Raw genomic sequence first — 57,671 nt, 5'->3', positions numbered from 1 at the left:
GGTCGAACTGGAACGAGTCGATCGTGGTGCGCGAGGCCGGCGAGCAGTCGCCGATGCTCGGCGTCGCCGCGCAGCCGCCGCTGAACGGGTTGTAGGCCTCGGGCGTGGAGAGCGCGAGGTTGCGCTGGAGCGCGGTCATGTTGATCGCGTTGGAGACGTCGGTCGCCTCGGCCTCGGAATAGAGGATCGCGCTGTCGAAATCGAAGCTGCCGATCCGGCCCTTCACGCCGCCGAGGAAGCGCGACTGCCAGTTGGTGACGTCGACTTCCTGCTGGCCGGCATCGACGAAGCGATAGGTGGACAGGCGGACCGCCAGGCCGGCGGCGGGCACGTTGGTCAGGCCGGCGATACGGTTCGGGTTGGCGACACCGTTGAAGGTGGTCGGGCCGAACGGGTTCCAATAGTTGGAAGCCGGGATCACGATCGCGTTGAGGTTGATCGTCGGCGGCTGGATGCGGTGCGTCTCCGCGTAATAGAAACCCGCCTCGCCATAGACGGTGACGCTGTCCGAGATGTCGTAATGCGCGCTGGCGAAGCTGTTATAGCGCTCGATCGTCGGCGAAACCGTGGTTCCCGGCCGCGTATCGAATCGCTCGCTGCGCAACGTGGTCGCGGTCGCGCGGGTGCCGGTGCCGAAGCAGGTGTCGGCGCTGATCGTCACCAGGCAGCCGGGGTTGGCGGTCGACTGGGTGTGGAAGGCGCCGGCCGACGACGTCAGCGCCTGGTTGCCGGGGTTGCGGCGGATCGTGCCGGGGCCGTTGACGACCGCGAGATTGGCCCAGGGCGACTGGGTAGCGCGGCCGTCGGCGGTAAGGTTGCCGGCATAGGCGGGATCATTGGCGAAATAGGACATGAGGTTGTCCGTCGCCGTATAGGGCTGGTCCTCGGCCAGCTGCGCCGTGCGGTGGGTATAGTCGACATAGAGCGAGATGTTGCCCCGGCCTTCGGCGAAGTTGCTGCCGACGGTGCCGGTTACCTGGAATTCGCGGCGATGCGTGCCCTCGGCCCCGCCATAGCGGATGTCGAGCGAGCCGCCGTCGATGTTGTTCTTGGTGACCGTGTTGACCACGCCCGCCACCGCGTCCGAGCCATAGATGGCTGCGGCGCCGTCGCGCAGGATCTCGAGCCGCTGGATGCCGGCGACCGGCAGCGAATTGGCGTTGTAGCCGAGCACCGGCACATTGCCGTCGCCGGCTTGGCTGGTCGGGTGGCTCACCAGACGGCGGCCGTTGAGCAGCACCAGCGTGTTGCCCACGCCCAGGTTGCGCAGGTTGATCGAGTTGACGTCGCCGCGCGCCGCGTTGCTGGTCTGCGGATTATTCGATTCGTTGAAGCTCACATCGCCGGCCTGCGGGATCGAGCGGAACAGCTCGTCCCCCGAAAGCGCGCCGGTAGCGTCGATCTGGTTGGCGTCGAGCACCGAGACGGGCAGCGCCGCAGTGGTGCTGGCGCCCCGGATCTGGGTGCCGACCACAACGATCTCGTCGGTCTTCTCATTGCCTTCCTGCGCGGCCGGCGTCTCCTGGCTGGCCGGTGCCGCCGCGTCCTGCGCGTGCGCCGCCTGCGCGAGCATAAGCACGCCCAGCGCGCTGCCCGCGGTCAAGGCGATGCGCCCATATCCCTTCTTCATGCCCTCTCTCCCTGTTCCATTTGTTCTAGGTCTTCTGATTTTGAAATGCTGCGACCCGAGAGGGCGGCGTCGAGCGCCTCCCGATCGAGCTTGTTTTCCCAGCGCGCGACTACGATCGCCGCCACCGCGTTGCCGACGAAATTGGTGAGGCTGCGGCACTCGCTCATGAAGCGGTCCACGCCCAGGATCAGCGTCATGCCCGCCACCGGCACGCTCGGCACGATCGACAGCGTCGCCGCCAGCGTGATGAAGCCGGCGCCGGTCACGCCCGCCGCGCCCTTCGAGCTGAGCATCGAGACGAGGACGAGCAGGATCTGCTCGCCCCAGCTCAGGTGCACCCCGCAGGCCTGCGCGATGAACAGCGCGGCGAGCGTCATGTAGATGTTGGTGCCGTCCAGGTTGAACGAATAGCCGGTCGGCACGACCAGCCCGACCACGCCCTTCTCGCAGCCCGCGCCTTCCAGCTTGGCGATCAGGCTGGGCAGGGCGGCTTCCGACGAGGAGGTGCCGAGCACCAGCAGCAGCTCGGCCTTGAGGTAGCGCAGCAGCTTGAAGATCGAGAAGCCGTTCAGCCGGGCGACCACGCCCAGTACGCCCAGCACGAAGAACAGCGAGGTCGCGTAGAAAGTGCCGACCAGCCAGGCAAGGTTGCCCAGCGACTCCACCCCGTACTTGCCGATGGTGAAGGCCATCGCGCCGAACGCACCGAACGGGGCCAGGCGCATCAGCATACCGACGATGCGGAAGACGATGAGCGCGATCCGCTCGACCAGGTCGAGCACCGGCTCGGCGGGCTTGCCGACCAGCACCATGGCGATGCCGAACAGCACCGCGACGAACAGGGTCTGCAGGATCGAGCCCTCGGTCAGCGCCGAGGGGATGGTGGTCGGGATGACCGACATCAGGAAGCCGACCACCGTCGTCTCGTGCGCCTGGTGCGCATAGCCCGCGACCGCGCTGCCATCGAGCGTGCGCGGATCGATGTTCATCCCCGCGCCGGGCTGGACGACATTGGCGACAACCAGGCCGATGATCAGCGCCAGCGTCGAGAAGAACAGGAAATAGCCGAAGGCCTTGGCCGCGACCCGACCGACCGAGCCGAGCTCGCGCATGCCGGCGATGCCGCTCACCACGGTGAGGAAGATCACCGGCGCGATCACCATCTTCACCAGCTTGATGAAGCCGTCGCCGAGCGGCTTGAACGATTCGCCCACCGAGGGCCAGAAATGGCCGAGCGTCACGCCCAGCGCGATCGCCACCAGCACCTGGAAATAGAGGTGGTGATAGAATGGCTTGCGAGCAGCCACAGGCTGCCCGTCGGGGATCGACTGGATGATCATACTCTCCTCTGTCCGCGCCCGGATGGCGCGCAGCCTCTTGTGTCGGGGCCTTGGTCGTGCACCTTATCCTTCCCGTTGTGGCCCTCCAGCACTTCGGAATTTGCGGGATAAGTATTTGGTTTATCTGGATTCAGCTGGCTGGCGGCACTGTCGCTCCGCACGAAATCGTGCGGAATTCCGCGCGGAGTTCCGCTGAAATGTGCGATAATCCGCACAAATGAGTCCCGCAGCCCTTCTTCGCCGCCGCAACCTGGTGCTTGCCGGCATCGCGCTCACGGCGATCCTGCTGCTCGCCTGGGCGGGCAGCCGCTGGGCGAACGGGCAGGCGCGCGGCTCGGCCGACGCAGTCGCGCAGCAGACGGCGCGCGCGCATGTGGGGCTGCTCAATTCGGAGCTGCAGAAGTTCCGCCTGCTGCCGCTGGTGCTCAGCGAGAATCCCGAGATCGCCCCGGCGCTGCGCGGCGGCGATCCCGATGCCGAGCGCAGGCTGAACGAGACGCTCGAGCTGCTTGCCGCGCGCACCGATGCCGCCGCGATCTACGCGATCGATCGCAAGGGGCGCACGGTCGCGGCGAGCAACTGGCGGCTGCCCACCAGCTTTGTCGGCCAGCAATATGGCTTCCGACCCTATTTCCGGGACGCGATGGAGCGCGGCGCCTCGGAGCTGTTCGCACTCGGCACGATCAGCGGCCGCCCGGGCCTCTATCTCGCCCGCCGGGTGGACCGGAACGGACAGGCGCTCGGCGTGGTGGTGGTCAAGGTCGAGTTCGACGATGTCGAGGCGGCCTGGGCGCGCGCGCCCGGTATCACCGTCGTCACCGACGCACATGGCGTGATCTTGGTCACCTCGATCCGCGACTGGCGCTTCAAGGCGACCCAGGCGCTCGATGCCGCGACCTTGGCGGATGCGCGCCGCACGCTCCAGTTCGGTGCCGGACCACCCAGGCGCGCCCCGCTGACGATCGACGGTGCCAATGCGCGCGTCGAGGCCAGCGGCAAGGCACAACGCTACCGCGCCGCCGCCGAGCCCGCCCAGCTCGCCGGCGCACATCTCGTTCATCTTGCACCGCTGGAGCCGCCGCTCGCCGCCGCGCGCACCCAGGCGTTGCTGATCGCGCTGGCGATCCTGTTTGCCGCCGGCATGCTCGCCGGCTTCGCATTGCGCTCGGCCGAGAAGCGCCGCCTCCAGCGCCACCACCAGGCCCGGCTCGAAGCCGAGGTCGAGCGCCGTACCGTCGAACTACGGGAGGCCAATGCGCAGCTGATCGTCGAGTCCGAGGAGCGCGTCGAGGCCGATCGCCGCTATCGCGCCGCGCGGGAGGAGCTCGCCCAGGCCAGCCGGCTCGGCTCGCTCGGCCAGATCACCGCCGGCGTCGCGCATGAGATCAACCAGCCGGTGGCCGCGATCCGCAGCTTCGCCGAGAATGCCGAGACCTTCCTCGACCGTTCGGCCGCGGACAAGGCCCGCGCCAATCTCAAGCAGATCGTCTCGCTCACCGAGCGGATCGGCACGATCACCTCGGAACTGCGCGCCTTTGCCCGCCGCAAGACCCCGGTCGAGGGCAGCGCCGAGCTGGGCTCGGTGCTCGACGGTACGCTGCTGCTGCTTGGAGAGCGCGCCCGCGGCGTGGTTTCGGTCAAGGTCTCCAAGGCCCAGCGCCATCTCGCCGTACGCGGCGACCGCATCCGGCTCGAGCAGATCCTGATCAACCTGCTCCAGAACGCGCTTGATGCCGTGCAGGGGAGCCGGGAAGCCAGGATTCTGGTCGAGGGCTCGCGTGACGGTGAGGTCGCGCGGCTTTCGGTGATCGACAACGGCCCCGGGGTCGCGCCGGAAATCGCCGAAACCCTGTTCTCGCCCTTCACTTCGGCGAAGGAGGGCGGGCTTGGGCTCGGCCTCGCAATTGCCCGCGACATCGCTCGCGAGTTCGGTGGCGATATCGCCTATGCGCCCGGCCCGGATGGCGGCGCGATCTTCCATCTCCTGCTCAAGGTCCTCTGATGCTCGCGCCCGACAATGCCATGGTGATGTTCGTCGAGGATGACGAGCCGCTGCGCCTTGCCACGGTGCAGACGCTGGAACTGGCCGGCCTCGAGGTGCTGCCCTTCGATCGTGCCGCGTCTGCGCTCGCCCAGCTGACGCCGGACTTTCCCGGCGTGGTCGTCTCCGACATCCGCATGCCGGGGATGGACGGGCTGGAACTGCTCGCCAGGGTGCGGGCGATCGACAGCGATATTCCGGTGGTGCTGGTCACCGGGCATGGCGACGTGCCGATGGCGGTGTCGGCGCTGCAGGACGGCGCGTTCGATTTCATCCCCAAGCCCTTCGCCAAGGAAAGGCTGCTCGCGGCGGTGCGCCGTGCGCTCGATCGGCGGGCGCTGGTGATGGACAATCGCCGCCTGCGCGCTGCGGCCAGCGCTGCGGCGCAGGAAGAGAGCCCGCTGATCGGGGACAGCCCGGCCATGGCCCGGCTGCGCGCGATGATCGGCCAGCTCGGCGAGACCGATGTCGATATCCTGATCGAAGGCGAGACCGGCACCGGCAAGGAACTGGTCGCGCGCATGCTGCATCGAAGCGGGCGGCGGCGCGGCAAGCCTTTCATCGCCGTCAACTGTGCCGCCCTGCCCGAGGGGATCGCGGAGATCGAGCTGTTCGGCCATGCGGCGGACAGCGTCTCCCACACGCGGCTCTCGCGGGTCGGCCGCATTGCGTCGTCGAGCGGCGGCACGCTGTTGCTCGACGAGATCGATTCGATGCCGCTCCAGATGCAGGCCCGGCTGCTGCGCGTGCTCGAGGAGCGCGAGGTCCAGCCGATCGGTGCCGAGCGGCCCGAGCCGGTTGATCTGCGGGTGATCGCCACTGCCAAGGAGGACGTTGCCGCCGCGGTCGCCGAGGGTCGTTTCCGGGCGGATCTCTATTACCGGCTGGCGGCGATGCGCATCCGCGTGCCGGCGCTGCGCGAGCGGGGCGGGGACGTGTTCCTGCTGTTCGCGGCCTTCTTCGAGGAAGCCAAGCAGCAGCTTGGCGCGAGCGACGCGGTGCTGGGCCCGGCGGTGCACGCCCAGCTCGCCCGCCATCAATGGCCGGGCAATGTCCGCGAGCTGCGCAACTTCGCCTTCGAAGTCGCGGCGGGGCGGAGCTTCACCGCTGCGGAGCAGGGGGATCGCGCCGATCTGCCCACCCGCCTGGCAAAGTTCGAGGAAAGCCTGATCCGTGACGCGCTGGTCCGCAATGGTGGCCGCGTTTCGCAGGCGCTGATCGAGCTCGGGGTGCCGCGCAAGACGCTTTACGACAAGATCGCCCGGCTCGGCATCGACCTGGCCGAGATCAAGCGGGTCCGGTGAGAAAGACCGGCCGGCGCCGGGAGCGCCGGCCGGCAGGTTGTGGATACTCCGTCGGGTCGCAGAAACGGAGTTCCGGTAAGCCGGGGATGCGGGTCAGCGCATCGGATAGTCGTTCGAGACCTGGTCGGCGCCGCTGTTGCGGATGCGCAGCGTCACCGGGTTAAGGTCCTTCGAGTCCGGGAAGAGCAGGCGGAAGCGGGCGGTGTCGCGGCGCTGCATGCCGTTGGTACCCGGATCGCGCTCCAGGCCGGCGGCGGTGCCGGTGACCTTGTCATCGTAGAGATTGCCGTCGTCGCGGATCGACTGGCCGTCGGCGTCGATCAGGAACGCGTCGATTTCCGAGGCGCGCATGCCGATATGGTCCGTCTCGGCGCGGACGGAGACGATCGCCTGCCAATGGCCGTCCGGCCCCTGGGCAAGCTCGTCCACCTTGAACGACCAGATGCCGTAGCGCTGCCAGCTGCCGGCACCGGCGGGCACGCCCGGTCCGGCGGGGCCGGAACTGTCCGGGCCCTTGGCGCTGGAGGCGAGGTCGATCAGCGTTTCGGCAACGCGCTCTACAGTGCCGTCGCGGCTGTCGCCGCCCACCATCGTGGCAGCGGTGCTCTTCACCAGCTTCTTGAGGAAGGACTGGGCGTGCGCGGGCTCGGCTGCGGTCAGCAGCAGGACCGCGGCGATCACATATTTCATCGAATGACCTTTCGTCTGCGGGCTCAGCGCATCGCGAAGTCGCGCGAGACCGGGCGATAGCCGGTGTCGGCGATGCGCAGCCTGGTGGGGTGGAGATCCTTTGATTCTTCGAAGAGCAGGCGGACGCGGATCGTGTCGCCCTTCTGCATCCATTGCGTCCCGATGATCGGCTCGAGCGACTTGGCGGGGCCAGTCACCGAGGGGCGATAGAGGCGGCCTGCCTGGCGGATCACTTCGCCGTCATTGTTGATCAGCGACATCTCGATCTGGGCGGAGGCCATGCCGATGCGATTGGCTTCGGCGCGGACAGAGATGATCGCCTGCCAGCTGCCGTCCGGTCCCTGCCGGACCTCGTCGACCTTAAAGGACCAGAGGCTGCCATAGAGCTGCCAGTTGCCGGCACCTGCGGGAACGCTCGCGCCACCCGGGCCCGGAGCGGGAACCGGGGTGGGGACGGGCGATGGCGCGGGTGCCGGCGGTGGCGCCGGAGCTGGTGTCGGGGGGGATGGCTCCGGCGTTGGCTGTGGCGTGGGTTGGGGCTTGGGTTCGGGGGCGGAAAGCGGCGACATCCAGGACGCGATCACGCTGTCGCCGGTAGCGAGCTCGAGCACGCTGGCCGCGAACGGCACCGATCCGAACGGAATGGAATAGGTCTGGGTCTCGCAGACATTGATCGCGCGGCGGCCGAGCATGGTCTCGCCGCCGGTGCTGCGCGCTCGGGATGCCATCGCCTTCTGGCCGTTGGCGCCGCGCAGCGTGCCGGTCATCGCCGAGAAGTCGAGCAATTGCGCCTGGTCGGAGACGTTCTGGAACTCGATCACCGCCACGGCGCCTTCGCCGTCACGGGCCAGCGACACGCGGCTGCTCCACAGCCAGCCGCCCGAATGGCGCGACATCGACGTCTTGCCGGTGACGCGGCAGGCGGAATAGGGCGCCGGGGCCATGCCGGGGCGCGTGATCGTCCCGCTGATCCGGCTGTCGTCGAAGCTGAACTCGGCCGCGCCATTTTCCATCAGGCTGGAGCCCGCATAGGCCTGGAAGCTGCCGGCCACGTGCCCGGCGCGGTCGAGCGGGCCGCCAATATCCTGGGTGATCGCGCTGCCATCGGGCGCAAAGGTCTGGAGCGACAGCGTGTTGCCCGCGGAGCGGTGCGCCTGGCCCTGGAAGCCCTGGTTGGAGCGCCAGATGGTGTTGTCGATCAGGCGCATCGTGTTCAGGTCGGTCGCGCTCGGCGCATAGTCCTGGGCGGCGGCAGGCGCGGCGAGGGCGATGCCGGCAAGGGCAATGCCGGCGGAGAACAGGGGCTTGGACATGGCGGGTCTCTCGGAAATCAGGCGGCGAGATGCGCCATGCGGGCGGCGGCGAGCATCGAGGCCCAGCCCTTCACCGTCATCGAGGCGCGATAGGCGTCCTGCATCTCGGCGGTGAGGATCTCGAGCATCAGCGCGTTGTCGACCCAGACCTCGATCACGTCGAACACGCCGCCGCGGCTGACCGTCTCGACATGCCAGGATTCGCGCCGGGCGACCGCGTGCACCGCCGCTTCGTCGAGCGGGGTGGCGACCGCGGCATGGAACGGGCTGAACCGGTTGGAGTGGATCGCGAAGCGCTCGCGCACGCCGTTGCCGCTGAAGCTCGGCTCGAGCTGCCAGCCCCGGGCATAGACTTCGATCGCGGTGCCGTTCTCGTCGCCGGCAAAGGCGATCCAGCTATCGTTGCCGATCGGCGGGAAGGGCATGGCAACGCCGCCCATGATTTCTGCGAGCGCAAAGGCGGTGGCCGCCGGCGCGTCTGAGGAGATCGAAATGTGGAACAGCATGGTCTTCACTCATCTGCTTGGGATGAGCATGGACTAGGAGACCGCTGTTTCGCCCTGACCTCGCTTCCGGCCCTATCGGGTTTCAATTGTTTCGCTGGCGGATGCTTCGGCGAGCACCGCCTCGACCGCGGCGCGGATCTCGGCCGGGTCGAAGGGCTTCTCGATCACCGGCCGGCCGATCTCGGCGGCGCGGCGGCTGGTGTCGCCGGCGAGGATGTCGCCGGTTAGGAACAGGAAGCGTTCCCCCTGGCCGGCGCGTGCCGCCGTGGCGCGGCGCCAGGTCTCGAACCCGTCCATCCCCGCCATCCGGACGTCGCAGACCACCACATCGAACCAGCCGGCGGCGATCTCGGCCAGCGCCGCCTCGCCGCCGTGCACCACGCGGATCGCGGCGCCAAGCGGGCGCAGGCATTCCTCGATCAGTTCGGCGACATCGGCCTCGTCGTCGACGATCAGGATGCGGCCCCGGCTGCCGCCCGTCGCCGGACGCGGCGCCTGGCGGGTACGCACCGGCGCCACCGGCTCGACCGGCAGGGTTATGCGGAACGCCGCGCCGCCGCCTGCCCCGGATACCAGCTCGAGCGCGCCCTCATGCGCCTCGACGATCCCGCGCGACACCGACAGGCCCATGCCCGTGCCTTCGCCAACCGGCTTGGTGGTGAAGAAGGGCTCGAAGATCCGGCGGCGGACGGCATCGGGCACGCCGGGGCCGGTGTCGCGCACCGTCAGCAGGATGCGGCCGGCGGCGTCTCGCGCCGTCTCGATCCGTACCTCGCGCGGGGCGCAGTCCGGCAGCGCCGCCAGCGCATGCTGGGCATTGATCAGCAGGTTGATCACCACCTGGACGAGCTGGTCGCCATCGGCGCTGGTGCCCGGCAGGCCGGTATCCAGGTCGAGCACCAGCTCGATGCCGGCGGTGCGCAGGCCATAGCCGGTGATCTCCAGCGCGTCGTTGACCAGCGCGTTGATGTCGACCGCGCTGCGCTCGGGCGCGCTGCGCCGGGCCATGGCGAGGAAGGTCCGCACGATCCGCCCGCACCGGTCCGCCGCCGAGCGCAGCTTCTGCAGCGCGCTTTCATGCGGCGTGCCGGCGAGCTGCTCGGCCAGCACCGTCGAGCGGCCGAGCACCACCGCCAGCGGATTGTTGAGTTCGTGGCTCACCCCCGCAAGCAGCGAACCCAGCGCGGTCATCTTCTCGCTCTGATGCAGCGCCTCGCGCTGGCTGGCGACTTCCGCCTCGATCCGCCGACGCTCGGTGATGTCGCGGATGAACACCACGATCAGCGCGCGACCGCCCTGCTGCAGCCGGCGGGCCTGGAGCTCGGCGGGGAAGCGCCGGCCGCGCACGCCGCGCGCCTCGAAGGGCCACGCATCTGCCATGCTCTCGCCGTCGAAGCGCAGCGCGTCGCCGATCGGCTCGGCTTCCTTGGCCGGGGCGATCAGATCGGGCAGGGGGCGGCCTATGCTGGCGACGCCCGTGGGCGCGAACATCCGGGTAAAGGCCATGTTTGCGCTGACCACCCGCAGATCGGCGTCCGCGAGCACAACCGCGTCGAACGCCGCGTCGAGCACCGCCGAGGTGGTGGCGTGCGCCTCCTCCAGCCGGGCCACCGCGCCGCGCTGGGCGGCGAAGGCGGCGTCGATCGCCGCAAGGGTAGGGCGCCACAGCCGCGAGACTTCGGGCGGAGTGCCGGTGCCCGAGCGCTCGATATGCCCGGCCAGGCGGAAGGCGGGGGCGAGCACCCGGCGCAGCACATACCAGGCGACGAGGCAGAGCAGCGCGTACAGCCCCAGCATCACCGCGAGCAGCGCGCCGAGCCGGAAGAGCACCTGGCGGGTGACATTGCCCATGTCGGCGATGGCGATCACCCGCAACGGCGTATCGCCGATCGCCTGGGCACGTACCACGCGCTTGCCGGTGAGCACCCCGCGCGGCGGCTCGCCATCCGGATCGAAACCCAGGAAATCGCGGACCTCGGTCCCGGCGGTCTTCGCCTTGCTGAACGGTCCGGCCGCGAGCGGAATGTCCGCCGCGCGCGACGTGGCGATCACATGCTCGTTGCCGTCGACCAGGGTCAGCTCGACACCCGGCACCGGCTGGTTGCGCAGGATCTCGCGCAGGTCATTGGCCCATACGTCGATCCCCACCATCATCCGGTACTGGCCATCGACCCAGACCGGGGCGAGCAGCGATACCAGGCGTCCGTCGCCCCGGATCACCCGGCCGGCGCGGGTGCGGCCGGTGTAATTGTCGCGGTAGACGGCGGTCCATAGCGGCGGGGCCGTTTCCGGCCGGTGCGCGACCGACTGGATGAACTGGTGGGTCGCGGGATCGAAGACCTTCCGTGCCATCGCCCGGGCCATGGCGAGATGCTCGGCATCGGGCAGCCTGGGATAGTTGGCGGCGAAGCCGGTCCGCGCCGACATCACGTAGCTGAGCGCGATGTCGGGCGCGGCGGCATGGACGCCGGCCAGGGTGAGCCACAATTCCTCCACCACCGCGCGATCGGTGACGATATCGGCCGGCGTGCCGCTGACCGAGCCGCGATAGCCTAGCGTGTTGCCGCGCACGCCCTGTGTCGGCACCGCGCCGCCGCGCTCGATCGCCTGATAGGCATATTGGGCGCTGGAGCGCAGCGTCAGCACGCGCTGGTTGGCGGCGGTGACCAGTGCGGCGATCTGGTTCTCGGTCGCCCGCGCGCCGGTGGCGGCGACGCGCAGCTGGCGGTCATATTCGGATTTAACCACCCAGGTCGCCACCGCGACGAGCAGCAGCCCGATCGACACCACCGCGGCGACCAGCGCCTGGGTGGTGCGCCTGCCGCGAGGGGCAGCTTCGCTCATTCGCCTTCGGGCACCAGCATATAGCCTTCGCCGCGCACGGTGCGCAGGATGCGGGGGAAGGCGGGGTCGACTTCGATCTTCTTGCGCAGCCGGGCAACGCGGATGTCGATCGACCGGTCGAACGGGTCCCAGCGGCGGTGATGCGCCAGTTCGAGCAGCTGGTCGCGGTTCAGCGCACGGCGGGCATGGGTGATGAACACATAGAGCAGGTCGAACTCCATGGCGGTGAGCGGCACCTGCTCGCCGGCATCGTCGAACATCTGCCGCGTTTCGACATCGAGCACGCATTTGCCGATCCGCATCCGCGCCGGCGGCCGGCCGTGGCGGTTGACCGGCGCCATCGTCCGCCGCAGCACCGCCTTCACCCGCGAGCGCAGCTCGGCGGGATCGAACGGCTTGGCGAGATAATCGTCGGCGCCCATCTCCAGCCCGACGATCCGGTCGGTGGTCGATCCCATCGCGGTGAGCATCAGCACCGCGGCGCTGCTCTCGGCGCGCAGCCAGCGCGTGAGCGACAGCCCGTCCTCGCCGGGCATGGTGATGTCGCAGACGACCAGGTCGGGGCGGAAGCTCGGCACCAGCTTGCGCAGCGCGGCGCCGTTCGCGGCGGATTCCACCTGGTATCCGCAGCCGGCCAGGAACTCGCTTACCATGTCGAGCACGTCGGGATCGTCATCGCAAACGATGATCCGCGCCGCCACGCCCGCCTGAGGTTCGCCGTCCTTCACATGGCCACGATACCCAATTCCGGCGGGAGCCGCACCGGGCAGTTTTGTTTCAATTGTACCGGGTGCGGGCGACCGGTTCCCGGTCGCCCGCTGGGTACTTAGTCTATCAAGTTCCCCGGCGAAGGCCGGGGCCCAGGTTCGGCCAACTATCGATGGCGCGGGAGCCTCACGAACGACATTGCAACTGGGCCCCGGCCTTCGCCGGGGAACAGCTATGCGCAAGGGCTCCCGCGTTCAGTCGCTCAGACGAGCTCGCCCAATGCCGAGCGATCGAAACCCTTCAGGCTGCCGGTATCGCCGGTGCGGATCTTCTCGGCCCAGTGCGGGTCGCTGATCAACGCGCGGCCAACCGCGATCAGGTCGAACTCGTCACGCTCCATCCGCTTGACCAGCTTCTCGATGCCCGTGCTGGTCGAAGCCTCGCCGCCGAACGCCGCGATGAACTCGCCCGACAGGCCGACCGAGCCGACGCTGATCGTGGTGGCGCCGGTGAGCTTCTTGGCCCAGCCCGCGAAGTTCAGCCCTTCCTCGCCGTCGATCTCGGGGAATTCGGGCTCCCAGAAGCGGCGCTGCGAGCAGTGGAGGATGTCCACGCCGGCATCGACCAGCGGCTGCAGCCAGTCTTCCATCAGCTGCGGCGTCTCGGCCAGCCGGGCGGCGAAGTCCTGCTGCTTCCACTGGCTGACGCGCAGCGCGAGCGGATAGTCGGGGCCCACTGCGGCGCGGACGGCTGCGATCACTTCGCCGGCGAAGCGGGCGCGCTCCCTGATCGAGGCGCCGCCATAGCGGTCCTCGCGCTCATTGGTGCCGCCCCAGAAGAACTGGTCGATCAGATAGCCATGCGCGCCGTGCAGTTCGACCAGGTCGAAGCCCAGCCGCTTGGCATCGGCCGATGCGCTGGCAAAGGCAGCGACGGTGTCGGCGATCGCTTCTTCGGTCATCACCTCGCCGCGCGGGGTGCCGGGCCCGAGCAGGCCCGACGGACTCTCGACCGGGCTCTCCGGCTCCCAGCCGCCCTGGCTCTTGGTCGATCCGGTGTGCCAGATCTGCGGGCCCATCTTGCCGCCGGCGCCGTGCACCGCGTCGATCACGCTCTTCCAGCCGGCCAGCGCCTGCTCGCCATGGAAGAAGGGGATGCCGCCTTCGTTGCGCGATGCCGGGCGGTTGATCACCGTGCCTTCCGACAGGATCAGGCCGACGCCGCCTTCGGCCCGGCGGCGATAATAGGCCGCGTTCGGCTCGCCCGGAATGCCCTCGGGCGCGAAGCTGCGGGTCATGGGAGCCATGACCATGCGGTTCTTGAGGCTCAGGTTGCCGCGCTCGAAGGGTCGGAAGAGGATATCGCTGTCGGGCATAGGAAATGAAATCCGTGTTGGTTGGACGCGACTAGGTATATCATGTAAACTTGGGTGCAAGAACGCACCTGCTGTCGACCAGGTATATCGGAGGAAACCTTGGACCATTGCGACCCCCGGCATTTCTCGGCCGGCTGCCCCAGCCGCGAGCTGATCGACCAGATCGCCGACAAATGGTCGATGATGGTATTGGCCGTTCTCGATGGCGGGCCGCTGCGGTTCAACGCGATCAAGCGGCATTTGGAGGGGGTGACCCAGAAGGCGCTTACCCAGTGCCTGCGCCGGCTCGAGCGCAACGGCATCGTCGTGCGCCGCGTGCTGCCGCTGTCGCCGGTGGCGGTGGAATATGAGATCACTCCGCTCGGCCGTTCGCTCCAGCCGCCGTTCAAGGCGCTGTACCGCTGGACCTTCGAGAATCTCGGGATGGTCGAGGAAGCCCGCCAGGCCTTTGACGCTCGGGCGGTGGCTTAGGGTATTCAAGATTCCCCTCCCTGCAAGGGAGGGGTTAGGGGTGGGTTAGAAAAGGTCGGGCTCGATGCCCGGCCTTTTCTTTTTCGGGTGCCGTCTCGCTGGGCGCGCCCGGAAGACCGGGCCCGCAACCCACCCCCGACCCCTCCCTTGCAGGGAGGGAAGAAGGGCACGCTACCCCAGCTTCGGCCGCCGGCAGAACGGCACCAGCACCAGCGCCGCCAGGAACAGATACGCCATCAACCGGAACACATCGTTGAACGCCAGCGTCATCGCCTGGCGCTGCACGATATGCCCGGCGACGCCCTGCGCCATCAGCAGCGCTTCGGCGCGGTCGGGCGTGTAGCTGCTGGCATAGGCGGCGAGATTCTCGATCAGCTCGCTGCCGGTGCGTCCGGCCACGCCCAGCGCCTCGCCCAGCCGCAGCATGTGGATACGGGCATTGTCCTGCAGCCAGGTGTTGACCAGCGCGATGCCAATCGCTCCGCCCAGGTTGCGCATCAGGTTGAACAGGCCGGAGGCATAGCGCAGCTCGGGTCCTTCGAACCCGGCCAGCGCCAGGTTCACGCTCGGCACGATGCACAGCATGATCGCGAAGCTGCGCACCGCCTGCGGCCAGAGCAGGGCGTGGAAGCCCCATTCGGGCGTCATGAAGCTGAACAGCCATAGTCCGGCGGCGAACAGGCTCAGGCCAAAGGTTATCATGATCCGCGGATCAAGGCGTTGGGAGAGGCCGGCCGCGATCGGCACGCCGAGCATCTGGACGATGCCGGCGATGAACACGGTCGTGCCGATCTCCGACGCGTTGTAGCCGCGCACCGTGCCGAGGAAGACCGGGACCAGATAGGTCGCCGAATAGATGCCGAAGCCGATCACCAGGTTGAACACGCAGGCGAAGACGAAGGTCGGCTTGCGGAAGGGGGAGAGGTTCACGATCGGATTCTCGGAGCGGAAGGAGCGCTCGAGGAACAGCAGCAGCGCGACGAAGCTCAGCCATGCGCCGGTGGCGATTTCATGGTCCTGGAACCAGTCGTTCCGCGGGCCTTCCTCGAGCACATATTCCAGCCCGCCGAGGAAGATCGCCATCGCGATCAAGTGTACCCAATCAATCCGTTTGAGCATCGAAAGCTTGGACTGGTCGACCCGGATGAACAGCAGCGAGAGCGTCGCCACAACCGCGCCGGGGAGTATGTTGACGTAGAAGATCCAGCGCCAGCCCATGGCGTCTGTTATCCATCCACCCAGAGTAGGCCCCAAAGTTGGCGCCAGCACGGAAACCATGCCGAGGATCGCCGGGATCATCGCGCGCTGCTTGCCGGTGAACATCGCGAAACCGGTCGCGAACACCGTGGGGACCATCGCGCCACCCACGAAACCCTGGAGCGCGCGGAAGGCGATCATCGATTCGATGCTCCAGGCGAGGCCGCACAGCGCGCTCGCCAGGGTGAACAGTCCGGCCGAGAGTGCAAACAACCAGCGCGTGGAGACTGCTTGTGCAAGGAACGCGGCGAAGGGGATCATCACCAGCTCGGCCATCAGATAGGCGGTCTGCACCCAGCTGATCTCGTCCGAGCTGGCCGAGAGCCCGGCCCGCACTTCGTTGAGTGAGGCGGCGACGATCTGGATGTCGATCAGCGCCATGAACTGGCCGAACGCCATCACCCCGAAGATCAGGAACTTGCGGCTGTCGGGCAGCGCCTGCGGGTCGATCGTCTGCGCCATCCGGGGCCTCTTGAACGGGTGCGAGGATGATTATATGATGTGCGTCATATAAAGCAAGGACGGCCCGGGAAATGCGCTATGCGCCTCAACATCGCCAACTTACGCGTCTGAAGATTCTGAAGGAGGCCGCCGCTGCGATCCGGGCCAAGGGGCCGGAGGGCGTCGGGGTGTCCGCGCTGATGAAGCAGGCCGGCCTCACCCATGGCGGCTTCTATGCCCATTTCCCCTCCAAGGACGCGCTGGTCGCCGAGGCGATCGGGGTGATGTTCGAGGAGGCGCGCAATCGCTTCGACTGGGCGTTGGCCGAGGCCGATCCGCGCGCGGCGCTCGACAAATATGTCGGCTTCTATCTCTCGCCGCTCCACCGCGATGCGCGCGGCCGGGGCTGCCCGGTAGCTGCGCTGTCGGGCGACATGGCACGGCTCGAACCCGCAGCCCGCGAGCGTTTCGGCCAGGGCAGCACCGCCCTCGCGCAGCGGCTGGGCGAGGTGCTGGCGAGGCACGGCATCGCCAATGCCCCGGCGGCGGGCCGTTCGATGCTGGCCGAACTGGTCGGCGCCCTGCTGCTCTCGCGCACCGCCACCGATCCGGCGGAATCCGACGCGATCCTCGCCGATTCCGCCGCGGCGATCCGGGCGCGCTATCAACTGGAGGCAAAGGCATGAACGGGCTCGAACAGGTGCAGGCGCTGCTGGCCGCCGGCAAGCAGCCGCCGATCGGCGAGACGCTGGCCTTCTCGCTGGTGGAGGTGGCCAAGGGCCATGCGGTGTTCGAGGGCGTGCCCGACAGGCGAGCTTATAATCCGCTCGGCACCATCCATGGCGGCTATGCCGCGACCCTGCTCGATTCCGCCTGCGGCATCGCCACGCACAGCGCCCTGCAGGAGGGGCAGAGCTACACCACGCTGGAGCTCAAGGTCGCCTATCACCGCGCGATGACCGAGCAGACCGGGCTGGTCCGTGCCACCGGCACGGTGATCTCGATCGGTCGCCGCGTCGCCTTCGCCGACGCGAAGCTGACCGATGCCGAGGGGCGGTTGCTTGCCTCGGCAACTTCCACGCTGCTGGTGATCAGCCAGTGAGCGAGCAGGTCGAAACCAAGCCGCGGCGCAAGCTGCCCAAGGTTGCGGTGGCGGGAGGCGCAGCCGTGCTGGTCGCCGCTGCGGGTGTGCTGTGGATCGCCAGCCCGGCATCCAGCGAGACGACCGACAATGCCTATCTCCGGGCCGACAGCACGATCGTGTCGGCACGGATCAGCGGGCAGATCGCGCAGGTGCTGGTCCGCGACAACCAGGAAGTGAAGGCCGGCGAGCCGCTCGTCCGCATCGAGGATCACGAGTTCGCCGCCAGGCTCGATTCGGCCCGCGCAGCGGTGCGGGACGCGGATGCCGATGTTGCCGCCGCCCTGGCGGCGATCAAGTCGCATGGGGTCGAGACGCAGCTGGCTGGGGCGAATGTTGCGGTGGTGCGGACCGGTATTGCTTCGGCCAATGCCGAGTTGCAGCGGGCCGAGGCGGATGATTTTCGGTATCAGGCCTTGCTAGCGGAGGGATTCGCAACGCGGAGGGACGCCGAGCGGATCCGGGCCGTCCTGATCGATGCGCGGGCCAAGGCGCGGCAAAGCGGCGCGAGCCTGGCCGCTTCGCAGGACAGCGCCGGCGTGACCATCGCGCGCAAGGACAGCCTGCTCGCCGAGCTGGAAAAGGCCCGTGCCGGCGCCGAGCGCGCCCGCGCCGCGCTGAGGCTGGCCGAGCAGGACGAGGGCTATACCCTGATCCGCGCGCCCATCGGCGGTGTGATCGGCAACCGCCGCGCCCAGGCCGGCGACCTGGTCCAGCCGGGCACCAGGCTGCTGACGCTGGTGCCGAGCCGCCAGCTCTATGTCGTCGCCAATTTCAAGGAGACCCAGACCGCGCGCATGCTCACCGGCCAGCCGGCCAAGGTGCATGTCGACGCGCTGGGCGGCGACGCGCTGACCGGCCGGGTCGAGAGCTTCGCGCCGGGCTCCGGCTCCGAATTCACCCTGCTGCCGTTCGAGCCGGGATCGGGCAACTTCACCAAGATCGTCCAGCGCGTGCCGGTGCGCATCGCGCTCGACCCGGGCCAGCCGGCGCTGGCGCGGCTGCGGCCGGGCCTGTCGACCACGGTGACGGTGAAGCTGGCGCGCTGAGGCGTTTCCCACGGACTCAAAGAGCGGCCGGGCACCAGGCCCGGTTGCGAGAGCCAAACAGACGAAACCCTACATTGCAAGCAGACCAGGCGGCGGTGCCGCCTTGGGGCAAGCAGACCAGGCGGCGGTGCCGCCTTGGGGCAAGCAGACCAGGCGGCGGTGCCGCCTTGGGGCAAGCAGATCAGGCGGCGGTGCCGCCTTGGGGCAAGCGGACCAGGCGGCGAGGCCGCCACAGGGCGCAGGGAGATCACGCCCTGTGGCGGGCAGCCCTATTTCAGCAGGTACCAGGCGCCGATCGCGGCGGCGACCGTGTTGAACGGCTGAAACAGGTTGTTCCCCCAATCATTGTCGAGCGTGCCCGAATTGGTGGCCATGTTCACGATATGGGGATCCTGCCGGGCCGGATTGCCGAAGGCGGGATCGGCGCGGCAGGTGCGCATCACATAGCGCCAGAAAACGCCCGAACCCGAGCCATAGTCGTTCGAGTCGCCGCTGATCGGCGAGGAATTGGTGGGATCCAGATAGGGCCCGACCATGTTGGGCTGGCTCCAGTTGGATGCCGGCATGTTGTAGAAGACGCCCTGCAGCAGGTCGGCGGGAATGCTGCCGGCGTCGGGCAGATTGGCGCCGGGAAGCTGGGCGTACTGGGCGAGCGCCCCCATGATGAGCCCCTGATCCCCGCCCCAATAGGCATTGGGGAAATAGCCCTCGACCGGCGGGCAGCCGCCGGTGTCGAACGGCGCGTAGGTGGGCGTGCGCTCATGTACCAGCTTGCCGTGCGCGAACTCGGTCGCCAGCGAATCGCTGCCGGTCAGGTTCAGCCAGCTTGCCAGGAAGGCCGCCACCTCGTCCGCCTTCTGGCGATAGGTCTCGACCGATTGCAGCCGGTCCCATGCCCCGCCGCTCAGCTTCTCCGTCGCCTTGCGGCTGGCGGCGGCGATCAGGCTGCAGCAGAAGGAGAGGTAGAGCCCCGACATCAGCGTGACCTGGAACACGCCGAGCGTGTTGTTTGCCGGATTGGGATCGCTGGCGTCCGGGCCGTCATCGACGGGGAAGGGCAGGGTGGAGAAATCATATTGCCAGCAGCCGCCCGGGAAGCGCGGCACCGCCCAGACATCCACCATCTGGTTGGTGAAGATCTTGTAGTCCGCATTCTGGCGCGGCGTGCCCTGGCCATCGGCGCCACGTTCGATCAGCGCCCAGCTGTTGCGCGTGCCGATATGGAGCTGCCCGCGCGCGCTGAGGATTTCCCTGGTGAACTTGACCCAGTTGCTCTGGAGCGCGCTGTTCGCCCAGATCGCGTCCGGAATGCGGTTCGCGATCGTTGCGAAATCGCCGTCATCGACCAGCCCCCACAGGTCGATCGCCGCTGTCTGGAAGAACTCCAGCTTGTCGCCGAAGACCTCGGTATAGTCCGGATCGAACGCCTTGGACGCGGCGATTCCCCACCAGGACCAGTCGTCATACCAGGCCGCCATCAGGCCGACGATGCCATATTGATAGCCATGGACCGCCTTGGCGACCAGGGCTTCCATCAGCTTCGCGCTGTCCGGATCCAGCTCGCCCGCTTCCTTCAGCGCGAGGAAATAATCGAGCACCGTGTCGAACACGCAGCCGACCTGCCAGAAATTGGGATATTCCGCCTCCAGCGAGAACTGGCCGGCCTGGCTTGCGAAGGCGTCGGCCAGGCTTCCTTCGTCGCCGATCTTGCCCATTGTCTTCTTTGCGAAATCGATGAACTGCGAAACTTCGAGTTTCGGATCAGCAAGAACCATGGTCGTTGCTCCCATCAGACGATTGGCTGGAAAAATCGACAGGTCGATATTTTCAAATGGTCGCATCGATCATTTGGGCTGTCCATTGACTCATCGGTCCGTAATGACTGGATCGACTGCAGGATGCTGTATTCAAGGCAAGAAAAAACCCGCACGGCATCACCGCGCGGGCTTTTTGTTCGACGGCTGTTGGCCGGTGCGGCTCAGCGTGCCTTTTGCGCGACCTGCACCGCGCACCTGGTGCGCACCGGTAGGGCGGACTTGCCCGCCTGGTGATGGGGCTGGGCCTGGGGGCAGGCCGGCTTGTCGCGCATCCGCCAATGGGTGGCCGTGGACTTGCCCGAGGGCGCCCAGACCAGCTGGTGGGTCTCGTGCAGCGACTGGGCCTGGGCGGCCGGCGCGAAGGCGAGGACGGAAGCCGCAACGGCGGCAAGGGCGAGTTTCATGCTATCTCCTTCAGATATTCGCAGAGATAGCGTCGGCGCCGATACCGTGTTTTGCGCGCCTGTAAGGAAGGTTTTCCCGTACGTTACGAAGCGCTGCCCGTCCGTGACAAAGCATTGCCGTAAAGCCCCCATCTTGAGGAGAAGGGGCATCAGGCCTAGATCGCGTCCATGAATTTTCTCGAGACCATGGCATGAGCGCGCCCGTCATCGTTCTGGTTGAAGACGATCCCGCGCTGCGAACCCTCACCGCACGGGCGCTCCAGGAAAACGGCTATTCGGTGCGCCAGGCGGCGACCGCGCCGGAGATGTGGCTGGCGTTCGACAACGGTCCCGTCGACCTGGTCCTGCTCGACATCATGCTGCCGGGCACCAGCGGCATCGACCTGTGCCGCGAAGTGCGGCGCAAGAGCGACGTGCCGATCATCTTCATCAGCGCCAAGGGCAATGAGCATGATCGCGTGCTCGGGCTCGAGCTGGGCGCCGACGACTATCTCGCCAAGCCGTTCAGCACCCGCGAGCTGATCGCCCGCATCCGCGCGGTGCTTCGCCGCGGCGGGCTGGAGCGCATGGCGGGCGGCGACCGCGAGACCCAGGCGCATTTCGACGGCTGGACGGTCAATTTCCCGCGCCGCGAAGTGAAGTCGCCGAGCGGCGCCGTGGTCGAGCTGACCGGTGCCGAGTTCGACCTGCTCGCCGCGTTCCTCAGCCAGCCCCAGCGCGTGATCGCGCGCGAGCGGCTGGTGGAGCTTTCGCGCGTCCGGCTGGGCGACAGCTCGGATCGCAGCGTCGACGTGCTGGTCAGCCGGCTGCGCCGCAAGATCTCGGCCGCCGGCCATGAGCCGCCGATCGGCACGGTGCGCGGCATCGGCTATATCTTCCGCGCAGAGGTCACCCGGTCCTGAGCCTGCTCCCGCGCCACCCGCTGGGGCTGCTCGGCAGGATCCTGCTGATCCTGCTGCTCACCGTCGCGGTCGAGTTCGGGGCGAGCACCTTCCTTTATGAGCGGTCGTCGCGCTACTCGATCGAGGAAAGCGACGCGCACCGGCTCGCCGAGCATCTGGTGATCGCCGAGAAGCTGCTGTCCGAACGGCCGGTGGCCGAGCGGCCGACGGCCGCCCAGGAGCTTACCACCGATCGCTATATCGTCCGCTGGTCGCCGACGATCCCGCAGCGCCCCGCCTTCCCGCCGCGCCAGAAGCGGATGGAAGCGCAGGTGACCAATTGGGAAAAGGGCCTGGCGGAATCGCATCTCCAGCTCCGCCTGGCGCCGAGTTCGCATGGCCAGGTCGTAGCCGGCGAGATGCGCATGCCCGACGGCAGCTGGATCGTGTTCAAGACGCGCGAGGCGGTGCAGGTCTGGCAGTTCGCGATCGAGCGGACCCTGGTAGCGCTGGTGCCGGCACTGCTGCTGCTGACGCTGGGCGCGCTGCTGATCCGCGGCACGCTGCGACCGCTGCGCAAGCTGATCCACGCGATCGGCCATGTCGGATCGGGCAAGCGGGTGACGGTGGAAGAGGAGGGCACCGCCGAGATCCGCGGGCTGATCCACGCCTTCAACGGCATGCAGCGCCGCATCCATGAGCTGATCGAGAATCGCACCCAGGCGCTGGCCGCGGTGGGGCATGACCTGCGCACGCCGCTCGCCCGGCTCCAGCTGCGGCTGGAAGGGGTGGGTGACGAGGATAGCCGCCGCGCGATGCAGGACGATATCGGCGAGATGGACGACATGATCGCCTCGCTGCTCACCTTCCTCAAGGGCGAGGACGATCCCGAGCCGGCGGTGGCGGTGGACATCGCGGTGATGGCGGCGACCTTGGTGGAGGACGCCACCGATCGCGGGCGCGACGCGACCTATGCCGGGCCGCAGCATCTCGACTGGATGGTGCGCCCCTCGATGCTGCGCCGGGCGCTGAGCAACCTGATCGAAAACGCGCTGCACTACGGCAAATCGGTGCAGGTCTCGGTGCGCGAGGAAGAAGGCGAGCTGGTGCTGTGCGTGGCCGATGACGGGCCCGGTATCCCGCCGGACAAGATCGAGGAAGCGCTGCAGCCCTTCGTCCGCCTCGATGTCGAACGGGGCCGCAATACCAAGGGCATGGGGCTTGGCCTTGCCATCGTCCAGCAGGCGGTGGCGCTGGAGAAGGGGCGGCTGATGCTCAGCAATGCAAGCCCCCCGAAGACGGGACTCATCGCCGAAATCCGTCTTCCCGGCTGACGGCAACACTTCTTCACAGTCCCGCTGCGCCGCGGCAATTTTGACTGCTTAGGTTGCACTCCGAGTTAATAGGAGTGTTCAACGTGAACGAGTTGATTGGCCGGGTCTTCAGCTTCGAGAAGACCGTCTTCCCGAACCAGAGCGACCTCTACGGCAAGCTCGCTACCCAGGGCCAGAGCCCCAAGGCGCTGATGATCTCCTGCGCCGATTCGCGCGTGGTGCCCGAGCACATCATGCAGGCGCAGCCCGGTGACCTGTTCGTCTGCCGCAACGCCGGCAACATCGTGCCGCCGTTCGCCCAGAAGATCGGCGGGGTTTCCGCCACCGTCGAATATGCCGTGATGGCGCTCGGCGTGCGCGACATCATCGTCTGCGGCCATTCGGACTGCGGCGCGATGAAGGCGGTCGCCCATCCGGAGATGGTTGCGGCGATGCCGAACGTCGCGGTGTGGCTGAACCATTCGGACGCCGCGCAGAAGGTGGTCGCCGATGCCTATCCGGGCCTCGACGACGCTGCCCGCGTCCGCGCCATCAGCCTGGAGAATGTCGTGGCGCAGATCGCGCATCTCCGCACCCACCCCTCGGTCGCATCGGGGATCGCGCGCGGCGAGATCGCGCTGCACGGCTGGTTCGTCGACATCCATGCCGGCCAGATCCTGGCGCTGGACGGCGAGACCGACCGCTTCATCGTCGTGCGTGACGACACGCCGCTGCCCGTCGCCGTGAAGCCGGGCCGCCGCCGCGCCGCCGACTTCGACCTGGTGGAAGCCGCCGAATGACCTCCGCACTTCCCAAGGGCTGGGTCGTCCGTGATTTCACGGCTTCGATCGTGGTCTTCCTCGTCGCGATGCCCCTCTGCATGGGCATCGCGGTCGCATCGGGCATGCCGCCCGAAAAGGGCCTGCTGACCGGCATCATCGGCGGTCTCGTCGTCGGCCTGATCGCCGGTTCGCCGCTCCAGGTGAGCGGCCCGGCGGCCGGCCTCGCGGTCATCGTGTTCGAGCTGCTGCGCGAGCATGGCCTGGCCGCGCTCGGCGCGATCCTCGTGCTGGCGGGTGTCCTCCAGGTGCTGGCCGGCGTCGCCAAGGTCGGCGGCTGGTTCCGCGCGATCTCGCCCGCGGTGGTGCACGGCATGCTCGCCGGCATCGGTGCGCTGATCGTGGTCGGCCAGTTCCACACGTTGTTCGACGCCAAGCCGCTGTCGAGCGGCGTCGAGAACCTCGCGGCGCTCCCCGGGCGGCTGCTCGGCATCGATCCCACCAACGTCACCGGCACCGAACTGGCGCTGGCGCTCGGCGTGCTGACGATCGTGCTGATGCTCGGCTGGGACAAGCTCAAGCCCAAGGCGCTGCGCCTGATCCCGGGCGCGCTGGTCGGCGTGGTCGGCGCGACCCTGGTCGCTTTCGGCTTCGGTCTCGAGGTGGTTCGCGTCGCGGTGCCGGATTCGCTGGTCTCGGCGGTGACGCTGCCGGGCGAGGGCTTCCTGAACTCGTTCCTCAGCCCGACGATCATCATCGCCGCGATTGCGGTCGCGTTCATCGCCAGTGCCGAGACGCTGCTTTCGGCCGCCGCGGTCGACCGCATGCATGACGGCGTGCGCACCGACTACAACAAGGAACTGCGCGCGCAGGGCGTGGGCAACCTGCTCTGCGGTCTCGCGGGCGCGCTGCCGATGACCGGCGTAATCGTCCGCAGCTCGGCCAACGTCCAGGCGGGTGCGATCACCCGCATGTCGGCGGTGCTGCACGGCGCCTGGCTGCTCGGCTTCGCCGCGCTGCTGCCCTGGCTGCTGCGCGAGATCCCGATGGCGGCGCTGGGCGGCGTCCTCGTCGTCACCGGCTGGAAGCTGGTGAGCGTCAGCCATGTCCGTCACCTGTTCCAGCATTACGGCCTGCTCCCGGCCGCGATCTGGGCAGTCACCTTCGTGCTGGTCGTTGCAACCGACCTGCTGACCGGCGTGCTGATCGGTCTGGGACTGTCGGTGCTGGAGCTGCTGCCGCACTTCCGGCGCCTGCGCCTGAAGGTGGACGCGGAACATGGCGAGGATGCGCATCGCATCAACCTGGACGGCGCCGCGACCTTCGTGATGCTGCCCAAGCTGAACAATGCGCTCGACGCGGTGCCGGCCGACCAGCCGGTGCACCTCGACTTCGGCAAGGTGCCGGCGATCGACCACACCAGCGCGGAGACGCTGCGCGACTGGGTGCAGCGCCGCCGGGCGCGGGGCCTGCGGGTGGACCTGAGCGGTCACCCGGACCAGCTCCGCAAGGTGCAGCCGGCCTGAGGCCGTAGCGACCTCGACACGCCACGGGAGGGGCAGGGGAGCGGACCGAGAGGGTCGCTTGCCTGCCCTTTCGGCGTTCCGGCGCAGTGTGTGCGAATGGCCACACCCGGCGAGAGCAACAGTTTATTACAATCAGGAAACCCGCGGACATGATTTCCCCGGCATTTTGAAGATCGGATAGCAGCGGCCCCCGTCCCACACCCTTCCGGGATGAGAGGGCCGCGCTTTTCGGCGCAGGCGGGAACATTCTCAGGCTATTGGGGAATGCCCGCATGAAGAAGTATCTGATCGCGGCCGTGCTGAGCTGCACGGCCTTTCCGGCTTACGCGCAGGAAGAAGCGCCGCCCAAGCCGATCACCGTTTCCGGCAATGTCGCGCTCGTCTCCGACTATCGCTTCCGCGGCGTCTCGCAGAGCGACAAGGGCGCGGCGATCCAGGGCGGCATCACCGTTTCCCACGAAAGCGGCCTCTATGTCGGCACCTGGGGCTCGAACCTGGCCGGCTGGGGCACCTTCGGCGGCTCGAACATGGAGCTCGACCTGATCGCGGGCTACAAGAAGGACCTGGGCGACGGCCTGGCGCTCGACGTCGGCGTGACCTGGTACATGTACCCCTCGGGCGCCGACAAGACCGACTTCGCCGAGCCCTATGTCAAGCTCAGCAGCTCGCTCGGCCCGGTGTCGGTGCTCGCCGGCGTCGCTTATGCCCCGGCGCAGGAAGCGCTCGGCAACTGGAGCAACACGCCCGAGAGCGCGGCTGGCGACAAGGAGGACAATCTGTATCTCTGGGCCGATGTCAGCGGCGGCATCCCGAACACCCCGATCACGCTCAAGGCGCATCTCGGCGGCTCGAAGGGCAATCCCGGCCTGGGCCCGAACGGCACCAGCGTGACCCCGACCGGCTCCTATCTCGACTGGATGCTCGGCGCCGATGCGGCGGTCGGACCGCTGGTGTTCGGCGTCGCCTATGTCGACACCAACATCAAGAAGTCGGAGACGAACTACATCCAGCCGAACTTCTCGCGAGTGAAGGACGGCTCGTCCATCGCCGACGGGCGGGTGGTGTTCTCGGTCAGCGCGGCTTTCTGAGTTCAGGGGGCGGGGAGCCGGCGGGGGCGCCGGTTCCCCATGCCCTTTGCTAAACCGCGGTCAGTGTTGATATGCCGGGCCATCTATTGATGGAAGGAACCCCGTGTCCGAAGCCGGCGCGCCGCAGATCGGCCCCTATATCCAGACCTATCGCAAGGCGCGTTCGCTCACGCTCGATGACCTCGCCCGGCTCTCCGGCGTGTCGCGATCGATGCTGTCGCAGATCGAGCGGGGCCAGGCCAACCCGTCGCTCGCCACCGTCTGGTCGCTCGCCAACGCGCTCGGCGTCGATATATCGGAATTGATCGCCGGCAAGGTGACCGAGCATGAGGTCCGGATCGAGATCTCCTCGGCCTCGTTCACGCCCGAGATCAAGACCGAGGACGGATCCTGCACGCTCCGGATCCTCAGCCCACCCGACCATGCCGAGCAATATGAATGGTATGAACTGCTGTTCCAGCGGGGCGGGGCGCTGGTCTCCGATCCCCATCCCAAGGGCACGCGCGAACATCTGACCGTGCTCGAGGGCGCGGTGGAAGTCGTTGCCGGCGACGACCGGGTGATGGTCCCCGCAGGCGCCACCGCACGCTATCCCGCCGACGTGCCGCACAGCCTGCGCGCACGCGACGGCGCGGCGCGGGCACTGCTCGTCATGACCAGCTGATTTTCTTGTTTCCGGGATACTGGACGAGAATTCCACTATGATGTAGCCCATCGGCCTCACGAGGAGGACCGATGGACTCGCAATTCTATTCCCGCGTCGCCGAGACGCTTACCGGGCTCGAGCGCGACGGCCTGATGAAGCCCGAGCGCGTGCTGGGCTCGGCCCAGGGCGGCGAAGTGACGATCGGCGGCAAGCCGGTCATCAACCTGTGCGCCAACAACTATCTCGGCCTCGCCAGCGATCCGCGCGTCGTCGAGGGTGCGATCGAAGCCACGCGCCGCTGGGGCGCCGGCCTTGCGTCGGTGCGGTTCATCTGCGGCACCCAGGAGATCCACAAGGAACTCGAACGCTCGATCGCCGACTATCTCGGCTTCGAGGATTCGATCCTTTTCGCTGCTGCCTTCGACGCCAATGGCGGCGTGTTCGAGCCGCTGCTCGGCGAGGAGGACGCGATCGTCTCCGACACGCTCAACCACGCCTCGATCATCGACGGCGTCCGCCTCTCCAAGGCCAAGCGCTACCGCTATGCCACCAACGACATGGACGATCTGGAGCGGGTGCTGCAGCAGGCCCGCGCCGACGGCGCGCGCACGATCCTGGTCGTCACCGACGGCGTCTTCTCGATGGATGGCACGATCGCCCAGCTCGACGTGATCGCGCAGCTGGCCGAGAAGTACGAAGCGCTGACCATGGTCGATGACTGCCATGCGACCGGCTTCATTGGCGAGCAGGGCCGTGGCACCCCGGCGCTGCGTGGCGTCGAGGGCAAGATCGACATCGTCACCGGCACGTTCGGCAAGGCACTGGGCGGCGCGATGGGCGGGTTCATCGCCGCGCGCCAGGCCGTGGTCGACCTGCTGCGCCAGCGCGCGCGGCCCTATCTGTTCTCCAATGCCCTCACCCCGGCGGTGTGCGGCGCCAGCCTGGCGGCTATCGAGATCGCCCGCTCGGCCGACGGCGATGCCCGCCGCGCGCAGATCCAGGCCAATGCCGGCGTGTTCCGCACCCGGATGGCCGCCGCAGGCTTCGACCTGGTCCCTGGCGAGCACGCGATCATCCCGGTGATGCTCTACGAGGCGGCGCTCGCCCAGCGCTTCTCGGCGCGGCTGCTCGAGGCGGGCGTGCTCGCCACCGGCTTCTCCTTCCCCGTCGTGCCGCAGGGCAAGGCGCGCATCCGCACCCAGATGTCGGCTGCGCTCAGCACCGCCCAGGTCGAGCGGGTTGCCGACATCTTCGCCGAAATCGGCCGTGAACTGAGGATTATCTGATGCTGGACGTGAAGATCGAGACCCGCGCCGAGGCCGCCACCGGCACGATGCAGGCACTCGCCAAGCTCGAGCCGCGCGAAGGCATCTGGAGCACCACCGCGCCGATCCCGGAGATCGGCCCGGACGAGGTGCTGATCCGCGTGTGCAAGACCGCGATCTGCGGCACCGACATCCATATCTACAACTGGGACGAATGGGCCGCGAAGACGATTCCGGTGCCGATGATCGTCGGCCATGAATTCGCTGGCGAGATCGTCGAGATCGGCAAGGCCGTGACGCGCGACCTGCATATCGGCCAGCGCGTGTCGGGCGAGGGCCATGTCATCGACTTCAACAGCGATGCCGCGCGCGCCGGGCGCTTCCACCTCGATCCCAATACGGTGGGCGTCGGCGTCAACCGCCAGGGCGCCTTCGCCGAGTACCTCGCGATCCCGGCGTTCAACGTGGTGCCGCTGCCCGAGGATGTCAGCGACGAAGTCGGCTCGCTGCTCGATCCGTTCGGCAACGCGGTGCACACCGCCCAGCAGTTCGACCTGATGGGCGAGGACGTGCTGGTCACTGGTGCCGGCCCGATCGGTATCATGGCCGCCGCCGTCGCGCGCCGTGCCGGTGCCCGCTCGGTCGTAATCACCGACGTCAACCGCTACCGGCTCGATCTCGCCGCGCGCATCGCCGATGTTCGCCCGGTGGACGTCAGCCGCGAGGACTTGCGCGACGTGATGGCGCAGGAAGGCATCACCAGCGGCTTCGCCACCGCGCTGGAAGTGTCGGGCGCGATCCCGGCGATTCGCCAGGCGATGGACGTGCTGATGATGGGTGGCAACCTGGCGATGCTCGGCATCCCGGGCCAGTCGATGGACGTCGCCTGGGGTGACATCATCCTCAAGGCGCTCAACATTCGCGGCGTCTATGGCCGCGAGATGTTCGGCACCTGGCGCAAGATGTTCGGCCTGATCCGCAACGGTCTGGACCTTGAGCCGTTGATCACCCACCGCTTCGCCGCCGAGGAGTTCCAGCAGGGCTTCGACGCGATGCGATCGGGCCAGTCCGGCAAGGTCGTGCTGAGCTGGTAAAACCGGGGGGAGGGGCCATCTGGCCCCTCGAACCGTTGCAGATATGCGACGGAACGGCGCGGCCGTGCGACTGTTGCTTTCGCGAAACCTTCGCAATTGCTCAACGTTACCTAGAATAACCTGCAGAGGCGGGATCTGGGTCGATGAACAAGCAGCACGACTATTATCAGGCCCGCGCAGCGGGCCAGCGCGAGATTGCGGAGCAGCTGAACGGCGCTGCGCGCCAGCAGCATCTGACCCTGGCCGCCATGTATGAAGCGCTGGCGACGGAGGCGAAGCCCAAGGGCGTCGCGCCTTCGAGCAGGGCCCGCCATCTGCCGGACGAACCGGAGACCGAGCGCGCCTATCTCGAGCGCCGCGCCCGCGAGGAGCGCGCCCGCGCCGCCGACAGCGACGATCCCACCGTCCGCCGCATCCGCTTCGCGATGGCGGACGAGTATCTGCGCCGGGCCGACGAGCAGGACTAGGGCGGGGAAGGTGCCAAGGCTCATCGGTTCCCCGGCGTTCGCCGGGGAACCGGGAAGTGATCGCCGAACCGTCAGCTCGTCTTGCGGATGATCAGCCGGGGCGGGAGCAGGCGGATCTCGGCGCTGTGGTTGCCGATCTCGCCGATCAGCGTGTCGACCAGCGCCTCGCCGGCGGCGTTATAGTCCTGGGCGATAGTGGTGAGCGGCGGGTGGGTCAGGCTGGCGGCCGGGATGTCGTCGAAGCCGACCACCGAGACGTCGCCGGGCACCGACTTGCCGGCTTCCTGCAGCGCCCGCAGCGCGCCGATCGCGATCAGGTCCGACGCGGCGAAGATCGCGTCGAACGGTACCTTGTTGGCGAGCAGCTGGCGTGCCGCCTCGAACCCTGATTCCTCGATCGACAGCGCGCCGATCTGCAGGCGCGGATCGGGCTCGATCCCGGCTTCGAGCTGGGTGTCGCAAAAGCCGTGATAGCGATCGCGGAATTCGGGATAATGGCTGCTCGCCTCGCCGATGAACGCCAGGCGCCGCCGGCCCCGGGACAGCAAATGCTCGGCGGCGAGTCGGCCGCCCAGCATGTTGTCGCAGCCGATCGTGGTGCCAAGCCCGTCGAGCTCGACCGATCCCCAGCGGACGAAATGGGTGCGCTGGCGCACCAGGTCCTGCAGGCGGGCGCGGTAGAGCTCGTAATCGCCATAGCCGAGCAGGATCAGCCCGTCGGCCTTGCGCGTGTCCTCGAAATCCTTGTGCCAGTCGGAGGAGAGCTGCTGGAACGAGGTCAGCAGGTCATAGCCGCGCTTGGCGCAGGTGCGCAGGATCGAACCGAGCATCGCCAGGAAGAAGGGGTTGATCGCGGTGCCGTCCGGCAGCGGATCCTCGAAGAAGAGCAGGGCGAGCGTGCTGCTCTGGCCGCGACGGAGCGACGAGGCGTTCTTGTCGACCTTGTAGCCGATCTGGGTGGCGATCGCCTCGATCCGCTTGCGCGTGCCTTCATTGACGGTGGGATCGCCGCGCAGGGCACGGCTCACCGTCGGCTGCGAGACACCCGCCAGCGCCGCGATGTCGAATGATGTCGGCTTGTCCGGCGAGGCCATGCCGTTTCCTGCTCCCGAAGCGCGAAGTTGTCGCGCGCCCTATCCAAGTAGCGCGCCCGGGCCGGAATCGGAAGCAGCGCTGAATACGTATGCGTTTGCCTTCACTTGGCGGCCCGCTCGGACGATTGGGGAAGACGTTAGAAAAACCGTCGCCAGTGAAGGCGGCGATGATCTTGGGGAGGAATGAAGATGGCTTTGTCCAATCACGCCGCGATTCTGCGCACGCTTTCGCTGAGCGCCAGCACCCGCACGCTCGGTGCTGCCCTGTTGCTGCTGGGCGCGACCCCGGCCTTTGCGCAGGACACCAATCCCGCACCGGCACCCGCCGACCAGTCGACCGGCGACGAAGCCGCGCTGGTCGTTACCGGCATCCGCGCCTCGCTGACCTCGTCGGCGAACATCAAGCGCAACAACGTCACGATCGTCGACTCAGTCTCCTCGGAAGACATCGGCAAGCTGCCGGACGTCTCGATCGCCGACTCGCTGGCCCGCATCCCGGGCGTCACCGCGCAGCGCCTCGAGGGCCGCGACCAGCGCCTGTCGATCCGCGGCCTCGGCCCCGACTTCTCGACCACGCTGCTCAACGGCCGCGAGCAGGTCACCGTCGGCGACAATCGCGGCGTCGAATATGACCAGTATCCCTCGGAATTCTTCAAGAACGTCAACGTCTACAAGTCGGCCGATGCCTCGCTGATCGCGGCTGGCATCGCCGGCACCGTCGACCTGCGCATGCTGCGCCCGCTCGACCAGAAGAAGGACACGTTCGTCGTCTCGGCCCGCGGCCAGATGAACGAGAAGGACAAGCTCAATCCGGACGGCACCCGCTACGGCTACAAGGCGTCGGCCACCTATGTCGGCAAGTTCGCCAACGACACGCTGGGCATCGCGCTGGGCGTCTCGGCGCAGAGCACGCCGACCCAGATCGAGCGCTACGCCGCCTGGGGCTTCCCGAGCGAGCCGGCCGCCGGCGGCAACCTGTTCCTCGGCGGCGCCAAGCCGTACGTCCAGTCGAACCTGCTGAAGCGCTATGGCGGCGTCGCCACGGTGGAATGGGCGCCCAGCGACAATTTCCACTCGACCCTCGACGTGCTCTATTCGAACTTCAAGGAAACCCAGCACCTGCGCGGCATCGAGTTCGGCACCGCGCCGACCTGGGGCTCGAACGGCGTGATCGCGCCGGGCTACAAGGTCGAGAACGGCCTGGTCACCGATGCGACCATCAGCAACCTGGTCAATGTCCAGCGCAACGACCTGAACGAGCGCAAGGCCGAGAACATCTCGATCGGCTGGAACAACGACTTCAAGCTGAGCGACACGATCCACTTCAACGTCGACGCCAGCTGGAGCCGCGCGACCCGCACCGACTTCCTGCTCGAGACCTATTCGGGCACCGGCTACAATTCGACGGGCGCGAAGGACACGGTCCACATCACCCAGAACAGCGACGGCACCTATGACATCGTGCCGACGCTCGACTATTCGAACACCAGCGTGATCCGCCTGACCGATCCGCGCGGCTGGGGCTATAACGGCACCACCGCCGTGGTGCAGGCCGGCTTCCTCAATCGCCCGGACTTCACCGACGACCTCAAGTCGCTGCGCGCCAGCTTCAAGGGCGAGATCGCCGGCAGCGTGCTGAGCGGCTGGGAAGTGGGCGGCAACTACAGCCGCCGCGAGAAGCAGAGCAAGTACACCAGCTACTTCCTCTGCCCCAAGGGCGGCGGCACCAACTGCACCGTCGCCAGCGGCACGCCGACCAGCGTCGCGGTGCCGGCCGATGCCGTGCTCAGCGAGAGCGTGAGCCTCGACTATCTGGGCGTGCCCAAGATGCTGACCGTCGATCCGATGAAGATCTACGGGCTGCTCAACTCGGTGTTCGACAACCGCCCGGACTCGCTGGTGCGCGACAACACCGTGACCGAGGACGTGATCACCGGCTATGCCAAGCTGACCGTCGACGGCGAAGTGGGCGGCAAGGCGCTCAAGGGCTCGCTCGGCCTGCAGGTGGTGCACACCAAGCAGGGCGGTGACGGCCAGATCGCCAGCCTGCTGAACGGCGTGGTGACGATCTCGCCGGTGAGCGCGTCGACCAGCTACACCAACTTCCTGCCCTCGGCCTCGTTCAGCCTCGAGCTCGAGCCGAACTTCTACATCAAGCTGGGCGCGGCCCAGACCATGGTGCGCCCGCGCCTCGACCAGGAGCGCGTGACCCAGGCGGTGTCGATCGACATCTCGAAGATCGGCATGGGCAGCCTGCCGCAGAACAGCCCGTTCAGCTCGAACGGCGGCAATGCGAACCTGCGTCCGTACCAGTCGACCAACATCGACATCTCGTTCGAGAAGTATCTCGGCAACAGCGGCGGCTATCTGGCGCTGACCGGCTTCTTCAAGCACCTGACCGACTTCGTCGACCCGAACAATTCGGTGCTGTACGACTTCACCCCGCTGCTCGCGGCGCTGACCCCGGCGCAGCAGGCGATCGTCCGCGGCCAGAACGCGCAGTTCGGCCTGGTCAGCTCGCCCGCCAACACCGGCAATGGCGACATCCTGGGCCTGGAAGCGACCGCATCGCTGCCATTCACCGTGTTCAGCTCGGCGCTCGACGGCTTCGGCGTCTTCGCCAGCGGTACCTATGTCGACAGCAAGATCCGCTATGGCAACAGCGCGACGCCGATCACGCTGCCCGGCCAGTCCAAGTGGGTCGCCACCGCCACCGCCTATTACGAGAAGGGCGGCTTCCAGGCCCGTGCCACCTATCGCTGGCGCGACAGTTTCCTGGCCGAACTGGCCGGCCTCTCGGCGAACCCGGAATATCGCCTGGGCCGTGCGGAAGGCGTGCTCGATGCGCAGATCGGCTATGAGTTCAAGAGCGGACCGCTCGCGGGCCTCTCGATCCTCGCCCAGGCGAAGAACATCACCGACCAGCCCTTCGTCACCACCGAGGCGACCGACAAGCGCCTGGTCCGCGAGTATCAGCGCTATGGCCGCGACTATTATCTCGGCCTGACCTACAAGTTCTGATCCCCCCGAGCTGTGGCCCGGCTTCCCCGCCGGGCCACCTGTTTTTGTCGAGGCGCTGACGTGCAGACTGAGCAGCCGATCCGCATCGTGATCGCCGGTGGCGGCACCGCGGGCTGGATGGCCGCGGCGGCCTTCGCCCGGTTCCTCGACAAGCGTTTCCGCGTCATCCTGGTCGAGTCCGAGGCGATCGGCACGATCGGCGTGGGCGAAGCGACGATCCCGCAGATCCGGCTGTTCAACGCCAGCCTCGGGATTGACGAGAACCAGTTCATTGCCGCCACCCAGGCCAGCTTCAAGCTCGCGATCGAGTTCGTCGGCTGGACGAAGGGCGGTCGATACATGCACGCATTCGGCGATGTCGGCCGCGAGAATGGCCTGCTCGCCTTCCAGCACAGCTGGCTGCGCGGGCTGGCCGAGGGCGTCGCCAAGCCGCTGGCGCCTTATGCCCTCAACAACGCCGCGGCACTCGCCAACAAGTTCCAGCGCGGACCCGCGCGGACAGCGAAGCTGCTGCCCGAAATGCCCTATGCCTTCCATTTCGACGCCGGCCTGTACGCGCGCTTCCTGCGCGGCCTCGCCGAGAGCGGAGGCGTCGAGCGCGTCGAAGGCAGGATCGTCTCGGTCGAGCGCGACGCCGAGAGCGGTGACGTCACAGCTTTGAAGCTCGACGGCGAGCGCGAGATCCCTGGCGACCTGTTCCTCGACTGCACCGGGTTCCGCGCGCTGCTGCTCGGCGAGACGCTGGGCGCGGGATTCGAGGCGTGGAGCGAACTGCTGCCCTGCGATCGCGCCATGGCGGTCCCGTCCGAGCGCGCCCGCGACTTCACCCCCTATACCCGTGCCACCGCGCACGGCGCCGGCTGGCAGTGGCGCATCCCGCTCCAGCACCGCACCGGCAACGGCATCGTCTATTCGAGCGCGCATCTCTCCGACGACGAGGCGGCGGCGCGGCTGCTCGCCGGGCTGGATGAGAAGCCGCTCGATGATCCCCGGCCGCTGCGCTTCACCGCCGGCAAGCGGACCAGCTTCTGGAAGCACAATGTCATCGCGCTCGGCCTCGCCAGCGGCTTCCTCGAGCCGCTGGAATCGACCAGCATCCACATGATCCAGTCGGCGATCGAGCGGGTGCTCAAGCTGCTGCCTGGCCGCCATGTCAGCCAGGTTCAGCGCGACGAATATGATCGCCAGACGCATGTCGAGTATGACCGCATCCGCGACTTCCTGGTGCTGCACTATTGGGCGAACGACCGTGACGAGCCCTTCTGGGCCGAACGCCGCGCCGCCGCCTTGCCCGACAGCCTGCAGCACAAGATCGAACTGTGGCGTGCCTCGGGCCAGATCGTGCGCGGAGAGGCGGACCTGTTCAGCGAAGTCGCCTGGCTGCAGGTGCTGGCGGGGCAGGGGATCGCGGCGACCGGATATCACCCGCTCGCCGATGCGCCCTCGCGCGAGGAGATCGCGGAGTATCTCGAGCTGATCGAGCTGCTCAATGCGCGCGAGGTGGGGCAGATGCAGGATCACGCCGCATTCGTGGCGCAGCATTGCGCGGGGAAGACTGCCGCATGAAAGCCCGTTGGTTCACCCTATCCCGTTCCCCGGCGAAAGCCGAAGCCCGGGGCGGCAAGCAAATCGGCAGAGAAACCCTGGGCCCCGGCTTTCGCCGGGGAGCCGCGTTGGCTTTGGCGTTCCTCGCCGCCACTCCCGCCGCCGCGCAGGATTACCGCGCCCGCCTGCCGCAGGACGAAGTGATCTACTTCGTTCTCCCCGATCGCTTCGCCAATGGCGATCCGGCGAACGATCGCGGAGGGCTGAAGGGCGACCGCGGCACCACCGGCTTCGATCCCGCCGACGCGCGCTATTATCATGGCGGCGACCTCAAGGGGCTCGCGAGCAAGCTTCAATATCTTCAGAAGCTGGGCATCACCGCGATCTGGGTCGCGCCGATCTTCGTCAACAAGCCCGTCCAGGGTGGTCCGGGCCAGCAAAGCGCGGGCTATCACGGCTATTGGATCACCGACTTCACCCATGTCGATCCGCATTTCGGCACCGATGCCGAGTTCAAGGCACTGATCGACGCTGCTCATGCGCGCGGCATGAAAGTCTATATGGACATCGTCGCCAACCATACGGCTGACGTGATCCAGTATCGCGAGTGCGTCGGCGCCAGTGCCTGCCCCTATCGCGGCAAGGCCGACTATCCCTATCAGCGCCGCGGCGGCGTTAACGGCGCGCCGATCAACCCGGGCTTCGTCGGCGATGCCGTCCAGACGGCGGAGAATTTCGCGAAGCTGACCGACCCCGGCTACGCCTATACGCCCTTCGTCCCCGAGGCGGAGAAGAACGCCAAGTTCCCCGCGTGGCTCAACGACCCGATCTACTATCACAATCGCGGTGACTCGACCTTCGCCGGCGAGAGCTCGACCATGGGCGATTTCGTCGGCCTCGACGACCTGATGACCGAGAACCCGCGGGTCGTCACGGGGATGATCGACATCTATGGCAGCTGGATCGACCGGTTCGGCGTCGACGGCTTCCGCATCGATACCGCCCGCCATGTGAACCCGGAATTCTGGCAGGCCTTCGTCCCTGCCATGCTCGACCGCGCGCATGCGAAGGGCATCCCCAATTTCCACATCTTCGGCGAGGTCGCCGATCCCGCCGCCCAGGCCGCGCACACGATCACCGCGAAATTCCCCTCGGTGCTCGATTTCGCTTTCCGTCAGGCGCTGCTCGACAGCGTCGCCGGGACCAAGGGCACCGATGTGTTCGAGAAGCTGTTCGACGGCGATGTGCTCTACGCCCAAGGCTTCGACACCGCGATCACGCTGCCGACCTTCAGCGGCAATCACGACAATGGCCGCTTCGCCTGGTTCGTCCGCAAGGCTTTCCTCGAGGCGAGCGAGGCCGAGGTGCTACAGCGTGTCCTGCTTTCCAACGCCCTGCTGCTTACCCTGCGCGGCGTGCCGACCATCTATGCCGGTGACGAGCAGGGCTTTGCCGGCGGTTCGAACGATGTCGATGCCCGCGAGGACCAGTTCGGCAGCAAGGTGGCGCAGTATAACGCCCGCAAGCTGGTCGGCAGCGATGCCAGCACGGCCACGCCGCGCTTCGACGAGGCCAATCCGATCTTCCGCGAGATCGCCAGCCTTGCCCGGCTGCGCATCGCCCATCCGGCGCTCACTCGCGGCCGCCAGCTATTGCGCGCCCGCGAGGACAAGCCCGGCCTGCTCGCCTTCTCGCGCTTCGATCCCGTAACCGGCGCCGAGCTGGTGCTTGCCTTCAACACATCGACTGCCGCGATCACGCGCCAGGTTGAGGTCGAGACCCGTTCCGCGCGCTTCCACCCGCTCGCGGGCACTTGTGCCACTACGGCCAGTGCGCCCGGCTCCCTTTCCATTACCCTGCCGCCGCTTGGATATGCGGTGTGCGCGGCGGAGACCCAGAAGTGACCCAGCTTGCCGCGAAAGCGGAACTTCAACACGCCCAACCCTGGTGGAAGGGCGCCGTAATCTACCAGATCTATCCGCGCAGCTTCTTCGATTCGAACGGCGACGGCATCGGCGACCTGCCCGGCATCACCGCGCGGCTGGAGCATATCGCCAGCCTCGGCGTCGACGCGATCTGGCTGTCGCCCTTCTTCAAGTCGCCCATGGCCGATTTCGGCTATGACGTGGCGGACTATCGCGACGTCGATCCGATCTTCGGCACGCTTGCCGATTTCGACGCCCTGATCGCCCGCGCCCATGCGCTTGGCCTGCGCGTGCTGATCGATCAGGTCTGGGCGCACACCTCGGACGAGCATGCCTGGTTCGTCGAGAGCCGGGCCAGCCGCGACAATCCCAAGGCCAATTGGTACGTCTGGCACGACGCCAGGCCGGACGGCTCGCCGCCCACCAACTGGCAGTCCGTATTCGGCGGCCCGGCCTGGACCTGGGACGCGCGCCGCGGCCAATATTACATGCACAATTTCCTGAAGGAGCAGCCGCAGCTCAACTGCCACCTGCCGGAGGTGCAGGACGAACTGCTCGCGATCACCCGCTTCTGGCTGGATCGCGGCGTGGACGGTTTCCGCATCGATGCGATCAACTTCTCGATGCACGACCCGGAATTCCGCGACAATCCGCCGGCCCCCGATTCGAACACGCCACGCACCCGCCCGTTCGACTTCCAGCTCCACATCTACAACCAGAGCCATGCCGACATCCCGCCGTTCCTGGAGCGGCTGCGCGGGGTGTTCGACGAATATCCCGAGCGCTTCACCGTCGCCGAGGTGGGCGGGGCGGATGCCGACCGCGAGATGAAGCTGTTCACCGCGGGCAACAACCGGCTCAACACCGCCTATGGCTTCGACTTTCTCTACGCGTCGCAGCTGACCGCATCGGCGGTACGCGAAGCGCTGGAGAACTGGTCGGCGGATAGCAGCTGGCCGAGCTGGGCGTTCGAAAACCACGACGCACCCCGCGCCGTCTCGCGCTGGGCCGCGCCCGAGCACGCCGATGCGTTCGCCCGGATGAAGATGCTGCTGCTCGCCGCGCTGCGCGGCAACATCTTCCTTTATTATGGCGAGGAGCTGGGGCTCGACCAGGTCGAGATCGCGTTCGAGGATCTCCAGGATCCGGAGGCGATCGCCAACTGGCCGCGCACGCTCTCGCGCGACGGCGCACGTACCCCGATGCCGTGGGAGGGAGAAGCGCCGCAGCTCGGCTTCACCAGCGGCAAGCCCTGGCTGCCGGTCGGCCCCAACCATGCCAGGCTGGCGATCGACGTGCAGAACGCCGATGCCGGCTCGCTGCTTGCCTGGACCCGCAAGGTGCTCGCGCTCCGCAACGGCTCGCCCGCGCTCCGGACCGGCGGGATCGCTTTCCTCGATGCGCCGGGCGAACTGCTCGCCTTCGAACGCGAGGCGGAGGGCGAGCGCTTGCTCTGCATCTTCAACCTGGGCGATGCTGCGCAGCAATTCGTGCCCGGCGATGCGGCGCGCTGGCGCCCGCTGCTTTCGACCGGCAGCATCGCCGACTGGACCTTTGCCCCCTATTCCGGGTTGATCGCCCGCACCGAAGCTTGAGGAGTTCCCCCATGAAGTTCGCCCCCCTCGCGCTGGCGCTCGCCGCCTTCAGCTTCGCGCCGCCGGCCCTCGCCCAGGACGACCTGTCGCAGAAGACCGACGGCAATGTCGTCGCCCGCGCGGCCTCGCCGGACGGCAAGCTCACCGTGACGATCAGCCTCGATAACGAGGGCCGGGCGAGCTACGCGGTGCAGCGTGCCGGCAAGCCTTTGCTCACCGACAGCCGGCTCGGCTTCCTGTTCACCGACGCGCCCAAGCTCGATCGGGGCATGAGCGTGGTCGAGGTGAAGCGCGACAAGTCCGACACGAGCTGGAACCAGCCCTTCGGCGAATGGTCGACGATCCGCGACAACCACACCGAGATGACGGTGCGCCTGCGCGAGAAGGCCGATCTCAAGCGCGAGATGGACGTCACGTTCCGGCTCTTCGACGACGGTATCGGCTTCCGCTACACGCTGCCCACGCAGGCCAACCTCAAGCACGCCAATATCGCCGACGAGTTGACCGAGTTCGCCTTTGCCGGGCCGGGTACCGCCTGGTGGAAGCCGGCCTATCTGTGGAACCGCGAGGAATATCTCTACAACAAGACGCCGCTCGACGCGGTCGGCACCGCGCAGACGGTGATGACGGTCAAGCTCGCCGACGGCACCCATGTCGCGCTGCACGAGGCGGCGCTGGTCGACTATGCCGCGATGAACCTGCAGCGGGCCGAGGGGAACACCTTCAAGGCCTCGCTCACCCCCGGTGCCGGCGCGCCCAAGGTGTCGCGCGACGCCGGCTTCTCGACGCCGTGGCGCACGATCGCGATCGCCGATGACGCGGCCGGCCTCTATGCCGCCAGCCGGATGACGCTCAACCTCAACGAGCCGAACAAGCTTGGCGACGTTTCCTGGATCAAGCCGGGCAAGTTCGTCGGCGTGTGGTGGAACATGATCAAGGGCGAATGGACCTGGTCGCGCGGGCCGAAGCACGGCGCCACCACCGCGCATGTGAAGCAGTATATCGATTTCGCTGCCGCGAACGGCATCCCCGGCGTGCTCGTCGAGGGCTGGAATGTCGGCTGGGACGGCAACTGGTTCGGCAATGGCAAGGACATGAACTTCGACCAGCCGACCGAGGATTTCGATGCCGCCGAGCTGGCGCGCTATGCCAAGGCGAAGGGCGTATACCTGATCGGCCATAACGAGACCGGCGGTTCGGCCAGCCATTATGACAGCCAGCTCGATCGCGCGTTCAAATATGCGCAGGACCACGGCATCCCGGTGGTCAAGACCGGCTATGTCACCGATGCCGGCCAGATCGAGCGCGTCGATCCGGACGGCTCGCAGCACCGTGAATGGCATGAGAGCCAGTGGATGGTGAACCACCATCTCCGCGTCGTGGAGACTGCCGCGAAGTACCACGTCTCGATCGACAGCCACGAGCCGGTCAAGGACACGGGCCTTCGCCGCACCTACCCGAACTGGGTGGCGCGCGAGGGCGGCCGCGGCATGGAATACAACGCCTGGGAAGGCGGCAAGAACCCGCCCGAGCATGAGGCCAACATGGTCTTCACCCAGCTGCTCGGCGGCCCGATGGACTTCACTCCGGGCGTGCTCAGCCTGAGCGGTTCGAACGGTTCGGCGATCAAGTCGACCATCGCCAAGCAGCTGGCCCTGTATGTCGTGCTCTACTCGCCGGTGGTGATGGCGGCGGACACGCCGGAGAACTATGCCAAGTACCCGCGCGAGATGAAGTTCATCCGCGACGTGCCGACCGACTGGAGCGACACCCGCGTGCTGAACGGCGAAGTCGGCGACTATGCCACGATCGTCCGCAAGGCCAGGGGCAGCGACGACTGGTATCTCGGCGCCGTGGGCGACGAGGAAGCGCGCAGCTCGACCGTGACGCTCGACTTCCTCGACGCGGGCAAGAGCTACACCGCCGAGATCTATCGCGACGGCCCCGGCGCGGATTACCGCACCGATGCCCGCCATTCGATCACGATCGAGACCAAGGTAGTGAAGAAGGGCGACACGCTGACCATCGCGCTGGCGCCGGGCGGCGGCGAGGCGATCCGCTTCGTCGCACCGGCCAAGAAGGCCCGCCGCCGGTGAGTTCGGCAGGGGGGCGGCCGCGCCAGGGATTTGCCGGGCTGTGGAACATCAGCTTCGGCTTCCTGGGCATCCAGATCGGCTTCGCGCTGCAGAACGCGAACATGAGCCGCGTTTTCCAGTCGCTGGGCGAGAGCATCGACAATCTCCCGCTGCTGTGGATCGCCGCCCCCCTGACCGGCCTGCTCGTCCAGCCGGTCATCGGCCATTATTCGGACCGGACCTGGGGTAGGTTCGGCCGCCGTCGTCCTTATTTCCTCGCCGGCGCGGTGCTGGCGACGCTGGCGCTGTTCGGCATGCCCAATGCGCCGGTGCTGCTCGTCGCGGCGCTGCTGCTCTGGGTGCTCGATGCTTCGCTCAACGTGTCGATGGAGCCGTTCCGCGCGTTCGTCGGCGACATGCTCGACAAGGAGCAGCACACCGCCGGCTATGCGATCCAGACCGCGTTCATCGGCGCGGGCGCGGTGATCGGATCGGCGACGCCGTTCCTGCTCGATCATTTCGGCGTGTCGAACGTCGCACCGGGCGGGGGCCTGCCTGATACCGTGCGCTGGAGCTTCTACCTTGGCGGCGCGGCGCTGCTGCTCGCGGTGCTATGGACGGTGTTCACCACCCGCGAATATTCGCCGCAGGAGATCGCGGCGTTCGATGGCCCGGTGCCGGAGCCGCAGGCGCCTCCGCCCGCCTCGGCCGGCGCGGGCGTGCCCTGGCTGGCCGCCGGTGCGGCGCTGGGTGTCGCGGTGTTCGCGCTCGGGCTGGAGAAGGAGCTGTACCTGCTCGCCGGTCTGCTCGCCGCCTATGGGGCGGCGCGGATCGTCACGGCGGTGATGCGGGGCGGGGGACTGCTCGGCGACCTGATGGCCGATTTCTCCGGGATGCCGCCGGTGATGAAACGCCTTGCGGTCGTCCAGTTCTTCAGCTGGTCGGCGCTGTTCATCATGTGGATCTACACCACGCCGGTGGTGGCGCAGTATGTCTTCCACGCACCGAACCCCACCAGCGAAGGTTATAACGATGCGGGCAACTGGGTCGGCATCCTGTTCGCTGCCTATAACGCCGTCGCCACGCTCGCCGCGCTGTTCCTGCTGCGCCCGCTCGCCCGCCGCTTCGGCAAGGCGCGCACCCATGCGATTGCGCTCGGCCTCGGCGCGCTCGGCTATGCGAGTTTCCTGGTGATCCGGGATGCGAACACGCTGCTGCTCGCCGAGATCGGCATCGGCATCGCCTGGGCCTCGATCCTGGCGATGCCCTATGCGATCCTCGCTTCGTCGCTGCCCCAGGCCAAGCTCGGCGTGTACATGGGCCTGTTCAACGTCTTCATCGTCATCCCGCAGCTGCTGGTGGCGACGGTGATCGGCACGGTGATGCGGCACCTGTTCCCGGGTCAGCCGATCTGGACGATGGCGATCGCGGCGGTGGTGATGGGGCTGGCGGCGCTCGCTACGCTGCGGGTGCGCGAAGCCTGACGCGGCCTCTTTTCCCATCGTCACCCTGAACTTGTTTCAGGGTCCAACGCGCCTCAAGCGATATCCCTCGCGGCTCGTTGGATGCCGAAACAAGTTCAGCATGACGGAGGGTGCGCCTTCAATGCCCCTTTTGCGGATGGGTGAACTGGATCGCCACCGCCACCGCAGCGAACGCGGCGCCGAGTAGCGACACCGCCGTCCAGCCACCGATCGACCAGGCCCAGGTCGCCGCGCCCGATCCGGTCGCACCGCCGACGAACATCGCGCCCATGAAGATGGTGTTGAGCCGCGCTCGCGCCTCGGGCCGCAGCGCGAACACGACATGCTGGTGCGAGACGAGCGCGCCCTGCACGCCGAAATCGAGCAGGATCACGCCGATCACCATGCCGGCGATCGAGGCCCAGAGCCCGGTGAACGCCCAGCCGATCAGCACGCAGAGCGCGCCGAGCAGGATCACCGGCCGCGGCCCCTTCCGGTCGGCGATGCGCCCGGCGATCGGAGCGGCAAGCACGCCCACCGCGCCGATCACGCCGAACAGGCCCGCCACTTCCGAGCCCATCCCGAAGGCCGGCTCCTGCAGGCGCAGCGCCAGGATCGTCCAGAAACCGCTGAACGCCGCGAACAATAGGCCCTGGGTTATCGCGGCATGGCGCAGTGCGCCGAACTCGCGCCACAGCCCACCGAGCGAGCGGAGCAGCTGGGGGTAGCGCAGGTCCGAATCCGGTGCGCTGTGCGGCAATGCCAGCGCCATGACCCCGCCTGCTGCGAGCGCCAGCGGCACGCCCAGCCAGAACATCTCGCGCCAGCCGGCATGGGCGGCGACGAAGCCCGCCAGCGTCCGGCTGAGCAGGATGCCGCAGAGCAGTCCGGCCATGACGGTGCCCACCACGGCGCCGCGCTTCTCGGGCGGTGCCAGGTGCGCGGCGAGCGGCACCACCTGCTGCGCCACCGTGGCGGCAAAGCCTACCGCGACCGACGCTGCGATGATCATGGCAGCGCTCGGCGCGATGGCGGCCAGGGCCAGCGCGCCGGCCAGCACGACGAACTGGATCGCGATCAGCCGCTTGCGCTCGACGAGATCGCCCAGCGGCACCAGCAGGAACAGGCCCAGCGCATAGCCGATCTGCGTTGCCGTCGGCACCAGCACGGTCAGTGCGCCCGGCAGATCGCGCTGCATCACGCCCAGCATCGGCTGGCAATAATAGATATTGGCGACGGCGATGCCCGCCGCGGCGGCCATGGCGAAGATCAGCGGACGGCCGAGCGCGTCCGGTGCCGCTGGAGCGGCCTGGGGGGCGGTGCTGCTCATGATTGTCTCCGAAGGATCAGTAGAAGCGGGGAATCGGCCCCAGCTGGGGTGTCTGGTCGGGCAGATCAACCTCGATCTCGTCGACATAGCACCAGCCCCAGCCTTCGGGCGGGTCATAGCCTTCGATGATCGGGTGGCGGGTGGCGTTGAAATGGGCGCGGGCGTGGCGATGCGGGCTCTGGTCGCAGCAGCCGACATGGCCGCAGGCCCGGCACAGGCGGAGATGCACCCAGGGGCTGCCGACCTTCAGGCATTCCTCGCAGCCGCGCGCGCTGGGCGTGACTTCGTTCACGGTCATCACATGCCGGCATTCCATGGCTACGCCCTTTCCATTGTTCGGCTCCGCCTCGCATGGAACGGGGCGGGCGGCCAATCATACGAAGATGTTGCCCGGTGGTCGCCCTCTTCCGGGTAGGCCGGGGCCACACCTTGGTTTGGGTTGGCGCGGCGGGGCTCGACGACGATCTGCGCTCCCGTCTGGCGCATCCCCCGCGCCGCGCTCCAGGAGAAACCGATGACGCTCATCATGCCCGCCCAGCGCAAGCTCGGCACGCCCACCGACCTTGGCGAAAGCGCCACCCGCGATATTTCGGGCGGCCTCAAGGCGCTGCTCGCCGATGTGTTCGCGCTCTATCTCAAGACCAAGAACTTCCACTGGCACATGAGCGGCCCGAACTTCCGCGACTATCACCTGATGCTCGACGAGCAGGGCGACCAGATCTTCGCGATGACCGATGTGATCGCCGAGCGCGCCCGCAAGATCGGCGGCACCACGATCCGCTCGATCTCGGACATCGCCGGCAAGCAGCGCATCCTCGACAACAATGCCGACTATGTCGATCCGCAGGACATGCTCGCCGAGCTCCACGGTGACAACAAGCAGCTCGTCGCCGCGCTGCGCCGCGTGCACGAGCTGTGCGACGCCTATTCGGACGTCGCCACCGCGAGCCTGATCGAAGTGTGGATCGACGAAGGCGAGCGCCGCGCCTGGTTCCTCTACGAAGCCTGTCGCACGCCCGAGATGGTGTGATCCCCGCCGCCCGCGGTGGGCGGCAACCCGCAAGCCGGAATGGCCGCTGGAGACGGATTGCGCTCCGGCGGCCTTTGGTCCAGCATCGCTGGATGCGGGCAATTCTCTGCCTTGGGCTGATCGCGGCAAGCGTGCCGGCCGGACCCTCCCAGCCGGAGATGCGGGCCTATGGGCCATGGCATGTCGTGAGCATCTCCAGCCTATCCGGCGCGGGCAACGACGATGCTTCCGTGATCCTTGTCCAGGGCGACCAGCCCGATGTCATGCAGGTCAGCTGGGATCAGGGAGGCCCGGTCTGGGTCTCGATCGACATCGACAAATGCGCCGGCGAGGAGGATTTCGAGGCCTCCTATTCCGTTCCCGTCCAGGACTGGATGCGCCAGTCGCGCCGCGAGGTCCAAAGCCGCTTGCGGGCCGACATGGCCGGCTGGCTCCGGCAGGCGCGGGTGAAGTGCGGCAATACCGCTTCGGTCAAGGCCTTCCGGCTGACGCGCCTCGGCGAGGCGGTTGCCGACTTTCACGATCGGCTGCGCTATTATGCGGGCGGCGAAACGGGCCGTTAAGCGCCGGAACCGCTCAGAGCGGCTTGCCGTCCTTGTCGAGTATCTCCATCCGATAGGAGCAGCCATAGAGCGTCTTGCCCGGATGGCTGGTCGCGTTGGAGATGCTGCGCGCCACGGTCATGCGGCTGCCGAACGACTCCGCGTCCGCCGCGGGCTCGGTCTTCTCCGAGACGATCTTCTCGCCCAGGAACTTGCGGAACTTCATCCCCGCCGCGACCTCGGCATAGCTCTTGCCGCTCGAGCGGGCGAGGTCGGCGATCATCGGATCGGGGTCCATCGCGTTGGGCACGCCCAGGCCGCGCGCGACTTCCGCCGGATCGGCGATGTCGAGGATTGCCAGCATCGCATTGGCGGAGAAGGCGATCCGGGTGGTGCGGTAGCTGCCGGCCACGGTGATCGGCTGCGGCAGTTCATATTCGCTGAGGAAGGGATTGGCGGAATCGATCTTCTTCCACCCGCGCGCCTGGCCGACGCCGTCCGCCTCGCTCACCGACAGGGCGAAGCCGGTATAGTCCGGCACCGACAGCCGGCACTCGATCGCATCGACTTCGCTGATCCGCGACGGGTCCGGCGCATCCTGGTGCGGCGAGGCGATCGGGGCGAGGGCGACAAGCGCGAGCAAGCGGTACATGGCAGCGGGCATAGCAGCGATCGCCGTGCCGGATAAGCAAAAGGGCCCGTCCCGCAGGACGAGCCCTTCCGCGTGTGTGGCCGGGAGCTCAGGCCTTCACGAATGCCAGCAGGTCGGCGTTGATCACATCGCCGTGCGTGGTCAGCATGCCGTGCGGATAGCCTGCATAGATCTTGAGCTCTGCGTTCGGGATCAGCTTTGCCTGAAGCTCGGCCGCTTCCTTGTAGGGGACGACCTGGTCGTCATCGCCCTGCAGCACCAGCGTCGGCACGGTAATCGCCTTGAGGTCTTCGGTCTGGTCGGTCTCGGAGAAGGCCTTGATGCCGAGATAATGGGCCTGCGCGCTGCCCATCATGCCCTGGCGCCACCAGTTGCGGATCACGCCTTCCGAAACGGCCGCGCCCGGGCGGTTGAAGCCGTAGAAGGGACCGGAGGCGAAATCGAGGAAGAACTGGGCGCGGTTGGCGGCCAGACCCGCGCGGATCCCGTCGAATACTTCGATCGGCAGGCCGTTCGGATAGGCTTCGGTCTTGAGCATGATCGGCGGCACCGCGCTGACCAGCACGGCCTTGGCGACGCGGCCCTGGGGCTGGCCGTAGCGGGCGACATAGGCCGCGACTTCGCCGCCGCCGGTCGAGTGGCCGATATGCACGGCATTGCGCAGGTCGAGATGCTCGGCGACGGCCGAGGCGTCGGCGGCATAATGTGCCATGTCATGGCCTTCGCTCACCTGCGCCGAACGGCCATGGCCGCGGCGGTCATGGGCGACGACGCGGTAGCCGTTGTTCAGGAAGAACAGCATCTGGCCGTCCCAGTCGTCCGACGACAGCGGCCAGCCATGATGGAAGACGATCGGCTGGGCATCCTTGGGGCCCCAGTCCTTGTAGAAGATCTCGGTGCCGTCCTGCGTGGTGATCGTAGCCATGTCGAATACTCCAGCGTCTTGGTTGAGGGCGGCCGGAGCGGGGGAACCCCGGCTGCTGGGATCGATATCGGGCACCCGGTTTGTGACCGCCATCATACAGGAGTTTGGGGCGTGCGACCGGCGGATGCGAAAGCGCGCCGGAAGCCCATGGGCCGCCGGCGCGCCGCGCGTTCCGCCGGTGCGTCAGGTCACTGGCGCTGGCGGCAATTGTCCTCGCGGCCCGGCTTGCAGGCCGGATAGGCCTTGAGTGGCGCCGGGGCCGGATAGGCCTGGCTGGGGGTGAGTGTCTGCGGCACGAACACCACCTGGGTGGTCGGGGTCACCGGGCCCGAAAAGGGCGAACTGGCCGGCTGGTAGCCGCCTGGGGTCTCCTCGGCGCGGAAGCCGCTGGCGTCGGTGAAGATGCGGGCATCCTGGGGGACGTCCTGCGCCTGGGCAATGCCGGTTCCGAAGGCGATCAGGGCGGCGGCGATCATCATCTTCTTCATGAGTCATCTCCTTGCGTCGGGGGGTAGTGGCAGGAGCGAAGATAAGGGGGCGGCAGCCCGGGGGTCAGAATACCAAGGTTTGCATAAACCTTGGTATCGCAAGGGCTTCCGGCGTGCATGCAGCGGTGGCGGCTCATACATGGGTAGGGGTGGGCGCAGCGGTCTGGTGCCCCAATTCCCCGGTTCCGGCCGCGCGCGATGCGCGGCCCTTCGCAGGAGGAAGACATGGCCGCATCCCGGCACGTACGTTCGCTGCTCCACGCCGAGCCCGCCTATCAGGGCGAACTCGGCTCGGTACGCAGGATCACCGCGGACGAGTTTCCCATGCTCCGCCGCATGGCGATCAAGCGGCTGGTGCTCGCGCCCGGCGCGATCCGCGAGCCGCACTGGCACGCCAATGCCGATGAGCTGGCCTATTGCCTCTCGGGCGAGCTGCTCGTCTCGGTGCTCGACACCGCCGATGTTTTCGGCCGCTTCACCATCTCGGCCGGCGAGATGTTCCACATCGCCACCGGTTCGCTCCACACGATCGAGAATGTCGGCGACAACGATGCCGAGCTGATCATCCTGTTCAGCAACGAGCGGCCCGAGGATTTCACCCTCCAGGCCGCGTTCGGCGCGATGAGCGACGCGGTGCTCGGCAACACCTTCACGCTGCCGGCCGGGGATTTCGCGCCGATCCGCCGCGATACGTCGAGCGCGCGCTATCTCGTGAAGCGCAGCGGCCCGGCCGAAGTGCCGGCATCGGCTGCCTTCCCCGATCCGCACAAGTTCAGCATCGCCGGGCAGACCCCGCCGATTGACTTCCCCTATGGCACCGCCCAGCTCGCCCGTGCGCAGTTCTGGCCGGCGCTGCGGCACCTCTCGATGTACTCGATCGATGTCCGCGAGAACGGCATGCGCGAGCCGCACTGGCATCCCGACACGGCGGAGATGGGCTATGTCCACAAGGGCCGCGCCCGCATGTCGATCCTCGACCCGGACGGCAGCGTCGACACCTATCTGCTCGAGCCGGGCGACACCTATTTCATCCCGCGCTCCTATCCGCACCAGATCGAGGTGCTGAGCGAGGAGGATATCCATTTCCTGGTGTTCTTCGACCAGCCGACGCCCGAGGATGTCGGCTATCGCGCGGCGACCTCGTCCTTCTCGAAGGAAGTGCTGGCGGCGACCTTCGGCGTCGCGCCGGATGCGGTGCCACCGCTGCCGCTGACCCCGGTCGATCCGCTGATCGTGCCGCGGGTCAATGATCTCGATCCGGTCAAGTGAAGCTCGGGGCGGGGGCGTCCGCGCTCCCGCCCAAGTCGCAAGGAGTGACACCAGCCATTTCCGTCATCCCCGCGAAGGCGGGGATCCAGGGTAGCTCAGGATAGTCGAAGCAATCTGGCCTGCGCTTGATCGGACGCCGCCGCGATCCGCACGCTTCCAGCTTCTGGCTCTGGATCCCCGCCTTCGCGGGGATGATGGCCAGGGGATACTGGCTTCAGGCCGCGCCCTCGATCGCATCCAGCAGCAGGTCCGGATCGATCGGCTTGGTCAGGAACGCCTTCGCGCCGGCGCCGAGCGCCTGGGACTGCGAGGCGGGGGTGGGGAAGGCAGTCATCACGATCATCGCGCAGTCGCAGCCCAGCCGGCCGATCTCGGCCTGCAGCTCGAGCCCGGTCATCCCCGGCATATGCAGATCGGTCACGATCCAGTCGAAGCGCGCGGGATCGCCCGCGAGCAGCGCCTCGGCGCTGTCGAACAATTCGCTGGCAAGGCCTGCCGAGCGCAGCAGGCTGTTCAGGCTTCCCCTGATGCCGGGATCGTCATCGACGACCGCGACGAGCGGGGAGGGATGCAATTCGGTCACTCTGGTTACTCGGATAGCGATCTAGACTACCCATTTGGGCTAGTCGGCCTGCAGGCGCCATCATACTCAGATGTTAAACCGGTGCGCGCTCTCGTCGCGCACGCCGAGCTGCTCGGCCATGCGCACCAGGTCGGCGAGCGACTGGGCTTCCATCTTGCGCATCACATTGCCGCGGTGGATCTTCACGGTGATCTCCGAAAGCTCCATCTTCGCCGCGACCTGCTTGTTCATCAGGCCCGCGACGACCAGCCCCAGCACTTCGCGTTCGCGCGGCGTTAGCCGGGCATAGCATTCGTTGAGCCTGGCATCGCTCTCGGCGCCCGCCTGGCGTTCGCGGTCGCGCTCCAGCGCGGTGGCGACGGCGGCGAGCATCTGCTCGTCGCTGAACGGCTTGGGCAGGAAATCGATCGCGCCCATCTTCATGCCGCGGACCGTCATCGGGATGTCGCCATGCCCGGTGATCAGGATGACCGGGATGCCCATGCCTTGGGCCGCCAGCGTTTCCTGGAAATCGAGCCCGTTGATCCCCGGCAGGCGCACGTCGAGCACCAGGCAGGCCGGGCCCTTGGGCAGGCCGGCCTTCAGGAACGCATCGGGGCTGTCATGCAGCGCCACCGCCAGCCCGGCCGATCGGAACAGGCTGCCCAGCGACCCGCGGATCCCGTCATCGTCATCGACCACGCACACGCAACCAGGTCCCATGGCGCCTTCGAACATCTCACTCATGCCGCACTCTCCATCGCGCCCGCCACGGGCAGGCGGAAGCTGAACACCGCGCCTCCCTCAGGATGATTTTCCGCGCCAAGCGTACCGCCATGGCTCTCGATGATCGAGCGGCAGATCGACAGGCCCATTCCCATGCCTTCGGACTTGGTGGTGAAGAAGGGGCTGAACAGGCTCTCCGGCTCCACCGAGATGCCGCTGCCGCTGTCGCGGACATGCACGGCGACGCTGTCCGGCTCGGCCACCACCTCGACGCACATCACCCGGGCGCCCGGCGCCACCTGCGCCATTGCCTGCTCGGCGTTGAGCATCAGGTTCATCAGCACCTGCTGCATCTGCACCCGGTCGCCGACCAGCGGCGGCAGCCCGCCGGGCATCGTCACCTCGACGGTCACGTCGTGCGTGTTGAGGTCGCGGCGCAGCAGCTCGATCGTCTCGTCGACCAGCGAGCCCAGGTCGATCGCGTCCTGGCGCGGATCGGCACGCCGGGCGAGCGCGCGGATGCGGGCGATCACGTCCGCCGCGCGCGTCCCGTTCGAGACGACATGATCCAGGCAGTCCGCCACTTCGGCCGCATCCGGTGCCTCGCGCGCCAGCCAGCGCTTGCCCGACTTGGCATAGGTGATGAGGGCGGAGAGTGGCTGGTTCACTTCATGCGCGATCGACGCGGCGAGCTGGCCGAGCGTGGTGATCCGCGAGACGTGGGTGAGCTGCGCCTGTGCCTGGGCCAGGCGCACATTGGTCTGATTCCGCTCGGTCACGTCCAGGCCCATGATGAGCACCTGGCGCCATTCCTTCTGCTGGGGCGGGATGGTCACGCGCAGCAGCACGTCGACCGGTTCGCCCTTCGCATCGATGAAGCGCGTTTCTTCCTCGATCGTCGTCTCGCCGGCGATCATCGCCTGGAGGATACGACCCAGGGTCGCCTCCGCGGCGGGGGTGTGGAAGCGGACCAGCGTGCCACCAACCAGCTCCTCGCGCCGCTCCAGGCCGAACAGCGCGGCCGCGGCGTGGTTGGCGTCGCAGATCGTCGCGGTGCGCGCGGCGATATCGATCGCCTCGGCATCCGGCGCCTGCTTGCCGCGCAGCAGCCTGAACGCCTCGGACCAGTCGCCTTCCCAGATCGGAAAGCCGGCCGCGTTGAAGATCGCCCGGTAGCGCCGGTCGGCAATGCGGCGATGCTCGGCCGCGGCCATGTGGCGCACCGAAAGCAGTGTGGTCACTCCGATCGCGACCAGCGCGACCGACAGCCGCACCGCCGCCGATCCCAGCGCCTCATGGTCATGGCTGATGAAATAGCCCGCGATCGCCAGCAGCGCGCAGACGAAGCCTGCGGAAAGCGTCAGCCCGCGCGCATTGGCCCGCGTCGTCAGCAGCACGACGATCGTGTAGAGAACGGCCACCGCGCCCTGCAGCGGGCTCAGCACGTCGAGCGCGAAGATGCCCAGCGCCAGCGCGACCGTGGCCACGCCCTGCACCTGCGCCGCCAGCCTGCGCTTCTTCTCGGCTTCGTGCGCCATCTCACCCTCATGCAATGGTCCGTCGGAATCGGACCAATACAGCAGGCCTAGCGCATCACGAATGGGTCGCAACATGGGGTTCAGCGGCCACCCACAAAGAGTAGGAAGCGGGTACCCGGTTGAGCGTCGCGATAGCTGCCCTCGGCGCCCAGCCGCGCGGCCATCAGCTCGATCAGCCGGCTGCCGAAGCCGCTGCCCTGGATCACTTCGGCGACCCGGCCCCGGCCGCGATCGGAGACTTCGATCATGTAGCCGCCCAGCGGCAGGCTGCGCAGCATCACCCGCACATTGCCCGGCGCACCCGGGGCATAGGCATATTTGAAGGCGTTGGTGACCAGTTCGGAGACGATGATGCCGATCGCGGTCGCATCCTCCGAGCGGACCGAGACCGCCGCCGCATCGACCAGCACCGGCCGTCCGGTCGCGCCAGCCTGCAGATCGGCGGCCAGGCTCTCCAGATAGGCGCGCAGGTCTACGCTGGTGCTCTCATGCGCCTGGTAGAGCTGGCGGTGGACGCTGGCGACCGCCGCGATGCGCCGCTGAGTCACGTCGAGCGCGGCCTGTGCCACCGGATCGGCGATCCCGCGCGCCTCGACCGAGACCATTGCCGAGAGCAGCTGCAGGCTGTTGGCGATGCGGTGGTTCATCTCGTCGGCATCGCTTACCCGCGCGGCGGGCAGGATTTCGATCGTCGTGCCGGTATCGGCAACGGTGTTCGCCATGTCGAGCATCGGGGCCGTCCTTCCTCGGGAACTTCTGACGGCAGAAATCCCGCATCGGGCGGCCCGGGGGTATCATACGCTGGTTTAGGGTGAGGGTGGGCAATGGTGTCGGGAGGGCGAACGGATATTCGCCCTCCCGATGGGGCAGATAGTTACGGCGCCGGCGCCCAGCCGACATTGCCGTTCCACTGGGCGAACACCTTGGCGCGGGTGTTGAGCCCCGTCAGGTTGGCGGTGCTGCTGCCATAGGTGGTGTTGCGCCCGGTCATCGACAGCGCCGTGCCGGTCGGCGTCAGCGAGCCGCTCTCACGCCAGCCCTCGGTTGCGCTCGGCAGCAGGTTCGGGATCGGGTTGATCCACCAGCCGGCCGCGGCGACATGGCTGTCCATCTTCACGCCGATGAACGCCAGGTTGTCGCAATATTGGGTGGCGTTGCTCGCCGATGCGCCCAGCACCTGCATCGTGGTGCAATAGCCGCCGGCCTGGTTCACGCCACCCGAGCGCGCCAGATAGGTCGATCCGCTCGGCACGCCATTGGCATAGGTCAGCGATCCGCCCAGCACGACGAAGCCCGGATAGCCCTTGGCCGAGCGTGCCTGGAAGATGTAGCCGCCCGAGGTCGGCGCCGAGGGGTCGACGACCGTCCGCAGTTCCGAATTCTCGATCGCCATCGCGAAGGGATAGCCCCAGATGAAGTCGACATCGCCGGCGATCAGGCTGTTGTAGATCCACACCCAGCCCTTCATCTGCAGCGTGTCCTGCGTGCCGATGAAGTTCATGTCGGTGCCGATGAAACGCGAGCCGTTGAGGTTGGCGGAATTGTAGTAGATCACCTCCGCCTGGCTGTTCTGGGTCGCATCCTTCACATGCGTGTTCTGCATCGTGAAGTTGCTGACCTTGATCTGGTCGCCGCCCTCGATCAGCAGCACCGCGCGGCCGCCGCCGAGCGTCAGCCGGTTGCCCAGTGCCGTGTTGCCGCCGATATTGGTCAGCGTGGTGTTCGGCGTCGCGCGGCTACCGCCCACGCCGGGGTTGAACGCTTCCCAATTGTTGTTCTGGACGACGGTGCCCGCGCGGCTCTCGCCGTTGATCGTCAAATTGTTGACGTTGCGGAGGAACAGCTGCTCGTCATAGGTGCCGTTCTTGATCGTGATCGTCTTGGCCGCGGTGTTGCCGGCGCCGCACGAGGCGCAGCCCACCGTCATCATGTAGTTGAGCGCGCCCTGTACCGAACGGAAATCGGCCGCGCCGTCATCGTCCACGGTCACCGCGGTGGTCGAGGTCGGTGCCGCCTTGGTCTTGAACGTCCAGCCGGTCGTGCCGCTGATGCCGGGGAAGCTGTTGAACCCGGCGATCGGGCCGTTGAACACCGACTGGTCGATCTGGACGTAATAGGACGTGTCATAGGCCAGCACATTGTCGTGCAGCTTGATCGTCGCGGTGTTCCCGCTGATCCGGATCGGGCGATAATAGGTGAAGCGATACTGGGTCAGGGTGGAGACGCCGCCGCCGATCTTGTCGATCTCGGTGTTGCCATTGCCCAGCGCGGTCTGCGTCTCGCCGCCGGCGACGGTGACGCCGCCCGTAGTGTCGATCGTGTCGACCAGCGTGCCGTCACTCTTGTAGACGCGGATCTGGCCGCTGCCCGTCGCCACCGGCGGTCCGTTGAAGGTCAGCTTGAGCAGCGTGTCCTTATAGGCGGCGGTTTCGCCCGATGCGGGCAGCAATGCGGAAGTGATCGACACCCCCGGCGTCGGTGTCGAAGCTGGTGTCGGGGTGGGTGACACCACCGATCCGCTATCGTTGTTGTTGCATCCGGCAAGGATCATGACGAGCGCAAGGCTCGCCGACGCAGCGCGCAGCTTCATATTTGCCTCTCCCCTTTGGGTCGTCAGCTTTTTTCTGATCGACTAACCCAGTGTTCATCTTGATACCGGTGTCAGGGATAGTCAAGGCGAAGATTCGCGCTTGTAACTTGAATCAAGTAGCTGATTTTTATGGAAAGTATCGGTGCCAATATTCTGGCGCGCCTGTCTCTCGGCCGGGAATCGGCTGCGGCAACGCTATGCCACCGGTATCCAGAAAGGGTCGTTCAGCGTAGCGCCCGGTGGCGCGGACCGTTTCCTTGTGTATTATCTTGCTAACACGCAATCGTTCATGCACAATCCGCCGCCACGGTGCCAGCCAGGCGCCGGAAGGGGGATCAGAGTGTCCACAAGCGAACTCAGCGGGATGCCCGCGCTGGAATTGCGCGCGCTCGGCAAGACCTATGGCCGCGGGGCCGGGGCCAAGCGCGCGGTCGATGATGTGTCGCTCACCGTGCGCGGTGGCGAAGTCTATGGCTTTCTCGGCCCCAACGGCGCCGGCAAGAGCACCACGATCCGCATGGCGCTGGGGCTGATCCGCCCGAGCGACGGCGAGGTCTCGCTGTTCGGTCGCCCGGTCTCGGACCGCACGGCGCTGCGCCGGGTCGGCTCGCTGGTCGACGGCGGCACCTTCTACCCCTTCCTCTCGGGCCGCGACAATCTGCGCGTGCTCGCGCGCACCCAGGGGCATGACGGCGCGCGCATCGACGCGGTGCTCGAGCGGGTCGAGCTCAGCCGCGACGCCAAGCGCAAGGTGAAGGGCTATTCCACCGGCATGAAGCAGCGCCTCGGCGTTGCCGCCGCGCTGCTCGACGATCCCGACCTGGTGATCCTCGACGAGCCGGCCAACGGCCTCGACGCCGCCGGCATCCAGGACATGCGCACCTTGCTGCGCGGCCTGGCGGCGGAGGGCAAGGCGGTGTTCCTCTCCAGCCATCTCCTCCACGAAGTCGAGCAGATCTGCGATCGGGTGGCGGTGGTCCACAAGGGCAAGCTGCTGCGCGAGGCGACGATCCGCGAACTGCTCGACCAGGGCGAGGCGCTGCGCGTCGAGGCCGAGCCGCTCGACAAGGCCGCGGCCGCGCTCGAGGGTAGCTGGCCGTTCGAGATCGCCGATGGCGGGCTCACCGTCCAGGCCGGTCGCGCCGAGACGCCGGCGATCGTCCGCAAGCTGGTCGAGGCCGGCGCCGATGTGTTCCGCGTGGGGCCTGACGAGCAGAGCCTCGAGGAAATCTTCCTGACCATGACGAGGGATTCCGATGCTTGATGCCGTCCGCGCCGAGGCGCTGAAGCTCCGCCGCCATCGGGCCACCTGGATGATGGTCTGGCTCTATCCGATCGTCACCACGCTGCTCGTGATCGGCATCCTGATCTACGGCGCCTTCTCGGCCCATACGACCGGCGAGGAACGCTCCGCCGCCAAGTGGATCGCCGACAGCGCGCTGCTGTGGAAGGTGCCGGGCTCCGGCCCCGGCCGCTTCCTGATCGCCGGCTTCTCGGCGGTGGTGTTCGCCGGCGAATATGGCTGGAACACCTGGAAGCTGATCATCCCGGCGCGCGCGCGCTGGCAGCTGATCGCGGCGAAATGGGTGGTCGCCTTCGGTTTCGTGATGATCGCCTTCATCGCCGCAGACCTGATCCTGCTGTTCGGCGATTGGCTCGGCTCCTTCCAGGGCGACAGGATCCCGGCCGGCGTCACCCTGGGCGCCGTCGCCGAGGCGCATTGGCAGGCGGCGGGCAACGCGCTGGTGCCGATCCTCTTCACCATCGCCTTCGCCGCGCTGTTCGCGATCCTCACCCAGTCGATCCTCGCCACGGTGATCCTGTCGATCGCGATCGTGGTGATCGAGGGACTATTCCCCTTCATCGCGCTCTGGGCCCACCAGTATGCGGCGGGGCTCGTCACCGCGCTGGTCAAGTTCCTGCCCTTCTACCACATGACAAATCTCGCCAACTGGGCGAAGGGCACGGGGCTCACCCTGCCGCTCGGGCCGGGCGACGTGGTCGCGTTCAACTGGGGCGCTTCGCTCTGGATCATTACCGCCTGGATCCTCGCGGCGGGCGCGCTCACCCAGTTCCGCTTCCTGCGGCAGGACCTCAACTGACGCTAAGGCCGGCGGGACCCGTGCGTTCCCGCCGGCCCTTGGTTCAGTCGATCGTCACGCCGACCACGCGCCAGGCGCCGCCCTCGCGCTCGAGCGTGACCGTCTCCACCGCCTCGGCCTTGTTGGCGAAGCTGGTGCGGAACTTGACCACCTCATAGCCATGGGGCGGGGCGGGCAAATTCTCCTGGCCGATCAGGGTGCGCGAGGCGACGGCGCCGAGCGGCGTGCGCACCTTCTCCGACACCGTCCGCCATACCGCCGCGGTGTTCAGCTTACGGAACGCGGCGCCGGTCGCCTTGTAGCTTTCGTCCCAGCGGCCCTGGTCGCCCAGTACGAGGAACGCGCGCGCCGCATCGACCACTTCCGGGTTCGGCGCGACTTGCGAAGCCGCGGGCGTCGCGGTCGGGGCGGCGGGGAGCAGGGCCAGCGCCAGCAGGCCAAGGGCAAAGGTCATGAGAAACACTCCAGGGATGATCCAGGGCCGGCGATGTGCCTGCCCGGCGCCGTCGACCGGCGTGGCTCCCTGATCGATCCCGGCGCGCGCCGGGTCTTCCCCGATTCCCGTGTCCCCGAACAATTCGGGTCCGCCCTCGGCTGCCAGCAACAGCCGCGCCGCCTCTCGGCTGCTCGACACCGCCATCTTGCGCCGCGCATCGCGCAGCCGCTCGTTGATCGTGTGGACGGAGAGGCCCAGGCTGCGCGCGATCGACTTGGCGTCATGCCCGCGGACGATCAGGCGCAGGGTCTGCTTTTCCTTCTCGGTCAGCGCCCAGCCCGCTTCTGTCACCCGCATGTCCATAGCTGCCAGGGCCTAGGTCAGCGATATCGTCGCAGCCACCCCAAAAAATTCGTACTCCCGGCCGATAGCCTGCGGGCTTGGTCGCATGGCTTCGGTTCCCGGTCGCAAAGCGGTCGCGGGCGCGCGCCTGCTTTCGAGAAATTTGTGGCTCTGGCGGCGCTTAGGCGTCAACAAGCGGGAGGAGAGGTGTATATGCGTGACAAGCGCACAGGTCCTCGCGTGCCTATCGGTGGAGCTTCGTCATGAGCCACAACAATCTTCCGTCCGCTCCGCGCTTTCCGATCCGCTTTTCGCGCCGTCGCGCGCTGGCGATGCTGTCGTCCACCGCGGTGGTCGCAGCCTGCAGCAGCGGCGGTGGCGGCGGTTCACCCGCCCCGTCGCCCACGCCGACTCCGACGCCCACCGCCACGCCCACCCCGGTCTCCGGCCCCGCCTGGTTCGGCTATGGCCGCAATGCCCAGCACACCGCCGTGAGCGCGATCGCCACCCAGGATCTCGGCCGCATCGCCTGGACCACTCCGATGGACCTGGCGCCGCAATATACCGCCTCGGGCGCGCTGCTCACCCATTATGGCTCGCCGGTCGTCACCACCAACAACACGATCGTCCTCCCGGTGAAGACTGCCGCCACCGGCAGCTACCGGATCGAGGGCCGGTCCGGCGCGACCGGGACGCTCCTCTGGTCGGCGACCACCGACTATGTCACGCCGCCGCGCAACTGGCTGCCGCCCTATAATCTGCTCCTCACCGCGCAGGGCCGCCTCTATGCGCCGGGCGCCGGCGGCAAGCTGCTGATGCGCGCCGATGCGGACGCCACCACCGGCACGCTCGCGACGCAGATCTTCTATGGCGCGGCCGCCTATAACGCCAATCCGGCTGCCTATGACGGCACGGTCTTCATCAACACTCCGATCACCGCCGATGCGCTGGGCAACCTGTTCTTCGGCTTCGTCGTCACCGGCGCGAACCCGGCCGGGCTGGTCAGCGGCGTCGCTCGAGTCGCGGCCGAC

The 57,671-nt window shown here is 67.5% G+C and carries 50 protein-coding genes (2 of these 50 only partly in view); 27 read left to right on the top strand and 23 right to left on the bottom strand.

Annotated features, from left to right (window positions below):
- Both O3305_RS10140 and O3305_RS10135 read right to left on the bottom strand, forming a co-directional pair.
- Nucleotides 1-1,630: the 5' portion of a TonB-dependent receptor domain-containing protein gene (locus O3305_RS10140; protein ID WP_269576282.1), read on the bottom strand. Its footprint begins 1,457 nt before the window's first position; the window shows 1,630 of its 3,087 coding nt (coding positions 1-1,630); the start codon lies at nt 1,628-1,630; the stop codon falls past the left edge of the window.
- Nucleotides 1,627-2,970, bottom strand: a complete 1,344-nt coding sequence (locus O3305_RS10135) for a dicarboxylate/amino acid:cation symporter (protein WP_269576281.1) — start codon at nt 2,968-2,970, stop codon at nt 1,627-1,629. Before O3305_RS10135 ends, O3305_RS10140 begins: the two co-directional genes overlap by 4 nt.
- Nucleotides 2,971-3,187: 217 nt before the next feature.
- Between O3305_RS10135 and O3305_RS10130 the strand changes: the two genes are divergently transcribed.
- Nucleotides 3,188-4,972, top strand: a complete 1,785-nt coding sequence (locus O3305_RS10130; protein WP_269576280.1) for a sensor histidine kinase — start codon at nt 3,188-3,190, stop codon at nt 4,970-4,972.
- Entirely contained in the window at nt 4,972-6,315 is a 1,344-nt protein-coding gene (locus tag O3305_RS10125; protein WP_269576279.1) for a sigma-54-dependent transcriptional regulator, read from the top strand. Before O3305_RS10130 ends, O3305_RS10125 begins: the two co-directional genes overlap by 1 nt.
- 93 nt (nt 6,316-6,408) lie before the next feature.
- Here O3305_RS10125 and O3305_RS10120 read toward each other — a convergent pair whose 3' ends face one another.
- The 6 genes from O3305_RS10120 to O3305_RS10095 form a co-directional block, all read right to left on the bottom strand.
- Nucleotides 6,409-7,005 carry a hypothetical protein gene (locus tag O3305_RS10120; protein ID WP_269576278.1) on the bottom strand — a complete coding sequence of 199 codons (597 nt, stop codon included), beginning with the start codon at nt 7,003-7,005 and terminating at the stop codon, nt 6,409-6,411.
- Nucleotides 7,006-7,028: 23 nt separating this feature from the next.
- Complete coding sequence (locus O3305_RS10115; RefSeq protein WP_269576277.1) at nt 7,029-8,318, bottom strand: hypothetical protein; 1,290 nt, start codon at nt 8,316-8,318, stop codon at nt 7,029-7,031.
- A gap of 17 nt (nt 8,319-8,335) precedes the next feature.
- Nucleotides 8,336-8,824 carry a hypothetical protein gene (locus O3305_RS10110; protein WP_184168772.1) on the bottom strand — a complete coding sequence of 163 codons (489 nt, stop codon included), beginning with the start codon at nt 8,822-8,824 and terminating at the stop codon, nt 8,336-8,338.
- Between the two features lie 72 nt (nt 8,825-8,896).
- The gene (locus tag O3305_RS10105) at nt 8,897-11,668 is read right to left on the bottom strand and encodes a hybrid sensor histidine kinase/response regulator (protein ID WP_269576276.1); all 2,772 of its coding nucleotides are present in this window, start codon (nt 11,666-11,668) and stop codon (nt 8,897-8,899) included.
- Nucleotides 11,665-12,396, bottom strand: coding sequence for a response regulator (locus O3305_RS10100; protein ID WP_269576275.1), 732 nt, complete (start codon nt 12,394-12,396; stop codon nt 11,665-11,667). The genes O3305_RS10105 and O3305_RS10100 overlap by 4 nt, the downstream gene beginning before the upstream one ends.
- A gap of 242 nt (nt 12,397-12,638) precedes the next feature.
- Nucleotides 12,639-13,751, bottom strand: a complete 1,113-nt coding sequence (locus tag O3305_RS10095; protein ID WP_269576274.1) for an NADH:flavin oxidoreductase — start codon at nt 13,749-13,751, stop codon at nt 12,639-12,641.
- A gap of 99 nt (nt 13,752-13,850) precedes the next feature.
- Between O3305_RS10095 and O3305_RS10090 the strand changes: the two genes are divergently transcribed.
- Nucleotides 13,851-14,222, top strand: coding sequence for a winged helix-turn-helix transcriptional regulator (locus O3305_RS10090; protein WP_269576273.1), 372 nt, complete (start codon nt 13,851-13,853; stop codon nt 14,220-14,222).
- Between the two features lie 171 nt (nt 14,223-14,393).
- On the opposite strand, the gene O3305_RS10085 is transcribed toward O3305_RS10090, so the two are convergent.
- A complete protein-coding gene (locus O3305_RS10085) occupies nt 14,394-15,941 on the bottom strand; it encodes a DHA2 family efflux MFS transporter permease subunit (protein ID WP_269576272.1) in 1,548 nt (515 codons plus the stop codon).
- Between the two features lie 167 nt (nt 15,942-16,108).
- Between O3305_RS10085 and O3305_RS10080 the strand changes: the two genes are divergently transcribed.
- From O3305_RS10080 to O3305_RS10070, 3 genes are read left to right on the top strand one after another with little or no spacing between them, the layout of a single operon-like run.
- Complete coding sequence (locus tag O3305_RS10080; RefSeq protein ID WP_269576271.1) at nt 16,109-16,606, top strand: TetR/AcrR family transcriptional regulator; 498 nt, start codon at nt 16,109-16,111, stop codon at nt 16,604-16,606.
- The gene (locus O3305_RS10075; RefSeq protein WP_269576270.1) at nt 16,603-17,022 is read left to right on the top strand and encodes a PaaI family thioesterase; all 420 of its coding nucleotides are present in this window, start codon (nt 16,603-16,605) and stop codon (nt 17,020-17,022) included. The genes O3305_RS10080 and O3305_RS10075 overlap by 4 nt, the downstream gene beginning before the upstream one ends.
- Nucleotides 17,019-18,110 (top strand): HlyD family secretion protein, encoded by a 1,092-nt coding sequence (locus tag O3305_RS10070; RefSeq protein WP_269576269.1) that lies wholly within the window; start codon nt 17,019-17,021, stop codon nt 18,108-18,110. The genes O3305_RS10075 and O3305_RS10070 overlap by 4 nt, the downstream gene beginning before the upstream one ends.
- A 269-nt stretch (nt 18,111-18,379) precedes the next feature.
- On the opposite strand, the gene O3305_RS10065 is transcribed toward O3305_RS10070, so the two are convergent.
- Nucleotides 18,380-19,885, bottom strand: coding sequence for a hypothetical protein (locus O3305_RS10065; RefSeq protein WP_269576268.1), 1,506 nt, complete (start codon nt 19,883-19,885; stop codon nt 18,380-18,382).
- 203 nt (nt 19,886-20,088) lie between these two features.
- Nucleotides 20,089-20,331, bottom strand: a complete 243-nt coding sequence (locus tag O3305_RS10060) for a hypothetical protein (protein WP_269576267.1) — start codon at nt 20,329-20,331, stop codon at nt 20,089-20,091.
- 191 nt (nt 20,332-20,522) lie between these two features.
- Here O3305_RS10060 and O3305_RS10055 point away from each other — a divergent pair, with 191 nt between their 5' ends.
- The 9 genes from O3305_RS10055 to O3305_RS10015 all read left to right on the top strand — a co-directional run bounded on the left by O3305_RS10055 (nt 20,523) and on the right by O3305_RS10015 (nt 29,390).
- Entirely contained in the window at nt 20,523-21,233 is a 711-nt protein-coding gene (locus tag O3305_RS10055; RefSeq protein ID WP_184168763.1) for a response regulator transcription factor, read from the top strand.
- A gap of 158 nt (nt 21,234-21,391) precedes the next feature.
- Entirely contained in the window at nt 21,392-22,546 is a 1,155-nt protein-coding gene (locus O3305_RS10050) for an ATP-binding protein (protein ID WP_446745946.1), read from the top strand.
- Nucleotides 22,547-22,629: 83 nt separating this feature from the next.
- Entirely contained in the window at nt 22,630-23,325 is a 696-nt protein-coding gene (locus O3305_RS10045) for a carbonic anhydrase (protein ID WP_269576266.1), read from the top strand.
- Nucleotides 23,322-24,830 carry a SulP family inorganic anion transporter gene (locus O3305_RS10040; RefSeq protein WP_269576265.1) on the top strand — a complete coding sequence of 503 codons (1,509 nt, stop codon included), beginning with the start codon at nt 23,322-23,324 and terminating at the stop codon, nt 24,828-24,830. Before O3305_RS10045 ends, O3305_RS10040 begins: the two co-directional genes overlap by 4 nt.
- 272 nt (nt 24,831-25,102) lie before the next feature.
- A complete protein-coding gene (locus O3305_RS10035) occupies nt 25,103-25,918 on the top strand; it encodes a TorF family putative porin (protein WP_269576264.1) in 816 nt (271 codons plus the stop codon).
- Nucleotides 25,919-26,021: 103 nt separating this feature from the next.
- On the top strand, nt 26,022-26,582 hold the full coding sequence (locus tag O3305_RS10030; protein WP_269576263.1) for a helix-turn-helix domain-containing protein: 561 nt from the start codon (nt 26,022-26,024) through the stop codon (nt 26,580-26,582).
- A gap of 71 nt (nt 26,583-26,653) precedes the next feature.
- On the top strand, nt 26,654-27,850 hold the full coding sequence (locus tag O3305_RS10025; protein ID WP_269576262.1) for a glycine C-acetyltransferase: 1,197 nt from the start codon (nt 26,654-26,656) through the stop codon (nt 27,848-27,850).
- Complete coding sequence (gene tdh / locus O3305_RS10020) at nt 27,850-28,923, top strand: L-threonine 3-dehydrogenase (protein WP_269576261.1); 1,074 nt, start codon at nt 27,850-27,852, stop codon at nt 28,921-28,923. The genes O3305_RS10025 and tdh overlap by 1 nt, the downstream gene beginning before the upstream one ends.
- 143 nt (nt 28,924-29,066) lie before the next feature.
- Nucleotides 29,067-29,390 carry a hypothetical protein gene (locus O3305_RS10015; protein WP_269576260.1) on the top strand — a complete coding sequence of 108 codons (324 nt, stop codon included), beginning with the start codon at nt 29,067-29,069 and terminating at the stop codon, nt 29,388-29,390.
- Nucleotides 29,391-29,461: 71 nt separating this feature from the next.
- Here O3305_RS10015 and O3305_RS10010 read toward each other — a convergent pair whose 3' ends face one another.
- Nucleotides 29,462-30,484: a LacI family DNA-binding transcriptional regulator gene (locus O3305_RS10010; protein ID WP_269576259.1), complete on the bottom strand. Its 1,023-nt coding sequence runs from the start codon at nt 30,482-30,484 to the stop codon at nt 29,462-29,464.
- Nucleotides 30,485-30,673: 189 nt separating this feature from the next.
- Here O3305_RS10010 and O3305_RS10005 point away from each other — a divergent pair, with 189 nt between their 5' ends.
- From O3305_RS10005 to O3305_RS09980, 6 genes are all read left to right on the top strand, one after another.
- Entirely contained in the window at nt 30,674-33,505 is a 2,832-nt protein-coding gene (locus O3305_RS10005; protein WP_269576258.1) for a TonB-dependent receptor, read from the top strand.
- A gap of 117 nt (nt 33,506-33,622) precedes the next feature.
- On the top strand, nt 33,623-35,071 hold the full coding sequence (locus tag O3305_RS10000; RefSeq protein ID WP_269576496.1) for a tryptophan halogenase family protein: 1,449 nt from the start codon (nt 33,623-33,625) through the stop codon (nt 35,069-35,071).
- A 107-nt stretch (nt 35,072-35,178) separates the two neighbouring features.
- A complete protein-coding gene (locus O3305_RS09995; RefSeq protein WP_269576257.1) occupies nt 35,179-36,954 on the top strand; it encodes an alpha-amylase family glycosyl hydrolase in 1,776 nt (591 codons plus the stop codon).
- Nucleotides 36,951-38,570 carry an alpha-amylase family glycosyl hydrolase gene (locus tag O3305_RS09990; RefSeq protein ID WP_269576256.1) on the top strand — a complete coding sequence of 540 codons (1,620 nt, stop codon included), beginning with the start codon at nt 36,951-36,953 and terminating at the stop codon, nt 38,568-38,570. The genes O3305_RS09995 and O3305_RS09990 overlap by 4 nt, the downstream gene beginning before the upstream one ends.
- Nucleotides 38,571-38,581: 11 nt before the next feature.
- Nucleotides 38,582-40,666, top strand: a complete 2,085-nt coding sequence (locus tag O3305_RS09985) for a glycoside hydrolase family 97 protein (RefSeq protein ID WP_269576255.1) — start codon at nt 38,582-38,584, stop codon at nt 40,664-40,666.
- Nucleotides 40,663-42,129, top strand: coding sequence for an MFS transporter (locus tag O3305_RS09980; RefSeq protein ID WP_269576254.1), 1,467 nt, complete (start codon nt 40,663-40,665; stop codon nt 42,127-42,129). The genes O3305_RS09985 and O3305_RS09980 overlap by 4 nt, the downstream gene beginning before the upstream one ends.
- 118 nt (nt 42,130-42,247) lie before the next feature.
- Here the strand turns inward: O3305_RS09980 and O3305_RS09975 are convergent, their stop codons facing one another.
- Nucleotides 42,248-43,438: an MFS transporter gene (locus tag O3305_RS09975; protein ID WP_269576253.1), complete on the bottom strand. Its 1,191-nt coding sequence runs from the start codon at nt 43,436-43,438 to the stop codon at nt 42,248-42,250.
- A 16-nt stretch (nt 43,439-43,454) separates the two neighbouring features.
- Nucleotides 43,455-43,736: a UBP-type zinc finger domain-containing protein gene (locus tag O3305_RS09970; RefSeq protein ID WP_269576252.1), complete on the bottom strand. Its 282-nt coding sequence runs from the start codon at nt 43,734-43,736 to the stop codon at nt 43,455-43,457.
- A 216-nt stretch (nt 43,737-43,952) separates the two neighbouring features.
- On the opposite strand from O3305_RS09970, the gene O3305_RS09965 reads away from it, so the two are divergent.
- A complete protein-coding gene (locus O3305_RS09965; RefSeq protein ID WP_269576251.1) occupies nt 43,953-44,468 on the top strand; it encodes a Dps family protein in 516 nt (171 codons plus the stop codon).
- 92 nt (nt 44,469-44,560) lie between these two features.
- Nucleotides 44,561-45,031: a hypothetical protein gene (locus tag O3305_RS09960; RefSeq protein ID WP_269576250.1), complete on the top strand. Its 471-nt coding sequence runs from the start codon at nt 44,561-44,563 to the stop codon at nt 45,029-45,031.
- A 13-nt stretch (nt 45,032-45,044) separates the two neighbouring features.
- On the opposite strand, the gene O3305_RS09955 is transcribed toward O3305_RS09960, so the two are convergent.
- From O3305_RS09955 to O3305_RS09945, 3 genes are all read right to left on the bottom strand, one after another.
- A complete protein-coding gene (locus O3305_RS09955; protein ID WP_269576249.1) occupies nt 45,045-45,662 on the bottom strand; it encodes a hypothetical protein in 618 nt (205 codons plus the stop codon).
- An 88-nt stretch (nt 45,663-45,750) separates the two neighbouring features.
- Nucleotides 45,751-46,587, bottom strand: a complete 837-nt coding sequence (locus tag O3305_RS09950) for an alpha/beta fold hydrolase (RefSeq protein ID WP_269576248.1) — start codon at nt 46,585-46,587, stop codon at nt 45,751-45,753.
- Nucleotides 46,588-46,775: 188 nt separating this feature from the next.
- Nucleotides 46,776-47,075 carry a hypothetical protein gene (locus O3305_RS09945; RefSeq protein ID WP_269576247.1) on the bottom strand — a complete coding sequence of 100 codons (300 nt, stop codon included), beginning with the start codon at nt 47,073-47,075 and terminating at the stop codon, nt 46,776-46,778.
- 225 nt (nt 47,076-47,300) lie between these two features.
- On the opposite strand from O3305_RS09945, the gene O3305_RS09940 reads away from it, so the two are divergent.
- The gene (locus O3305_RS09940; protein WP_269576246.1) at nt 47,301-48,344 is read left to right on the top strand and encodes a cupin domain-containing protein; all 1,044 of its coding nucleotides are present in this window, start codon (nt 47,301-47,303) and stop codon (nt 48,342-48,344) included.
- 214 nt (nt 48,345-48,558) lie between these two features.
- Here the strand turns inward: O3305_RS09940 and O3305_RS09935 are convergent, their stop codons facing one another.
- The 5 genes from O3305_RS09935 to O3305_RS09915 form a co-directional block, all read right to left on the bottom strand.
- Nucleotides 48,559-48,927, bottom strand: coding sequence for a response regulator transcription factor (locus O3305_RS09935; protein WP_269576245.1), 369 nt, complete (start codon nt 48,925-48,927; stop codon nt 48,559-48,561).
- A 66-nt stretch (nt 48,928-48,993) separates the two neighbouring features.
- Entirely contained in the window at nt 48,994-49,653 is a 660-nt protein-coding gene (locus O3305_RS09930; RefSeq protein WP_342251087.1) for a response regulator transcription factor, read from the bottom strand.
- Nucleotides 49,650-51,170, bottom strand: a complete 1,521-nt coding sequence (locus O3305_RS09925) for a sensor histidine kinase (protein WP_269576244.1) — start codon at nt 51,168-51,170, stop codon at nt 49,650-49,652. Before O3305_RS09925 ends, O3305_RS09930 begins: the two co-directional genes overlap by 4 nt.
- A gap of 80 nt (nt 51,171-51,250) precedes the next feature.
- Entirely contained in the window at nt 51,251-51,901 is a 651-nt protein-coding gene (locus O3305_RS09920; protein WP_269576243.1) for a sensor histidine kinase, read from the bottom strand.
- 143 nt (nt 51,902-52,044) lie between these two features.
- Nucleotides 52,045-53,760, bottom strand: coding sequence for a pectinesterase (locus tag O3305_RS09915; RefSeq protein WP_269576242.1), 1,716 nt, complete (start codon nt 53,758-53,760; stop codon nt 52,045-52,047).
- A 340-nt stretch (nt 53,761-54,100) separates the two neighbouring features.
- Between O3305_RS09915 and O3305_RS09910 the strand changes: the two genes are divergently transcribed.
- Both O3305_RS09910 and O3305_RS09905 read left to right on the top strand, forming a co-directional pair.
- A complete protein-coding gene (locus O3305_RS09910) occupies nt 54,101-55,024 on the top strand; it encodes an ABC transporter ATP-binding protein (RefSeq protein ID WP_269576241.1) in 924 nt (307 codons plus the stop codon).
- Entirely contained in the window at nt 55,017-55,862 is an 846-nt protein-coding gene (locus O3305_RS09905; RefSeq protein ID WP_269576240.1) for an ABC transporter permease, read from the top strand. Before O3305_RS09910 ends, O3305_RS09905 begins: the two co-directional genes overlap by 8 nt.
- 43 nt (nt 55,863-55,905) lie before the next feature.
- On the opposite strand, the gene O3305_RS09900 is transcribed toward O3305_RS09905, so the two are convergent.
- The gene (locus O3305_RS09900; RefSeq protein ID WP_269576239.1) at nt 55,906-56,661 is read right to left on the bottom strand and encodes a helix-turn-helix domain-containing protein; all 756 of its coding nucleotides are present in this window, start codon (nt 56,659-56,661) and stop codon (nt 55,906-55,908) included.
- A gap of 242 nt (nt 56,662-56,903) precedes the next feature.
- Between O3305_RS09900 and O3305_RS09895 the strand changes: the two genes are divergently transcribed.
- Nucleotides 56,904-57,671: the 5' portion of a hypothetical protein gene (locus O3305_RS09895; protein ID WP_269576238.1), read on the top strand. The gene runs 861 nt beyond the window's last position; 768 of the gene's 1,629 nt are visible here — the first part of the coding sequence; the start codon lies at nt 56,904-56,906; its stop codon lies beyond the right edge, outside the window.

The organism is Sphingomonas sp. NIBR02145, assembly GCF_027359115.1.
GTDB classification, from domain to species: Bacteria; Pseudomonadota; Alphaproteobacteria; order Sphingomonadales; family Sphingomonadaceae; genus Sphingomonas; species Sphingomonas kyeonggiensis_A.
This window is presented reverse-complemented; position numbering and strand designations above follow the sequence as displayed.

Bases quoted from the DNA above. Each gene is read 5' to 3' on its own strand.
- O3305_RS10130 (WP_269576280.1), top strand. From the start codon at position 3,188: ATGAGTCCCGCAGCCCTTCTTCGCCGCCGCAACCTGGTGCTTGCCGGC.
- O3305_RS09975 (WP_269576253.1), bottom strand. From the start codon at position 43,438: ATGAGCAGCACCGCCCCCCAGGCCGCTCCAGCGGCACCGGACGCGCTC.
- O3305_RS10060 (WP_269576267.1), bottom strand. From the start codon at position 20,331: ATGAAACTCGCCCTTGCCGCCGTTGCGGCTTCCGTCCTCGCCTTCGCG.
- O3305_RS09905 (WP_269576240.1), top strand. From the start codon at position 55,017: ATGCTTGATGCCGTCCGCGCCGAGGCGCTGAAGCTCCGCCGCCATCGG.
- O3305_RS10095 (WP_269576274.1), bottom strand. From the start codon at position 13,751: ATGCCCGACAGCGATATCCTCTTCCGACCCTTCGAGCGCGGCAACCTG.
- O3305_RS10125 (WP_269576279.1), top strand. From the start codon at position 4,972: ATGCTCGCGCCCGACAATGCCATGGTGATGTTCGTCGAGGATGACGAG.
- O3305_RS09950 (WP_269576248.1), bottom strand. From the start codon at position 46,587: ATGGCTACGATCACCACGCAGGACGGCACCGAGATCTTCTACAAGGAC.
- O3305_RS10035 (WP_269576264.1), top strand. From the start codon at position 25,103: ATGAAGAAGTATCTGATCGCGGCCGTGCTGAGCTGCACGGCCTTTCCG.
- O3305_RS10025 (WP_269576262.1), top strand. From the start codon at position 26,654: ATGGACTCGCAATTCTATTCCCGCGTCGCCGAGACGCTTACCGGGCTC.
- O3305_RS09985 (WP_269576255.1), top strand. From the start codon at position 38,582: ATGAAGTTCGCCCCCCTCGCGCTGGCGCTCGCCGCCTTCAGCTTCGCG.
- O3305_RS09925 (WP_269576244.1), bottom strand. From the start codon at position 51,170: ATGGCGCACGAAGCCGAGAAGAAGCGCAGGCTGGCGGCGCAGGTGCAG.
- O3305_RS10085 (WP_269576272.1), bottom strand. From the start codon at position 15,941: ATGGCGCAGACGATCGACCCGCAGGCGCTGCCCGACAGCCGCAAGTTC.
- O3305_RS09965 (WP_269576251.1), top strand. From the start codon at position 43,953: ATGACGCTCATCATGCCCGCCCAGCGCAAGCTCGGCACGCCCACCGAC.
- O3305_RS10065 (WP_269576268.1), bottom strand. From the start codon at position 19,885: ATGGTTCTTGCTGATCCGAAACTCGAAGTTTCGCAGTTCATCGATTTC.
- O3305_RS09920 (WP_269576243.1), bottom strand. From the start codon at position 51,901: ATGCTCGACATGGCGAACACCGTTGCCGATACCGGCACGACGATCGAA.
- O3305_RS10040 (WP_269576265.1), top strand. From the start codon at position 23,322: ATGACCTCCGCACTTCCCAAGGGCTGGGTCGTCCGTGATTTCACGGCT.
- O3305_RS09940 (WP_269576246.1), top strand. From the start codon at position 47,301: ATGGCCGCATCCCGGCACGTACGTTCGCTGCTCCACGCCGAGCCCGCC.
- O3305_RS09900 (WP_269576239.1), bottom strand. From the start codon at position 56,661: ATGGACATGCGGGTGACAGAAGCGGGCTGGGCGCTGACCGAGAAGGAA.
- O3305_RS09955 (WP_269576249.1), bottom strand. From the start codon at position 45,662: ATGTACCGCTTGCTCGCGCTTGTCGCCCTCGCCCCGATCGCCTCGCCG.
- O3305_RS10010 (WP_269576259.1), bottom strand. From the start codon at position 30,484: ATGGCCTCGCCGGACAAGCCGACATCATTCGACATCGCGGCGCTGGCG.
- O3305_RS10120 (WP_269576278.1), bottom strand. From the start codon at position 7,005: ATGAAATATGTGATCGCCGCGGTCCTGCTGCTGACCGCAGCCGAGCCC.
- O3305_RS09915 (WP_269576242.1), bottom strand. From the start codon at position 53,760: ATGAAGCTGCGCGCTGCGTCGGCGAGCCTTGCGCTCGTCATGATCCTT.
- O3305_RS10005 (WP_269576258.1), top strand. From the start codon at position 30,674: ATGGCTTTGTCCAATCACGCCGCGATTCTGCGCACGCTTTCGCTGAGC.
- O3305_RS10110 (WP_184168772.1), bottom strand. From the start codon at position 8,824: ATGCTGTTCCACATTTCGATCTCCTCAGACGCGCCGGCGGCCACCGCC.
- O3305_RS10075 (WP_269576270.1), top strand. From the start codon at position 16,603: ATGAACGGGCTCGAACAGGTGCAGGCGCTGCTGGCCGCCGGCAAGCAG.
- O3305_RS09960 (WP_269576250.1), top strand. From the start codon at position 44,561: ATGCGGGCAATTCTCTGCCTTGGGCTGATCGCGGCAAGCGTGCCGGCC.
- O3305_RS10015 (WP_269576260.1), top strand. From the start codon at position 29,067: ATGAACAAGCAGCACGACTATTATCAGGCCCGCGCAGCGGGCCAGCGC.
- O3305_RS10105 (WP_269576276.1), bottom strand. From the start codon at position 11,668: ATGAGCGAAGCTGCCCCTCGCGGCAGGCGCACCACCCAGGCGCTGGTC.
- O3305_RS10135 (WP_269576281.1), bottom strand. From the start codon at position 2,970: ATGATCATCCAGTCGATCCCCGACGGGCAGCCTGTGGCTGCTCGCAAG.
- O3305_RS09930 (WP_342251087.1), bottom strand. From the start codon at position 49,653: ATGAGTGAGATGTTCGAAGGCGCCATGGGACCTGGTTGCGTGTGCGTG.
- O3305_RS10115 (WP_269576277.1), bottom strand. From the start codon at position 8,318: ATGTCCAAGCCCCTGTTCTCCGCCGGCATTGCCCTTGCCGGCATCGCC.
- O3305_RS10055 (WP_184168763.1), top strand. From the start codon at position 20,523: ATGAGCGCGCCCGTCATCGTTCTGGTTGAAGACGATCCCGCGCTGCGA.
- O3305_RS09945 (WP_269576247.1), bottom strand. From the start codon at position 47,075: ATGAAGAAGATGATGATCGCCGCCGCCCTGATCGCCTTCGGAACCGGC.
- O3305_RS09970 (WP_269576252.1), bottom strand. From the start codon at position 43,736: ATGACCGTGAACGAAGTCACGCCCAGCGCGCGCGGCTGCGAGGAATGC.
- O3305_RS10000 (WP_269576496.1), top strand. From the start codon at position 33,623: ATGGCCGCGGCGGCCTTCGCCCGGTTCCTCGACAAGCGTTTCCGCGTC.
- tdh (WP_269576261.1), top strand. From the start codon at position 27,850: ATGCTGGACGTGAAGATCGAGACCCGCGCCGAGGCCGCCACCGGCACG.